Origin of the sequence: Leptotrichia massiliensis (genome assembly GCF_900104625.1) — a bacterium.
GTDB lineage: Bacteria > Fusobacteriota > Fusobacteriia > Fusobacteriales > Leptotrichiaceae > Leptotrichia > Leptotrichia massiliensis.
Genome location: NZ_FNVZ01000004.1, coordinates 1 through 57,671, shown reverse-complemented (window position 1 = coordinate 57,671; position 57,671 = coordinate 1). Strand labels below are relative to the sequence as shown.

Annotated in this window: 46 protein-coding genes, 1 tRNA gene, 1 rRNA gene, 1 other RNA gene and 1 other annotated feature (1 of these 50 running past the window's edge); of the genes, 35 read left to right on the top strand and 14 right to left on the bottom strand. The window is 30.2% G+C overall.

All coding sequences use genetic code 11. From position 1 onward, the window contains the following. From BQ5344_RS01595 to pflA, 3 genes are all read left to right on the top strand, one after another. On the top strand, positions 1–568 hold the end of the coding sequence (locus BQ5344_RS01595) for a hypothetical protein (protein WP_071123903.1). Its footprint begins 872 nt before the window's first position; only the last 568 of its 1,440 coding nucleotides appear in the window; its start codon lies beyond the left edge, outside the window; the stop codon is at positions 566–568. Between the two features lie 266 nt (positions 569–834). Next, positions 835–3,066, top strand: coding sequence for a formate C-acetyltransferase (pflB, locus tag BQ5344_RS01590; RefSeq protein WP_021769938.1), 2,232 nt, complete (start codon positions 835–837; stop codon positions 3,064–3,066). Between the two features lie 530 nt (positions 3,067–3,596). Then, positions 3,597–4,325, top strand: coding sequence for a pyruvate formate-lyase-activating protein (pflA, locus tag BQ5344_RS01585; protein WP_071124249.1), 729 nt, complete (start codon positions 3,597–3,599; stop codon positions 4,323–4,325). Positions 4,326–4,376: 51 nt separating this feature from the next. On the opposite strand, the gene BQ5344_RS01580 is transcribed toward pflA, so the two are convergent. The 6 genes from BQ5344_RS01580 to BQ5344_RS12350 all read right to left on the bottom strand — a co-directional run bounded on the left by BQ5344_RS01580 (position 4,377) and on the right by BQ5344_RS12350 (position 9,419). Then, positions 4,377–4,694: a thioredoxin family protein gene (locus tag BQ5344_RS01580; RefSeq protein ID WP_071123902.1), complete on the bottom strand. Its 318-nt coding sequence runs from the start codon at positions 4,692–4,694 to the stop codon at positions 4,377–4,379. A gap of 16 nt (positions 4,695–4,710) precedes the next feature. Beyond that, entirely contained in the window at positions 4,711–5,364 is a 654-nt protein-coding gene (locus tag BQ5344_RS01575; protein WP_071123901.1) for a 2'-5' RNA ligase family protein, read from the bottom strand. A 127-nt stretch (positions 5,365–5,491) separates the two neighbouring features. Then, on the bottom strand, positions 5,492–6,490 hold the full coding sequence (locus BQ5344_RS01570) for a LacI family DNA-binding transcriptional regulator (RefSeq protein WP_071123900.1): 999 nt from the start codon (positions 6,488–6,490) through the stop codon (positions 5,492–5,494). 18 nt (positions 6,491–6,508) lie between these two features. Further along, complete coding sequence (locus tag BQ5344_RS01565; protein ID WP_071123899.1) at positions 6,509–7,978, bottom strand: glycoside hydrolase family 32 protein; 1,470 nt, start codon at positions 7,976–7,978, stop codon at positions 6,509–6,511. Continuing rightward, complete coding sequence (locus BQ5344_RS01560; RefSeq protein ID WP_235846090.1) at positions 7,965–9,098, bottom strand: PTS transporter subunit EIIC; 1,134 nt, start codon at positions 9,096–9,098, stop codon at positions 7,965–7,967. Before BQ5344_RS01560 ends, BQ5344_RS01565 begins: the two co-directional genes overlap by 14 nt. A gap of 75 nt (positions 9,099–9,173) precedes the next feature. Further along, positions 9,174–9,419, bottom strand: coding sequence for a glucose PTS transporter subunit EIIB (locus BQ5344_RS12350; protein WP_235846089.1), 246 nt, complete (start codon positions 9,417–9,419; stop codon positions 9,174–9,176). 169 nt (positions 9,420–9,588) lie between these two features. Here BQ5344_RS12350 and BQ5344_RS01555 point away from each other — a divergent pair, with 169 nt between their 5' ends. From BQ5344_RS01555 to BQ5344_RS01440, 25 genes are all read left to right on the top strand, one after another. Next, positions 9,589–11,076 carry a nucleotidyltransferase family protein gene (locus BQ5344_RS01555; RefSeq protein ID WP_235846088.1) on the top strand — a complete coding sequence of 496 codons (1,488 nt, stop codon included), beginning with the start codon at positions 9,589–9,591 and terminating at the stop codon, positions 11,074–11,076. Positions 11,077–11,241: 165 nt separating this feature from the next. Further along, positions 11,242–12,195: an alpha/beta hydrolase gene (locus BQ5344_RS01550; RefSeq protein ID WP_071123897.1), complete on the top strand. Its 954-nt coding sequence runs from the start codon at positions 11,242–11,244 to the stop codon at positions 12,193–12,195. Positions 12,196–12,576: 381 nt separating this feature from the next. Further along, positions 12,577–13,905, top strand: coding sequence for an MFS transporter (locus BQ5344_RS01545; protein WP_071123896.1), 1,329 nt, complete (start codon positions 12,577–12,579; stop codon positions 13,903–13,905). 45 nt (positions 13,906–13,950) lie between these two features. Beyond that, the gene (locus BQ5344_RS01540; protein ID WP_071123895.1) at positions 13,951–14,769 is read left to right on the top strand and encodes a transketolase; all 819 of its coding nucleotides are present in this window, start codon (positions 13,951–13,953) and stop codon (positions 14,767–14,769) included. 178 nt (positions 14,770–14,947) lie between these two features. Further along, a complete protein-coding gene (locus BQ5344_RS01535; protein WP_071123894.1) occupies positions 14,948–15,874 on the top strand; it encodes a transketolase family protein in 927 nt (308 codons plus the stop codon). Positions 15,875–15,915: 41 nt separating this feature from the next. Further along, positions 15,916–16,263, top strand: an RNA gene (rnpB, locus tag BQ5344_RS01530) — RNase P RNA component class A. A 596-nt stretch (positions 16,264–16,859) separates the two neighbouring features. Then, positions 16,860–19,124, top strand: coding sequence for a glycogen/starch/alpha-glucan family phosphorylase (glgP, locus tag BQ5344_RS01525; protein ID WP_071123893.1), 2,265 nt, complete (start codon positions 16,860–16,862; stop codon positions 19,122–19,124). A 175-nt stretch (positions 19,125–19,299) separates the two neighbouring features. Then, positions 19,300–19,473 (top strand): hypothetical protein, encoded by a 174-nt coding sequence (locus BQ5344_RS12265; protein WP_021768938.1) that lies wholly within the window; start codon positions 19,300–19,302, stop codon positions 19,471–19,473. Between the two features lie 369 nt (positions 19,474–19,842). Beyond that, positions 19,843–19,992 carry a 50S ribosomal protein L33 gene (rpmG, locus tag BQ5344_RS01520; RefSeq protein ID WP_006807173.1) on the top strand — a complete coding sequence of 50 codons (150 nt, stop codon included), beginning with the start codon at positions 19,843–19,845 and terminating at the stop codon, positions 19,990–19,992. Between the two features lie 16 nt (positions 19,993–20,008). Next, positions 20,009–20,084: transfer RNA gene (locus BQ5344_RS01515), tRNA-Trp, on the top strand. A gap of 161 nt (positions 20,085–20,245) precedes the next feature. After that, a complete protein-coding gene (gene secE, locus BQ5344_RS01510) occupies positions 20,246–20,461 on the top strand; it encodes a preprotein translocase subunit SecE (RefSeq protein ID WP_021768937.1) in 216 nt (71 codons plus the stop codon). Between the two features lies 1 nt (position 20,462). Next, positions 20,463–21,089: a transcription termination/antitermination protein NusG gene (nusG, locus tag BQ5344_RS01505; protein WP_021768936.1), complete on the top strand. Its 627-nt coding sequence runs from the start codon at positions 20,463–20,465 to the stop codon at positions 21,087–21,089. 118 nt (positions 21,090–21,207) lie between these two features. Further along, positions 21,208–21,633, top strand: coding sequence for a 50S ribosomal protein L11 (rplK, locus tag BQ5344_RS01500; protein ID WP_071123892.1), 426 nt, complete (start codon positions 21,208–21,210; stop codon positions 21,631–21,633). 110 nt (positions 21,634–21,743) lie between these two features. After that, complete coding sequence (rplA, locus tag BQ5344_RS01495; RefSeq protein ID WP_021768935.1) at positions 21,744–22,451, top strand: 50S ribosomal protein L1; 708 nt, start codon at positions 21,744–21,746, stop codon at positions 22,449–22,451. Between the two features lie 164 nt (positions 22,452–22,615). Next, positions 22,616–22,781: a sequence feature (ribosomal protein L10 leader region), on the top strand. Between the two features lie 11 nt (positions 22,782–22,792). Then, on the top strand, positions 22,793–23,308 hold the full coding sequence (rplJ, locus tag BQ5344_RS01490; protein ID WP_071123891.1) for a 50S ribosomal protein L10: 516 nt from the start codon (positions 22,793–22,795) through the stop codon (positions 23,306–23,308). Between the two features lie 69 nt (positions 23,309–23,377). Then, complete coding sequence (rplL, locus tag BQ5344_RS01485) at positions 23,378–23,749, top strand: 50S ribosomal protein L7/L12 (RefSeq protein WP_021768933.1); 372 nt, start codon at positions 23,378–23,380, stop codon at positions 23,747–23,749. Between the two features lie 623 nt (positions 23,750–24,372). Next, positions 24,373–27,819, top strand: a complete 3,447-nt coding sequence (gene rpoB / locus BQ5344_RS01480) for a DNA-directed RNA polymerase subunit beta (protein WP_021768931.1) — start codon at positions 24,373–24,375, stop codon at positions 27,817–27,819. A 109-nt stretch (positions 27,820–27,928) separates the two neighbouring features. Beyond that, the gene (gene rpoC / locus BQ5344_RS01475; protein ID WP_071123890.1) at positions 27,929–31,990 is read left to right on the top strand and encodes a DNA-directed RNA polymerase subunit beta'; all 4,062 of its coding nucleotides are present in this window, start codon (positions 27,929–27,931) and stop codon (positions 31,988–31,990) included. A 169-nt stretch (positions 31,991–32,159) separates the two neighbouring features. Next, entirely contained in the window at positions 32,160–32,705 is a 546-nt protein-coding gene (gmk, locus tag BQ5344_RS01470) for a guanylate kinase (protein WP_021768929.1), read from the top strand. Between the two features lie 91 nt (positions 32,706–32,796). Further along, positions 32,797–33,003: a DNA-directed RNA polymerase subunit omega gene (gene rpoZ, locus BQ5344_RS01465; protein WP_071123889.1), complete on the top strand. Its 207-nt coding sequence runs from the start codon at positions 32,797–32,799 to the stop codon at positions 33,001–33,003. Positions 33,004–33,103: 100 nt separating this feature from the next. Continuing rightward, on the top strand, positions 33,104–34,927 hold the full coding sequence (gene dnaG / locus BQ5344_RS01460) for a DNA primase (RefSeq protein ID WP_071123888.1): 1,824 nt from the start codon (positions 33,104–33,106) through the stop codon (positions 34,925–34,927). Next, positions 34,920–36,098: an RNA polymerase sigma factor RpoD gene (rpoD, locus tag BQ5344_RS01455; protein ID WP_071123887.1), complete on the top strand. Its 1,179-nt coding sequence runs from the start codon at positions 34,920–34,922 to the stop codon at positions 36,096–36,098. Before dnaG ends, rpoD begins: the two co-directional genes overlap by 8 nt. A gap of 52 nt (positions 36,099–36,150) precedes the next feature. Further along, positions 36,151–37,101 carry an RNA polymerase subunit sigma gene (locus BQ5344_RS01450; RefSeq protein WP_026745370.1) on the top strand — a complete coding sequence of 317 codons (951 nt, stop codon included), beginning with the start codon at positions 36,151–36,153 and terminating at the stop codon, positions 37,099–37,101. 26 nt (positions 37,102–37,127) lie between these two features. Further along, positions 37,128–37,940, top strand: coding sequence for a Nif3-like dinuclear metal center hexameric protein (locus tag BQ5344_RS01445; protein WP_071123886.1), 813 nt, complete (start codon positions 37,128–37,130; stop codon positions 37,938–37,940). A 169-nt stretch (positions 37,941–38,109) separates the two neighbouring features. After that, positions 38,110–39,384 (top strand): NRAMP family divalent metal transporter, encoded by a 1,275-nt coding sequence (locus BQ5344_RS01440; RefSeq protein ID WP_071123885.1) that lies wholly within the window; start codon positions 38,110–38,112, stop codon positions 39,382–39,384. A 414-nt stretch (positions 39,385–39,798) separates the two neighbouring features. Here the strand turns inward: BQ5344_RS01440 and BQ5344_RS01435 are convergent, their stop codons facing one another. The 8 genes from BQ5344_RS01435 to BQ5344_RS01400 all read right to left on the bottom strand — a co-directional run bounded on the left by BQ5344_RS01435 (position 39,799) and on the right by BQ5344_RS01400 (position 47,021). Then, the gene (locus BQ5344_RS01435) at positions 39,799–40,950 is read right to left on the bottom strand and encodes a hypothetical protein (RefSeq protein ID WP_071123884.1); all 1,152 of its coding nucleotides are present in this window, start codon (positions 40,948–40,950) and stop codon (positions 39,799–39,801) included. Positions 40,951–40,983: 33 nt separating this feature from the next. Next, a complete protein-coding gene (locus BQ5344_RS01430; RefSeq protein ID WP_071123883.1) occupies positions 40,984–41,691 on the bottom strand; it encodes an FtsZ/tubulin family protein in 708 nt (235 codons plus the stop codon). A 24-nt stretch (positions 41,692–41,715) separates the two neighbouring features. Next, positions 41,716–42,663 carry a helix-turn-helix transcriptional regulator gene (locus tag BQ5344_RS01425; RefSeq protein ID WP_071123882.1) on the bottom strand — a complete coding sequence of 316 codons (948 nt, stop codon included), beginning with the start codon at positions 42,661–42,663 and terminating at the stop codon, positions 41,716–41,718. Between the two features lie 93 nt (positions 42,664–42,756). Continuing rightward, positions 42,757–43,857, bottom strand: a complete 1,101-nt coding sequence (locus BQ5344_RS01420) for a hypothetical protein (protein WP_071123881.1) — start codon at positions 43,855–43,857, stop codon at positions 42,757–42,759. A gap of 137 nt (positions 43,858–43,994) precedes the next feature. Continuing rightward, positions 43,995–44,564 carry a precorrin-6Y C5,15-methyltransferase (decarboxylating) subunit CbiT gene (gene cbiT / locus BQ5344_RS01415; RefSeq protein WP_071123880.1) on the bottom strand — a complete coding sequence of 190 codons (570 nt, stop codon included), beginning with the start codon at positions 44,562–44,564 and terminating at the stop codon, positions 43,995–43,997. A 192-nt stretch (positions 44,565–44,756) separates the two neighbouring features. Beyond that, positions 44,757–46,121 carry a PFL family protein gene (locus BQ5344_RS01410; RefSeq protein WP_071123879.1) on the bottom strand — a complete coding sequence of 455 codons (1,365 nt, stop codon included), beginning with the start codon at positions 46,119–46,121 and terminating at the stop codon, positions 44,757–44,759. A 48-nt stretch (positions 46,122–46,169) separates the two neighbouring features. Continuing rightward, positions 46,170–46,445, bottom strand: coding sequence for an ACT domain-containing protein (locus tag BQ5344_RS01405; RefSeq protein WP_071123878.1), 276 nt, complete (start codon positions 46,443–46,445; stop codon positions 46,170–46,172). Positions 46,446–46,631: 186 nt separating this feature from the next. Beyond that, positions 46,632–47,021 carry a tetratricopeptide repeat protein gene (locus BQ5344_RS01400; RefSeq protein WP_071123877.1) on the bottom strand — a complete coding sequence of 130 codons (390 nt, stop codon included), beginning with the start codon at positions 47,019–47,021 and terminating at the stop codon, positions 46,632–46,634. A gap of 225 nt (positions 47,022–47,246) precedes the next feature. Between BQ5344_RS01400 and sppA the strand changes: the two genes are divergently transcribed. The 7 genes from sppA to BQ5344_RS01365 all read left to right on the top strand — a co-directional run bounded on the left by sppA (position 47,247) and on the right by BQ5344_RS01365 (position 57,640). Continuing rightward, on the top strand, positions 47,247–49,031 hold the full coding sequence (sppA, locus tag BQ5344_RS01395; protein ID WP_071123876.1) for a signal peptide peptidase SppA: 1,785 nt from the start codon (positions 47,247–47,249) through the stop codon (positions 49,029–49,031). Between the two features lie 215 nt (positions 49,032–49,246). After that, on the top strand, positions 49,247–50,395 hold the full coding sequence (locus BQ5344_RS01390) for a cysteine desulfurase family protein (RefSeq protein ID WP_071123875.1): 1,149 nt from the start codon (positions 49,247–49,249) through the stop codon (positions 50,393–50,395). A gap of 32 nt (positions 50,396–50,427) precedes the next feature. After that, entirely contained in the window at positions 50,428–51,618 is a 1,191-nt protein-coding gene (gene thiI, locus BQ5344_RS01385; protein WP_071123874.1) for a tRNA uracil 4-sulfurtransferase ThiI, read from the top strand. Positions 51,619–51,710: 92 nt separating this feature from the next. Then, on the top strand, positions 51,711–53,273 hold the full coding sequence (locus BQ5344_RS01380) for a YihY/virulence factor BrkB family protein (protein ID WP_071123873.1): 1,563 nt from the start codon (positions 51,711–51,713) through the stop codon (positions 53,271–53,273). Positions 53,274–53,292: 19 nt separating this feature from the next. After that, a complete protein-coding gene (locus BQ5344_RS01375; protein ID WP_071123872.1) occupies positions 53,293–54,735 on the top strand; it encodes a DNA recombination protein RmuC in 1,443 nt (480 codons plus the stop codon). Positions 54,736–54,791: 56 nt separating this feature from the next. Next, a complete protein-coding gene (gene nadR / locus BQ5344_RS01370; RefSeq protein WP_071123871.1) occupies positions 54,792–55,862 on the top strand; it encodes a multifunctional transcriptional regulator/nicotinamide-nucleotide adenylyltransferase/ribosylnicotinamide kinase NadR in 1,071 nt (356 codons plus the stop codon). Between the two features lie 266 nt (positions 55,863–56,128). Next, positions 56,129–57,640: ribosomal RNA gene (locus BQ5344_RS01365) — 16S ribosomal RNA — on the top strand. Positions 57,641–57,671 lie beyond the last annotated feature (31 nt).

Here is a 57,671-nt window from a genome sequence, read left to right as displayed (position 1 = left end):
TGAAATTAATGGTGAATTGTCATTTGATGAAACTGTAAAAATAAAAAATATAAATTTTGAAAATAAAAATATTGAAAAAATAAATAATCAAGATAAAATAAAAATTTATAACATTGCAGAATCATCAGTACATTTTGAAAATGAAAATTTATTGAATAAACAAATAATAAAACAGTATATTCAGTCTGACAAAATTCCTAAAATCTCAACATTAGTATTAATAGACTTGGAAGAAAAAGAAATTTTAAGAACATATAATAAAATAAAAAAACTTTTTAATTTTATAAATATAGTAAAAGTAGAACATTTAGTATCATTTAAAAAAATAATTTCTAAAATCAGCAATGATTATGAACAAATTCTCTTAATTTCGAGTTCAAAATTTGTGAATACAATAAAAAATTTTTCAGATATACCAATTTATCATTTTGAAATAGAAAAAGAAAAAGGAGCACTGAAAAATCGGATTCATTTTCTAAAACAAATGATATATTTGAGAACAATGATGTTACAACATCTAGAATTTAAAAAAGAAAGAAAAATATTTCCTAAAAAGATTAAAAATTAAAAATAAAATTAAAATAATTGGGTGCATTTGAAAAAAAAGAATAAAAAATAGTAATAAACCTTCTAAAAATAACAAGTTATTTTTTTCACTATAGAACAGAAGTTTTATAGATTTTTGTTAGAAAAAAAATATTAAAAAATTTTATAAAATATATTTGCTTTTAAAAATTTTTTGAGGTATAATAAGACATAGAGTGAGAACAATATTATAATGATTACAAAACAAAGCAAATAAATAAAAAAATTGAAAGGATGTGTTGTTAAATAATGAACGCATGGAGAGGATTTAAAGAAGGAAACTGGAAAGACAACATTGATGTTACAGAATTTATCAGATTGAATTACACTGAGTACTTGGGAGACGACAGCTTTTTGGAAGGACCAACAGAAGCTACTACTGAATTGTGGAAAAGTCTTTCAGAAAAATTCAAGGTAGAAAGGGAAAAAGGTATTTATGATGCAGAAACTAAAATACCTTCACAAATTGACGCTTATGGAGCAGGATACATCAATAAGGATTTGGAACAAATCGTAGGATTGCAAACTGACGCTCCTTTAAAAAGAGCAATTTTCCCAAATGGTGGATTGAGAATGGTAAAAAACAGTTTGGAAGCATTTGGATATGAACTAGATCCCCAAACTGAAGAAATTTTTACTAAATATAGAAAAACTCATAATGATGGAGTTTTCTCAGCATATACTGATCAAATCAGAAAAGCAAGAAAAACAGGAATTATAACTGGACTTCCAGATGCTTACGGACGTGGAAGAATTATTGGAGATTATAGAAGAGTTGTACTTTATGGAGTGGACAGACTAATTGCTGATAGACAAAATCAATTGAAAAATATGGATCCAGCTGAAATGACAGAAGATGTAATAAGACTTAGAGAAGAAATTTTTGAACAAATTAAAGCATTACATGCACTAAAAAGAATGGCTGAAGCTTATGGATTTGACATTTCACAACCTGCAACTAATGGTAAGGAAGCAGTACAATGGTTATATTTTGCATACTTAGCTGCTACAAAAGATCAAAATGGAGCTGCAATGAGTATCGGAAGAACTTCTACATTCTTAGATATTTTCTTGGAAAGAGATTTGCAAGAAGGAACTTTGACTGAAAAAGAAGCTCAAGAAATTATGGATCACTTTGTTATGAAATTAAGAATAATCAGATTCTTAAGAACACCTGAATATGATGCATTATTCTCAGGAGATCCAGTTTGGGTAACTGAATCAATCGGTGGTATTGGAGAAGACGGAAGATCATTAGTTACTAAAAACTCATTCAGAATTTTACATACATTGTACAACATGGGAACTTCGCCTGAACCAAACTTAACAGTTTTATGGAGTGAACAATTACCTGAAACTTGGAAAAAATTCTGTGCTAAAGTATCAATTGATACATCATCAGTACAATATGAAAATGACGATATTATGAGACCACAATTTGGTAATGACTATGGAATCGCTTGTTGCGTATCTCCAATGACTATTGGACACCAAATGCAATTCTTTGGAGCGAGAGTAAACTTGCCAAAAGCATTATTGTATGCAATTAATGGTGGAAAAGATGAAAAATTAAAAATACAAGTAACTCCAGAAGGGCAATTTGAGCCAATTAAGAGCGAATATCTTGAATTTGATGAAGTATGGGAAAAACTTGATAAAGTATTAGACTGGTTAGCTTCAACTTATGTTAAATCATTGAATATTATTCACTATATGCATGATAAATATTCTTATGAAGCATTAGAAATGGCATTGCATGATGTTCATATCAGAAGAACAGAAGCATTTGGAATTGCAGGGTTATCAATCATTGCAGATTCATTGGCAGCTATCAAATATGGTAAAGTAAAAGTTGTAAGAGATGAAGAAGGGGACGCAGTTGACTATATCAATGAAAAAGACTATGTTCCATTCGGAAATAATGACGATGCGACAGATCAGTTTGCAGTAGACATTACAAGAAGATTTATGAACAAATTAAGAACTCATAAAATGTACAGAGATGCAACTCCAACACAATCTGTGTTAACAATTACTTCAAACGTAGTATATGGTAAGAAAACAGGAAATACTCCTGATGGAAGAAGAGCTGGAGCACCATTTGGGCCAGGAGCAAACCCTATGCACGGAAGAGATACAAGAGGAGCTGTTGCTTCACTTGCCTCAGTAGCTAAAATTCCGTTTGAAGATGCAAACGATGGAATTTCTTACACATTTGCAATTACACCAGAAACATTAGGTAAAAATTCAAATGAAAAACAAACTAACCTAGTTGGATTAATGGATGGATACTTCAATCAAACAGGACATCACTTGAATGTAAACGTATTTGGAAGAGAATTGCTGGAAGATGCAATGGAACATCCTGAAAATTATCCTCAATTAACAATCAGAGTTTCTGGATATGCAGTAAACTTTGTTAAATTGACTAAAGAACAACAATTAGATGTAATTAACAGAACAATCTCAAGTAAAATGTAATTGAAAATTGATAAAAATCTGAAAATTAACTGGTAATTTTCAACTAATATGAGCAATGTCGCATAGTTTCATAAAATATGAGTTATGCGGCATTCTTTTCTATTGTATGATAATTTATATTAAACTCCATTTAAAAATGGGAATAAATTTTTATAATAGGGTTGTTTGATAGTCAATTCATAAGCATTTAACTAAATTATTTTTTATTATTTTTTAGATATTTTGATTAATAAATATTTTTTCATATTACTATGTTTTTTCATTTTTATTTTCGTAGGATTGCTCATTGCCGCAAATCCTACAACCTATGGCTAGTCTACGACATTTCTCTGTACTGACAAAAAACTCGCTATGCTCAAACAGTTTTGTCAGCACAGAAAAATGCTCCGACAGATTAGTTTATACTAGACTATGTTTAAAAAAATGAAAATAATATAGTATTAAATTCCACTAGGAAATAGTATAAAATAAAATTTAAGTTATCGAATAATTTATTGAATAAAAAAAGAAAGAGAGAAATTAATATGGAAGTGAAAGGGTATATACATTCGTTTGAATCATTTGGGACTAAAGATGGACCAGGAATTAGATTTGTGTTATTTTTACAGGGGTGTCCGCTTAGATGTCTGTATTGCCATAATGTTGATACTTGGGAAATTAAAGATAAAAAGATGGTGATGACTGCACAGGAAGTCATGAAGGAGATTCTGAAAGTAAAAGGATTCATAAAGACTGGAGGAGTTACAGTTTCTGGGGGTGAGCCTTTGATGCAGCCTGAATTTTTGATGGAGCTGTTTAAGCTTTGTCGTGAAAATGGTATTCAAACGGCACTTGATACATCTGGATATATTTTTTCTGATAAGGCGAAACAGGTGCTTGAGCTTGTTGATATGGTTCTGCTTGATATTAAGCATATAAATCCTGAAAAATATAAAATATTAACCTCAGTAGAACTTGACAATACATTAAAATTTGCAAAGTATTTGAATGAAATTAATAAGCCGACTTGGTTAAGATATGTACTAGTTCCAGGGTATTCTGACGATGAAAATGATTTGCATGAGTGGGCAAAGTTTACTTCTCAGTTAACGAATGTGGAAAGAGTGGATGTTTTACCATTTCACCAAATGGGGCAGTATAAATGGGAAAAGGTTGGAAAAGAATATAAATTAAAAGATACACCGACACCAACGAGAGAATTAGTTGAAAAAGCTGAAGAAATTTTTAAGTCTTATGGATTAAAATTGCTGGGTAAATAAAATTAAGGGAATTGGTTCTAGCTTTACTTAGAATCAGTTCCCTTTTGGTGTTTATTTATTTTCACTTATTTGTTCAATTCTATAATTTAATTCGTCAAAATCAATAATTTTAGCTTGTCTGTGTATCTCTCTGCCTTCATAAAATAGAATAACTACTGGGACTGAAAATAGACTTAATTGCCCAACAGCTTTAGGAATTTCAGATGCTTCGATATGATAAGCGGTAAAATTTTTCTCATTAACAATTTTCTCAACTTTTGGCATATCAGAGTGACAGACGCTGCAATTATTCATTGAAACGTATAATAAAAAATATTTTTCTTCTTTTATTTTATTAAGTATTTGTTCATAATTTTCAAGTTTTTTCATATAATTTTTTCCTTTTTTATTTTTTAAATTTTACCGAATAAATTATATTTTTTGCTTGCCCTAAATCGTCAACTTGAGCGATTCCGATACCAATAACTTTAGATTTGAAAGGTTTAAAATCATACTTTGAAGTAAATGCATCTATTTTTGCTGAATCTTCTGGAGTAAGTAAAGTTATGTGCGGATCAAAATTTGTAAATACATTTGGAGAGCCGTACAAATTAAAGGATTTTACTTTTTCAGGAATAGATTTTGCCCAGTCAGGAACTTGTGCGTCCTTTGCGCGAGATTTGTTTAAGCTGACTGTGATTTCATCTGCAAGCTGTTGTATAGTTTCATTATTTTGAGCATCAAGCATAAACCAGTTTCCGCCAGTTTTTCTTAATCTGTAAAATTCTATATCAAAGGATTTTGTCTGATTTGCAATCTTATTGACAGTATCTTTTATTGTTTTTAGTGCTTCAGGCTTATATTCTGTAAGGTAAAGAGTTAGATGAACTGCATATCCTTTGGAATAAAGGCTTTCAATTCCTGCCTCTTTAAGCCCTTTTGAAATATTTTCCACATTTCTAGTTGCGTTGTTATCCATAATTACAAAAACATTGTAATTTACATTGGAAAAAATGTTTAGACAAAACATTAAAAAAATTGAAAAAAATAATTTTTTCATAATAAAACCTCCTAAATTTTTTATTTTAGATTACTTTTACTACATTATACCTTAAAATATTTTAAAAACAAGATTTAGAAAGTATTTTAATTTAAGTTTAGATATTTTTCACATATTTATTCTTTATTTATAAATCCTTTATAGGTTTAGTTGTTTTTCCAGATAAAAATGTTACAGGAATTTTTATGTTTATTTTATTTTCTATATTTTCCTTATTTTCTATTGTGTCAACTAATATTTTAACAGATTGTATAGCAATTTCTTCAATATTTTGCCTAATTGTAGATAAATAATTTTTTTCTCTTTTTGAAGATTTTGCTCCATCAAAGCCTATTATTTGGATATCTTCAGGCACAGAAATATTCAAATCTTCCAGTTTTTCTAAAATATAGAAAGCATGTGCATCTGTTGAAAAAAAAATACCGTCAATTTTTTTAGTTATAATAAATTTTTTTATAAAATTATCTACTTCCATTTCAAATTCTTCCCTTGTTCCAGTATTGTAGCATATTTGATTGAAAATATTATGTTCACTGCAATAGTCCTTGAAACCGTTTAATCTTGAAATAGTGTCATTTGAATATTTTGAGCCATGACCAATGTAGGCTAAATTTTTACTACCATGTTTTATTAACATTTCTGTAGCTAATCTTCCACCTGAATAATTATCACTACTTACAAAATTGGTTTTATTTGAAAAAAATCTATCTATACTTACAAATGGAAGACTTTCGGATATATATTCATCTATATTGCTATATGTCACGGCTATTATTCCGTCTACTTTGTTCTGTCTTGACATTGTTATGAACTGGATTTCCTTCTCAATGTTATTTTCAGAATTATATAAAATCAGTTTTATTTCATGTTTACGTAATTCTTTTTCAATGTGAAAAGTCAATTCACTAAAAAAGGGATTCCAAATGCTGGGAATTATAAGGACAATAGTATTGGTCCTGTTAATTTTTAGTCCTTTAGCATATATGTTTGGTTCATAATTTAATTCCTTTACTGCTTTTTCAATTGCAAGTTTAGTTTTTTCCTTTAAAGCGATACCGTTAAAATATTTAGATACACTTCCAACGGAAACGTCTGCTAATTTTGCAACATCTTTCATAGTTGGCATATTTTCCCCCTTAAATTATTAAATTTCCCATAATTTACCGTCTATATCAGCTTCTCCATCTGTAAAAAAGAAAATTTCATTATTTTCAATGTTATTATATAATCTTGAACTAAAAACTTCAAGTCCATCGTTTACAAAAATTTCAGCTGAGGATTCGTCTAAAAATAAATGTAATTTCAGATTTTTTTCTTTAAATTTAGATTTTCTGATGTCTCCTCCTTCAAAATTTTCTGTTAATTCACCGGAACGAGTTCTATCAAATACAAGTTCATTATTTTTCAAATCGTAGAAGAAGACAGTTTCTTCGTTATTTCCAACTTTAAATTTTATTCCAACTTTCTCAGCTTTTATATTTTCAAAATTTACATCCAGTTCATAAGTTCTTTTCTCATTTTTTAAATTGACAGGATTGTTATTCAGTTTAAAAGAGAATTCCTCTTCTGATTTTCTAAGCTTAACAAGTTCAGGTAAAGGTTTCTGATATAAAATATTATTTTTCAGTTCAAGTACTCTAGGAATTGTCAGACAATGAGCCCAGTCATATTTATCAGTTACACTGTCAGTTCCCGGAAGGCCAAACCAGCCAATTAATATTCTTCTGCCTTTATTATCTTCCATCGTTTGAGGTGCATAAAATTCAAATCCTCTGTCAAATTCTTTAAATTCCTGATGTTTAAATTCGCCTTTTTCAAAATCAATTTTTTCTCCAATTAAATATCCTGACTGAAAAATATTATTATATTTTTCTCCTACAGCTTCCATTCCTTGTGGAGAAAACATTAAAACAGCTTTATCCTCAAATTCAAAATAATCAGGACATTCCCACATAAATCCACTATTTTCACTGAAATCAGTCTTTAAATTTCCACGAAACTCCCATCCCTTCAAATCATTTGAACTGTAATAAACTATAGCTCCCTTATTGTCATCTGTTTCAGCTCCTACTAAGCAATAATATTTTCCATTTTTTATAAAAACTTTTGGATCCCTGAAGTTGTCTGTATATCCATCTGGAACTTTATTTATAAACGGTTTATCATTTTTTGTGATTTTTCCTTCCCTATCCATTGCTGCAATACATTGATAAGAGTTTCTGATCCAGTTCTCGTCTCTTGTATTCCCTGTATAGAATAAAAACAGTTTATCTTTTGACGGAAGAGCAGTTCCCGAAAAAACACCATGGCTATCATAAACAGTATCCGGCTTCATTGCAATCCCTTCATCTGTAAAAGTTACTAAATCTTTTGAAGAGAGATGATACCAGTATTTAACACCATGTACCGGACCCAATGGAAACCATTGATAAAATAAATGATATTTTCCATTAAAATAACTGAATCCATTTGGGTCATTTAATAATCCTGTATCAGGTTGAACATGAAATTTTTGTCTGTATGGAGAATTTTTTACTTTTTCTTTTAATTTACTGTACTCTTCTCCCGGTAAATTTTCTAAACGTTCGTATCTTTTTTCTCTAGGCCACTCCATTGTTTGTCCCCTCCTTTTTACTGAAAATTTTTATAAATAGATATGTTACAATAAACGTTACAGTGAATGAAATTGTAATTGATACCAAAAATTGTAACATTGACTGAGGACGCATTACAATTACACCAGGAATACCTGCAGGACCTTGAGAAACTGAAAGAACTTTCATCCATACTGCATATCCTGAGCCTACAGCTGAACCGATTAATGCTGCTAAAAATGGAAATTTAAGATTTAAATTTACCCCAAATACAGCAGGCTCTGTAATTCCGAGAAGTGCAGATATTCCAGCAGCTGAAGCAACACTTTGGATTTTTTTATCTTTTTTCATAAAGAAGAAACAAGCTAAAGCGGCGGCACCTTGAGCAACATTGGAAGCTGATACAACTGCAAATGTAGGTGAACCTTCAAGTTTTGAAATATTAGCCAGTATCTGCATTTCAGCAGCAGCCATACTGTGATGCATTCCTGTTATTACAAGCAATGGATAGACTACTCCGTAAATTGCACCACCAAGAGGACCTAAGTCAAAAAACAGCCATAATACTCCATTAGTCATTCCATCCCCGATTACTCTCATAATTGGTCCGATTACAGTAAAAGTTATAAATGCAGTTAAAAGAACTGAAACTAAAGGAGTTATTATCATATCAAGTATTGCAGGAACATGTTTTCTTGTAAAAGTTTCAATTTTCGCTAAAATGAATGAAGAGGCTATTACCGGTAAAACTGTTCCCTGATATCCAACCTGTGCAATGTTTAATCCAAAGATATTCCAGTATGGAATTGCATGTTTTGCAAGAGCTTCCCCATAACCATAACCATTTAATAAATCAGGATGGATCATTATAGCACCTATTACAGCACCTAATACAGGTGTACCACCGAAGTTTTTAGCTGCATGAAATCCTATTAACACTGGCAGGAAAACAAAAGCCGCATTTGAAAATAAATTAATCATATTTGCCAAATCTGTAAATTGAGGAAATACTTCAATCAATGTTTTTCCAGGAACAAAAAGTCCTTTTGATGTCAGTACATTATTTATTCCCATTAATAATCCTGAAGCAACTAGAGCCGGCAAAATTGGAACAAATACATCGGCAAGGGATTTTAGCATACGTTGAAGCACATTACCTTTTTTAGCGGCGATATCTTTTAACTCTTCTTTTCCAATAGCGGATAATTCAGCAGTTTAACTAAAAAATTTAAATACTTCATTTACTATTCCTGTTCCAAGTATTATCTGGAATTGCCCTGCATTGTTGAATGAACCTTTTACCATTTCAATATTATCAAGTTTAGCTTTATTTATTTTTGAATCGTCTTTCAGTACAAGTCTAAGTCTAGTGGCACAGTGAGCACCACTTACAACATTTTCTTTTCCACCAATTGCATCTAATATTTCTTTTGCAGTTTTTTCATAATTTTTATCTGCCATAACAAATCCTCCTAAAAATTTATTTCAACTTTCATTTCAGAAAAATGAAACGTTTCATTTTTTAGAGTATAGCATATTTTTAAAAAAAGTCAATGCATTTTTACAAAAATCAGATTATTATATGGTATAATATATATAACGTAAGAAAAGTTTTTAGGAGAGAAAATTGTTGAAAATAGGAATTGTGGCTGAATATAATCCGTTTCATAACGGACATTTGTATCAAATCAGGAAAATTAAGGAGATATTTGGTGAAGATGTCTTGGTTGTGGTAGTGATAAGTGGCGATTTTGTTCAGCGGGGAGAAATTTCGTTTTTGGATAAGTGGGAGAAAACATATGTTAATTTAGAATATGGAGTAGATTTGGTTGTGGAGTTGCCACTTTATTATTCGATTCAGAATGCTGAGATTTTTTCAAGGATGGCGACGAAAATTTTGGATTATTTGGGAATAGATATTCAGGTTTTTGGAGCGGAAGAGGAAAATATTGAAGTTTTGCAAAAGGTGCTTGAACTGCAGAAAAGACAGGATTATAAGGACAAGCTTATGGAATATATGAAAAAAGGCAACAGTTACAGCACTTCTCAAAGACTGGCATTAAAGGAATATAATCTAGATGAAATTGTGAAGTCAAATAATATTTTGGCTCTGGAATATATGCGTGAGATAGAAAATAGCAATCTTAAAATAAAACCATATATTATAAAAAGAGAAATTTCAGAATATAATGAAGAGAAAGTTTCCGAGGATAGGGAAGAGTTTGCTAGTGCTTCGTTTTTGAGAAATGAATTGGAGAAGATTTTGGATAAATTTTCTGAAGAAAAATTTGATTTTGAAAAAATAAAAAATTCTATTGCTGAAAAAAAATGTAGTTTTTTAAAAAATAGAGGAGTAGAAAATTCAAAAGAAATTGCTAAAAAAAATTATAATTTTGAGAAAAAGCAAAGCATTGGAGAAAAAATAAGTTTAGAAAGTTTGAAAAATGTAAAAGCAGAAGAAAAAATCTTTTGGAAACTAGAAGAAATTCAGAAATTTATACCAGAAAAATCATTTGAGATTATTTTTAAAAATTTAGAATGGAAGGTAAATAACCGAATTAATGGGGATAAAATAAAGGAAGAAATCTTTAAAATTGTGAAATATAAGATTTTGACAGAAGAAAAAGAAAAAATAATGGAAATATATGATATAACTGAAGAAATTTATGCTAGAATATACGGAATGATGTTGAATTCGCAAAAATATATAGAATTTTTGAAAAATACAAAATCTAGAAATTTATCGAATAAACGTGTAGAACGGATTATTTTGAATATTTTACTAAATATAAAAGCTAAGATGATGGATTTTGAAATAAATTATGTAAGAATTTTAGGCTTTAATAAAAAAGGTCAGGAATATTTGAAAGAAATTCGTGAAAATAATAAAATTAAAAACTTTAATGTGGAAAATGAGTTTCAGAAAAAAAATATCTTTGTAAATTGGAAGGATATTGAAAAATCTGGAAATTTTGCTAAAAAGGATGAAAATTCAGAAAACTTGGAAAATCAAGAAAACTTTTTGGAAAAAATACAAGCTGAAAAGAATGGATTTCTGATAAAAGAATTAATTTTAGAAAAAAAAGAGAAGTTAAATCCAATTGTTTGTTTAGATTGAATTATTCTAACAAATAAAATATAAAAAATTATAAAAATGAATAACCATAATTTTTGTATAACGAAGATTTAATACAGTTTGTTAGAAAGAAGACTAAAATTAAAAAATATTGTATTAATGAATTTTATAAATAAAAAATAAAAAGAATAGGAGAGGATTATAGAAATGGGATTGTTAATAACAATTAATGTGCTGTTTATGATATTTTTCTTTGTGATAGCGTATATGTCAATACGGTATTTCATTAATCAGATTGAGAAGTATCCGAGAATTACATTTGAAGAGGTGTATAATAGTAAAAAATTGAGACAGAAGTATAATATTGAGAATAATAAGGCAAATCCTTATGATTATGGGTATAATTTTAAGGAAGTTGAGTATAAGTCAGGAAAAATTCAGCTTTATGGATGGATTATTGAGAACAAGGAAGCTACAAAAACTATGATTATCTCGCATGGACGTGGTGTGAATAGATTATCGTCGTTGCAATATCTGGGAATGTTTAAGGATATTGGTCTTGATAATGAGTATAGTTTTTTTATTCCAGATTTGAGAAATTCTGGAAAGTCTGATGTAGCTAAAACTAAGATGGGATACTGCTTTGGACAGGATATTTTTCATACAATGGAAATGCTTAATGAAAAATTTGGGAAAAATAATTTTACGCTATATGGATTTTCACAAGGGGGAATAGGTTCCGCCATTGCGTCTAAAATGTATATAAAAACGCTTCGGAAAAAAGGAATAGTTATTGATAAGCTTATATTAGACAGTTCGATTTCCAATATAAGAAAGAGAATTAAGGAAGATGCAAAAAAACGTCGTGTTCCAAAATTTATTGTAAGTGTTATTGTAAGAATTTTTAATTTAAGAGTTGGAAGCCATCTTGATAAGCTTAGATTATCGTATTTGCTAAAAAGAATACCTACTTTGATAATTCAGTCTAAAAATGACAAGGCTACAACTTATGGAATGCTTATGGAAGAGTATAACGAACTTGCACAGAATGAAAATATCAAGCTAAAAGTTTTTGAAAAAGGTTCACACACAAGAATTTATGCTGATCCTGAATGTAAAGATGAATATGCTGAGGCAGTAAAAGAGTTTTTAACAAATTAAAGTTATAAAAAAAATGTTTCTAAATAATTAAAATGTATTTTATAAATCGACGGAGCTTTTATTTGTTCAACTACGATTGTCTGACGATTGGAAGGAGGAGTTTCGGAGTTGGATAAATAAAATTCGAAGTCTAGTCATAGGTATTGCGTAGCAATCTTGCAACAATTTTAATTATCAGGATAAACTTTTACTGCAAGATAAGGATTTGCGGCAATGAGCAATCCTGCGAAAAATAAACAAAATAATTTAATATTGGAAATTAGAAATTATGTTAAATATAAGAAGTTCTAATTTAGCATATAATTCAAAATTTATTAAATAATTGATATTTAAATGGAGAATAATATAAACAATATAAAAAACAGAAAGGTAGAAAATTTAATGAGTTCAAGATTAACGAAAAAAAGTTACATAATTTACGGGCTTGGGGTTTCATATTTTATGATTGACCAGATTTATAATCAATGGCTGTCGTATTACTATTTACCGCCTGAAACGGAGAAAAATTTAGTTCCGCTGTTAAAGCCGCAATATTTAGTTCTAGCATTTATTTTTGCGAGGATTATTGATGCAGTATCAGATCCCGTTGTGGGATTTTTATCTGATAACTCAAAATCACGGTTTGGAAGAAGATCAATATTTATGCTAGTTGGAGGATTACCGCTTGGGATTCTTACGGTTATGTATTTTTATCCAATTAAAAGTTCGCAGATGGCAACGCTTATTTATTTATCAGTTGTTGGGGGACTGTATTTTACCGCATATACTTTAGTTGCAGCACCGTATAATGCTCTAATTCCAGATTTGGCTTCAAATAAGGAAGAAAGGCTTAACCTTTCTACAATGCAGTCGACTTTTAGACTTATATTTACTGGGATTGCGATGGTTCTTCCAGGTATTTTGATTTCAAAATTGGGAGTAGTAAATGGAGTGCTGAATACAGAAGTTGGGATACGTAAAACAGTAATTTTGATTACAATATTGTCAGTTTTGGGGATTTATGCGTGTATATTTTTCCTAAAGGAGAAGCAGCTTACACAAAACCGTCCTAAGACTGAATCACTAGGGTTTATGAAATCAATTTCGCATTTGAAGGATAAGGAAATTATTTTGTACTTTTTAGGATATTTCTTTTTCTTTTGCGGATTTAACATACTTCGTGGAGATTTGACATATTATTTGAGCGCTGTAATGCAAAAGGATATTAAATATTTGACTGTAATATCAGTTGTGCTGTTTGGAATGGCGGGGTTGTTTTTTCCGATTACAAACAAGTTTGGGAAAAAATATTCGTATAAGAAAATATTGATTCTGGATATGCTGCTTTTGATAATCGGTACTTTTGGTCTATTGTTTATTAATAAAAATAATTCAATTTTTGCATATTTACTTTTTGTAATTTGTGGAACAGGATTAAGTGGTGCGGCGTTTATTTTCCCGCAGGCAATGCTTAGTGAAATTTCTGCAAAACTGTCAGAAACAAAAAAAGTAAGTTTGGAAGGCTTTATGTTTGGAATACAGGGAATGTTTTTAAAATTGGCATTTCTAGTGCAGCAAGTTGTTCAGTCAACTTTACTTGTTGTGGGAAATCAGAATGTTCAGAATGGCGTGAAAGGTGCAACTGAAATCGGAGTAAAAGTGACACTTGTCGTGGCGTTAGTGCTGTTTGGTGTTTCGCTGTTTTTCTATAATTTGAAAAAAGAGGATTAATTTTAGTTAATTATTAATATTTATAAATAAAAAATGGAGGTTTTTATGAAAATTGAAGATTTGCAAAAAAAGGCAAAAACATTGAGAAAAGATATTATTGAAATGATTTACAGGGCAAAATCAGGACATCCAGGAGGATCACTTTCAATTGCTGATATTTTGGCTGTGCTTTACTGGAAGGAAATGAATATTGACCCAAAAAATCCAAAAATGGAAAACAGAGACAGATTAGTTCTTAGTAAGGGGCATGCTGCTCCTGCACTGTATGCGGCCTTGATTGAAAAAGGATTTTTAGGCGATGAAGGAAAGAGCCTTATTCCGACACTTAGAAAATGGCACTCTCCGCTTCAAGGACATCCTGATATGAAAAAACTGGCTGGAGTTGAAATGTCAACAGGCTCACTTGGACAAGGATTATCTGCGGCAAACGGAATGGCTTTGAGCGCAAAAATTTACAATAACGATTTCAGAGTCTATACAATCTTAGGAGATGGAGAATTGCAGGAAGGTCAAGTTTGGGAAGCGGTTATGACTGCTGCACATTATAAGCTTGACAATTTAGTTGCGATAGTTGACTATAACAATTTGCAGATTGACGGAAAAGTTTCGGATGTAATGGATGTCGCTCCAGTTGGGGAAAAGTTTAAGGCTTTCAAATGGAATGTAATTGAGATTGACGGACACAATTATGAAGAAATCATAAATGCTCTTGACACAGCAAGAACAGTAAAAGGAAAACCAACAGTTATTGTTGCGAATACTGTAAAAGGAAAAGGGGTTTCATTCATGGAGAACAATGCTGGATTCCATGGAGCTGCTCCAAATGATGAAGAATACAGTAAGGCAATGGAAGAGTTGAGTTAATAATAGCAAGGGAAATCAATCGCTATTTCCCTTCATTTCGCAATGATAGTTATTTTAACATATTTAAATAATGGAGTATTAAAGAGAATCGCGAAAGTGCTATGCACTAACCCTGGCTTGTGGAATAGTATTAGAAAGTTTTTAAAAATAATGAAATAAAAAATAGGAGAATATGAGAATGGAAAAAAAATCAACTAGAGTGGCTTATGGAGAAGCGTTAGTTAAATTGGGAAAAGTAAATAAAGATGTGGTAGTGCTGGAAGCAGACTTGTCAAAATCAACAATGACTGCGTATTTTAAAAAAGAGTTTCCAGAAAAACATATAAATGTGGGGATTGCAGAAGCTGATATGATTGGAACAGCGGCAGGTATTGCAACGACTGGAAAAATACCGTTTGCCTCAACTTTTGCACATTTTGCGGCTGGACGTGCTTTTGATCAGATTAGAAACTCGGTGGCGTATCCACAATTGAATGTTAAAATTTGTCCAACTCACGCAGGGGTTTCGTTAGGAGAAGATGGAGGTTCGCACCAGTCAGTTGAGGATATGGCTTTAATGCGTGCAATTCCAGGAATGGTAGTGCTATCGCCAGCAGATGCAGTAGAAACTGAAAAAATGGTCTTTGCGGCGGCTGAATACAAAGGGCCTGTATATGTAAGGCTTGGAAGACTAAATATACCAGTATTATTTGATGAAAACTATAAATTTGAAATAGGGAAAGCTGCAACTTTAACAGAAGGAAAGGATGTAGCAATATTAGCGACTGGCCTTATGGTATCAGAAGCTCTTGAGGCGGCGAAATTACTAGAAGAAAAAGGAGTAAAAGCAAGAGTGGTAAATGTTTCTACGATAAAACCTTTAGACACAGAAACAGTTCTAAAAGCAGCAAAAGAATGTAAATTTATTGTAACAAGTGAAGAACATTCAGTAATTGGAGGGCTTGGAAGTGCAGTTTCAGAATACTTGTCAGAAGTTCATCCAACAAAAGTTGTAAAACATGGAATACAGGATGTTTTTGGACAAAGTGCGGATGGAGAGACTATGCTTACAAATTACGGGCTTAGAGCGAAGGATATTGCAGAAATTGTCTTGAAAAATTTATAAATCAAATTGACAAAAATAGAGAAAAAATGATACTATAAATTCAGGTTTTGGAGTTAATCGCTTGAAAATTTATTTTTAAGAGGAAAGTCTGGACTTTGCAGGGCAAGGGAGGCAGCTAACGGCTGCTGGGAGAAATCTTAAGGAAAGTGCCACAGAAAATAAACCGCCTGTTCTTTCAGGTAAGGGTGAAAAGGTAGTGTAAGAGACTACCAGTAATTTAAGGAATTAAATTAGCTAGGTAAACCCCTCTCAAAGCAAGGGCAAGCAGAAAGCTGTTAAGAGGCGGCCCGTCTTGGCTTGATTGGTAGCTCGCTAAAATCCGTAAGTAATTATTGATTTAGATAAATGATTAACGAATACAGAATCCGGCTTATACCAAAGCCTATCAAACTCAGAAAATTTTCTGAGTTTTTTTGTTTTGAAAAAGTTCTATTTTTAAGTGAATCTCATACTAAACTCCATTTAAATAATGAATTTATTAAAGAATCTAGTATTTCAAAATAATTAAGATATAATTTTTTGTTTTAATTATCAGTATAAACCTTTACTGCAAGATAAGGATTTGTGGCAATGAGCAATCCTGCGAAAAAAAGAAAAAAACGAATAAAAATAGTAAAAAATGATATTAAATAAAATAATCCAATATTAAATCCCATTATAAAATAGAAACTATGTTAAGAACCAAAAGTTTTAATTTCTTACTAAATAGTATGTAGTTCAAAATTTATTAAACATTTGATATTTAAACAGAGAACCGTATTAATTTCATTCTTTGTGGGTTTTAAAAGCATTTACGTAAATGTCTTGACAAATTAAAAAAATAGTTATATAATATGCCCGCATAGTAAAACAACTTTAAAATTGGATACAAAAAATTAAAACTATTCTATTTGAGTTATTAAGTTTAATGCTTTTAGTATTCCAATTTTGAAGTAGTTTAATAACAAAAATTATAAAACAAATTTGAAAGGAAACAATTAAAATAGTGAACTACAATTTTACAGATTTTTTACAAAAAAGAAATGAAAAACAAATAAGTGAAATGACAAATCAAGAAATTTACTATAAATTACTTGAATATGTTAAAGAAAGAGCAGATGAAAAAACTGCAAACAAATCTAAAAAGAAAATATATTATATTTCTGCAGAATTCTTAATTGGAAAATTATTATCAAATAATTTGATTAATTTAGGAATTTATAAGGAAGTAAGGGAAGAATTGAAAGCTGCAGGAAAAAACTTGAGCCATATTGAAGAAGTAGAAACTGAACCTTCATTAGGAAACGGTGGACTTGGAAGACTTGCTTCATGCTTTGTTGATTCGATGTCAACTTTAGGAATTAATGGAGAAGGAGTCGGACTTAACTATCACTGCGGACTGTTTAAGCAAGTTTTCAAGAACAATGAGCAAAAAGCTGAGGCAAACTACTGGATAGAAGACCAAAGTTGGCTAAGAGATACAAACATTGGATATGAAATTAAATTCAAAAACTTCAGTTTACATTCAAAATTAAAAAGAATTGATATTTTAGGATATGAAAAAGATACAAAAAATTATTTGAATTTGTTTGATATTGAGAGCATTGACTACAATTTGATAGAAAATGGAATATCATTCGATGAAGAAAATATTGAAAAAAATCTAACATTATTCCTATATCCTGACGACAGTACAAAAAAAGGGGAATTGTTACGTATTTATCAACAATATTTCATGGTATCAAATGCAGCAAGATTGATTATTGCTGAAGCAACTGAAAAAGGAAGCAATATTCACGATTTAGCAGACTATGCCTTCGTTCAAATTAACGATACACACCCAAGTATGGTAATTCCTGAATTAATTCGTATTATGACAGAAGAGCATAATATTTCTTTTGAAGAAGCAACAGAAATTGTAACAAAAATGACAGGATATACAAATCATACAATTTTAGCAGAAGCATTGGAAAAATGGCCTTTAGACTATCTAGAAGAAGTTGTGCCGAACATTGTTGAAATTATAAAAAAACTGGATGAAGTTATTAAAGGTAAATATTCAGATGAAAAAGTACAAATTATAGATGAGCAAAACAGAGTTCACATGGCAAATATGGATATTCATTTTTCTTCAAGTGTAAACGGAGTTGCTTACTTGCATACTGAAATCTTGAAAAATAGTGAACTTAAGGAATTTTATGAAATTTATCCTGATAAATTTAATAACAAGACAAACGGGATTACATTCAGAAGATGGCTTGAAAGCTGTAACGAAGACTTGGCAGACTACTTGAAAGAATTAATTGGCACAGGATACTTGACAGATGCTGAAAATCTAAAAGAACTTTTAAAATATGTTGATGATAAGAATGTTTATGAAAAATTATCACAAATTAAACATGAAAATAAAATTAAATTGAAAAAATATTTACAGCATACGCAAGGAATTGTTATTGATGAAAACAGTATCATTGATACTCAAATTAAGAGATTCCATGAATACAAACGTCAACAAATGAATGCTTTGTATGTAATTAAAAAATACTTAGACATTAAAAATGGAAAATTACCAGAAAGAAAGATAACAGTATTATTCGGTGGAAAAGCTGCACCAGCTTATATCATTGCTCAAGACATAATCCACTTAATACTTTGCCTATCAGAAATAATAAACAACGACCCAGAAGTAAACAAATACTTAAATGTTTACCTAGTTGAAAACTACAATGTAGGATTAGCTGAAAAAATTATTCCAGCAACAGATATTTCTGAGCAAATCTCGCTTGCTTCAAAAGAAGCCAGTGGAACTGGAAATATGAAATTTATGCTAAATGGAGCATTAACTCTTGGAACGATGGATGGAGCAAATGTGGAAATTCATGAACTTGTAGGTGACGATAATATCTATATTTTCGGAAAACATAGTGATGATATAATAGAATTATACGAAACTTCTGGTTATGTTTCAAAAGATTACTACATTCAAGATGGAATAAAAGAAGTAGTTGATTTCATAACTTCTGATGAATTAATAAAAGTAGGAAACAAAGAAAGATTAGAAAGACTTCAAAATGAATTAATAAACAAAGACTGGTTCATGACGTTAATCGACTTTGAAGATTATTACAACACAAAAGAAAGAATGTTTAAAGATTATGAAAACAAAGACTTGTGGTACAAACAAGTAATAAATAACATAGCAAAAGCAGGATTCTTCTCATCAGATAGAACAATCGCACAATATGAAAATGAAATTTGGAAAACTAAATAAATTTTATAAGACGGGGATTTAATATCCTCGTTTTAAATTTACAAAAATCTAGATTACAAAGTAAACTCTAATCAAAAAAAAAAAAAAATAAAAAATAAAAAATAACAAAATTGAAATTGTAATATTATAAACATTTGTTACAATAAAACAAAAAATTGTAAGGAAGTTGATATTTATGAAAAAAATATTTTTAATTGTAATACTTATAATAATTACAGTAAGTTGTGAATTATTTAGTCCAAAAGAATGGGGAGAATATAATGAAAGAAGGGAAGAAAGAGGAGTGGGGTGTTATAGACAATATGGAAATGTACATTGTGAAGATAAAGATGGAAATCGAATTTATTAGTCTAAAATTTTAGAGAAATGATTTGCTGTGTTTGAAGTAAAATTTTTAGAATTTTCTTTCTTTTTTTATTTCATAGGATTGCTCATTGCTTCAAATCCTTATCTTGGAGTAAAAAATTATCCTAATAATTAAAATTTGAGAGCATGAGTACAGAGGTATGGCGTTTGATACCTCTGTGTTAAAATAAATTAAATATAGTAAATAAAATAAAAAACAATTATTACTCAAAAATAATTTTAGAATAAAAAAATAGAAAAGTTTAAAAAAAAGTAAAGAAAATAGTATTGACAAAAAAAGAGGAATATGATATTATTAATAAGCTAGTTTATTCTGGTAATACCAATATTTTATTGGGAGGGATAGAAAACAATGAGAGTACAAGTTATTTTAGAATGCACTGAAACTAAGTTGAGACATTATGTTACAACTAAAAACAAAAAAACTCATCCCGAAAGATTAGAGATGAGAAAATACAATCCAGTGCTTAAAAGACATTCTCTTTATAGAGAAGTTAAATAATCTCATAAAAATAAATAGGTCAGTAGTTCAATTGGTAGAGCGTCGGTCTCCAAAACCGAAAGTTGCGGGTTCGATTCCTGCCTGGCCTGCCATTTTATTTTATGGGAATTTTTTTTTAAAAATTTAGTTTTGTTAAATTTAAAAGTTAGCAAACAATTTTTTTATGATTACACAATTTAAAAATAAAATAGAAGTTTGAGATTTTGTAATAGAATAACTAAACAAAAATCTTGAAGGATTCTAGGAGAAAATCATGGGTAAATTTAATTTAAAAGAGGCTTTTGGAAATTTGCGTGAAGAATATAAAAAAATATATTGGCCTAATAAAATCGAAGTTTATCATGTTACTATAATTGTAATTTTGATGACAGCGTTTATAGCTATATATACACTTCTTTTTGATACAGCATTTAATTTTATATTGGCAAAAATAAGTGAAATATTGAGAAATCTTATAGGAGGCGCGTAAAGTGACTGAAGCAAATGAAAAACTTGAAGATGAGATTGTATACGAAAAAAAATGGTATATAATTCACACTTATTCTGGTTATGAGAAAAAAGTAGCGGCGGATCTTGAAAAAAGAATTGAGTCGCTGGATTTAACAGACAGAGTTTTTAGAATTTTAGTTCCAGAAGAAGAAGTTTTGGAAGAAAAACGTGGAAAACAAGTAAAAGTTTCAAGAAAACTTTTTCCAAGTTATGTGATGATAGAAATGCTTTCTGTTAAGGAAGAAAATGAGCTGGGATTGGGATATCGTGTTGATAGTGATGCTTGGTACGTAATTAGAAATACAAACGGAGTGACTGGATTTGTAGGAATTGGAAGTGATCCAATCCCATTATCTGATGAAGAAGCTTCAGACTTGCTGGCTAAAATTGGAATTGATGTTGATGGAAACGGACATGCTCCGAGAATTGATATTGATTTTAAAGTTGGTGAAGTTGTTGAAGTAAAAGGTGGCTCTTTTGATGGGCAACAAGGTGAAATTGCAGAAATTGACTATGAACACGGTAAAGTAAAAGTGATGCTTGAAGTTTTGGGTCGTTTAACTCCAGTAGAAGTTGAACATACCGAAATAACAAAAATAGACTACTAAAAGTCAAATACAAAGAAAATAAATCAAGAAGTATTATTAAAGAATAATAATTAGCGAAATTTTAATTTGAAAGAAAAGTGGGAGATTTAACAAATTCAATTACCACAAAGGAGGAAAAATGGCTAAAGAAGTAATCGGAAAGATTAAATTACAATTAGAAGCAGGGAAAGCGAATCCTGCACCACCAGTAGGACCTGCATTAGGACAACACGGGGTAAATATTGCAGAATTTTGTAAATCATTTAATGCACAAACACAAGATAAAATGGGATTTGTAATTCCTGTAGAAATCACTGTTTATGCAGATAGAAGTTTTACATTTGTTTTAAAAACACCACCTGCATCAGACTTGTTAAAAAAAGCAGCTAAAGTTCAAAAAGGTGCTGGAAATTCTATAAAAGAAGTTGCTGGGACTATAACTAAAGGTCAATTACAAGAAATTGCAGAAACTAAATTACCAGATTTGAATGCTGGATCAGTTGAAGCAGCTATGAATATTATTGCAGGAACTGCAAGAAGTATGGGAATTAAAATTTCTGAATAATAAAAATTATTCAAGTTTTAAAGATTGAATAAATGAAAAATAAAATTTAAATGATTTAGAATAAGTGGGAGATTTAGTAAATTCAATTACCACAGAGGAGGAAATAATAAATGGCAAAAAGAGGAAAAAGATATAATGACATTTCTCAAAAAGTAGATAAAATGAAAGTTTATACACCAGAAGAAGCATTAGAATTAGTCTTTGATACTAAAAGTGCTAAATTTGTGGAAACAGTAGAATTAGCAGTAAGATTGGGGGTAGATCCAAGACATGCTGATCAACAAGTAAGAGGTACAGTTTCATTACCAAATGGTACAGGTAAAACTGTAAGAATCTTAGTTATCACAAGTGGAGAAAATATTGATAAGGCATTAGCTGCAGGAGCAGATTTTGCTGGAGATGACGAATACATTAATAAAATCCAAAATGGATGGTTAGATTTTGATTTAGTAATCGCTACACCTGATATGATGCCTAAATTAGGAAGATTAGGAAGAATCTTAGGAACAAAAGGATTAATGCCTAACCCTAAATCAGGAACAGTTACAACAAATGTTGAACAAACAGTTCAAGAATTTAAAAAAGGAAAAGTTGCGTTTAAAGTTGATAAATTAGGATCAATTCATTTGCCGATCGGAAAAGTTGACTTTACAAAAGAAGCTATTGTAGAAAACTTTAAAGTTGCATTAGATCAAATTATTAAATTAAAACCAGCTGCTTCAAAAGGACAATATTTAAGAACAGTTGCAATCTCATTAACAATGGGACCTGGAATTAAAGTAGATCCATTATTAGCTGGAGCATTTGTAGCTAAATAGTAAACAATCTTAATAATAATTTTTATTACCGAGTAGATTTTTCTATTCGGTAATTTATACCATAATTTAAAGGTGTTTTTTCAATAAATTAATAAAAAAATGAAAAACACTTGCAATTTTGTTAAAATTGTAGTATAATACTATATATTGGTTTATAACTATATAAATCAAATGTAATATAACCAAAGACAGTAGGTAGAATAAAATTTCTTTAAACCCTACCGAGGTAAGTATTATTATAAATAGATATTAAAATTAAATAATAGATATTTTTATAGTATGATACCTCTGGGCTTATTGTTTTTGTTTCAGAGGTTTTTATTATAAGGAGGTGAAACAAATTGCCAGCACAAGCAAAATTAGAAGCGGTAAAAGGTTTAGTTGAAAAATTAAAAGAAGCTAAAGCAGTAGTATTTGTTGATTATAAAGGGATCAGCGTTAATGAAGATACTGAACTTCGTAAAACAGCTAGAGAATCTGGAGTAGAGTACTTTGTTGCTAAAAACAGATTGTTTAAAATAGCGTTGAAAGAAGCAGGTTTTGATACAAATGTTGATGATTTATTAGAAGGTACTACATCATTTGCGTTAGGATATGAAGATGGAGTTGCACCATCTAAGTTAATTTTTGATTTTGGAAAAAAATTAAAAGATAAATTAAGAATTAAAGGTGGATTGCTAGAATCTGAAAGAGTTGACGTGTCAACTGTGGAAGCATTGGCTAAATTACCATCAAGAGACGAATTACTTGGTCAAATTGCTTACGGATTGTTGTCGCCAGTTAGAATGTTGGCTGTTGCATTAACAAATGTTGCAGAACAAAAAGAAACTGGAGAACCAGCAGTAGCAGCAGAGTAATTTTTAAAATTATAAATAAACTTAAAATAATAAAATAAAATCAAGAAAAAATTAGGAGGAAATAAAATAATGGCATTTAATAAAGAACAATTTATAGAAGATTTAAAAGCTATGTCTGTATTAGAATTAAAAGAAGTAGTTGAAGCTATTGAAGAAACATTTGGAGTATCAGCTCAACCAGTAGCAGTTGCAGGAGGTGCAGCAGCAGGAGGTGCAGCAGCAGAAGAAAAAACTGAATTTGATGTAATCTTAGTATCAGCAGGAGCAGCTAAATTAGCAGTAATTAAAGAAGTAAGAGGAATTACTGGATTAGGACTTAAAGAAGCTAAAGAATTAGTTGAAGCTGGTGGAAAAGCAATCAAAGAAGGAATTTCTAAAGATGAAGCTGAAGCATTAAAAGCTCAATTAGAAGGTGCAGGAGCAACTGTAGAATTAAAATAGTAAAAAACAGATTAATAGTGGAGGCACTCTTAAAATATAGAGAGTGTCTTTTTCCACTATAAAACTTGGAAAAAAGAAATTTTTCTTTTTTGTATTAATTTTTATAAAAAGTCAATATAGATTATTCATAATTACAGTAAAACACTTTAAATTTAGACATAAAATTAAAATATTTTTACATGCCTGCATGCGTTAAAAAATTTAATTTTAGCCTATTTTAAGAAGTTTAGGCACATAATAATTCATTTTAAGACTAAATATGAAAGTTTAAATTTTCAAAAAAACGGTATTTTTAGTCTATTTTTTAGTTTTTTATATAGTAAAATATTTTTGGAATTCTTAAAATTATTCAATGCTATATAATGTGAATTATAAAATAAACAGTAGAATTTAAGACTTTGTAAAAATAAAAAGATTTACAGTAAATAGTTTGAAGATATGATGTAAAGATGAATAATCAAATATTTTTTAGATTGCTTATTGAGATAATTAAATTTTTTGTAATTGGATTATTGTTTGAGTAATATGTAATAACAAATCGAAATTATGAGAACATTTTTTTGATAAAAGTTTAATTTTTGAATTAAAACAGAATATGTTCTTTATAGGGAGGAATTTTTTAAATGAACAAACTTATTGAAAGATATAGTTTCGGAAAAATAGTAGACAGAGGGGAAATGCCGCACTTTTTAGAATTTCAATTAAATTCTTATGAAGATTTTTTACAGACAAAAGTGCCACCTCAAAAACGTGAAAATAAAGGTTTTGAAGCAATCTTTAATGAAATTTTTCCAATCGAATCTAGCAACGGATTATTAAAATTAGAATACTTATGGTATGAAATTCACGATAATGACGAACCTTTAAACGATGAATTAGAGTGTAAAAAAAGAGGTAAAACATATTCTGGTCAATTAAAAGTTAGACTAAAATTAACTAACAAAAGAACAGGAGAAATTCAAGAAACATTAGTTCATTTCGGAGATATACCACTTATGACTGATAAAGCTACATTTATTATAAATGGTGCTGAAAGAGTCGTTATTTCTCAATTACACAGATCACCAGGAATCACTTTTAACAAAGAATTAAATATTCAGACAGGAAAAGATGTGTTTATTGGGAAAATTATCCCTTATAAAGGAACATGGCTTGAATTTGAAACTGATAAAAATGATATTTTAAATGTAAAAATTGATAGAAGAAAGAAAGTTTTATTACCTGTATTTTTAAAAGCAGTAGATTTTTTCCAAAATAATACCGAAATTATGGATCACTTTTTTGAAGAAAAAGAAGTTGAATTGTCAGAACTTTATGAAAAATATAGAGATACTGAGTTAGAAGAAGTTCTACGTTCAAGATTAGAAGGAAGTTTTGTAAAAGAGGATATTTTAGATGAAGAAACTGGAGAATTCGTAGCAGAAACTGAAGAAATTATTGACATGCCAGTTATTCAAAAAATAATTGATGCAAAAGTACCTGTACTAAGTATTTGGGAAGTAAAACCTGAAGATAGAATTATTGCTAATGCTTTGGTTCACGATAGTACCAAAAACAGTGATGAAGCTGTTATAGAAGTGTTTAGAAAATTACGTCCAGGAGACTTGGTAACTGTGGACAGTGCCAGATCGCTTGTTAAACAGATGTTCTTTAATCCTCAAAGATACGATTTGGCAGATGTTGGAAGATATAAAGTTAACAAAAGATTGAAACTGGATGTTCCAGCGGATGTAATCGTATTGACAAAAGAGGATGTTTTGCAAACTATTGAGTATGTAAAAAATCTTGTAAGCGGAGAAGGATTTACAGATGATATTGATAACTTGTCAAACAGACGTGTAAGAGGTGTTGGAGAGTTGCTTTCTATCCAAATAAAAGGTGGAATGCTTAAAATGTCTAAAATGGTCAGAGAAAAAATGACAATTCAAGATATTACAACATTGACTCCGCAAAGTTTATTAAATACAAAACCATTAAATGCTTTAATTCTTGAGTTTTTTGGAAGTGGACAGCTATCACAATTTATGGATCAGTCTAATCCATTGTCAGAATTGACTCATAAGAGAAGAATTTCAGCATTAGGACCAGGAGGGCTTTCTAGAGACAGAGCAGGATTTGAGGTTCGTGACGTTCATAACTCGCATTACGGAAGAATTTGTCCAATAGAAACTCCAGAGGGACCAAATATCGGACTTATTGCTTCACTTTCGACTTATGGAAAAGTTAATAAATACGGATTTATTGAAACTCCGTTTGTAAAAATAAACGATGGAAAAGCTGATTTTAATGATATTAGATATTTAGCGGCTGATGAAGAGGAAGGTCTGTTTATCGCACAGGCTGATACTCCTATTGATAAAGACGGAAACTTCCTGACTGATGAAGTTGTGTGCCGTTACGGAGATGAAATCGTACATATTGACAAATCAAAAGTTGATATTCTGGATGTGTCGCCTAAGCAGTTAGTATCTGTTTCAGCGGGATTAATTCCATTCTTGGAACATGATGATGCCAACCGTGCATTGATGGGTTCAAATATGCAGCGTCAAGCTGTACCGTTATTAAAAACCCAGGCTCCTTATGTAGGAACTGGGCTTGAAAGAAAAGTTGCTGTGGATTCAGGGGCAGTTATTACTTCAAAAGCAGCAGGAACTGTAACTTTTGTGGATGCAAGAAAAATTATTGTAACTGATAAAGAAGGAAAAGAACATTACCATAGATTACTAAACTTTGAAAAGTCTAACCAGTCAATGTGTTTACATCAAAAACCGATTATTGACTTGGGAGATAAAGTTAAAAAAGGCGATATTATTGCAGATGGACCATCTACTGCAGGTGGAGATTTGGCATTAGGTAAAAATATCCTGCTGGCATTTATGCCTTGGGAAGGATATAACTTTGAGGATGGAATCCTTATTTCTGAAAGACTTAGAAAAGATGATGTGTTCACATCAATTCATATTGAGGAATTTGACATTGAGGCAAGAACTACAAAATTAGGTGATGAGGAAATTACAAGAGAAATTCCTAATGTTTCTGAGGAAGCCTTGAGAAATCTTGATGAAAATGGAATTATAAGAATAGGGGCTCACGTAACTCCTGATGATATTCTTGTTGGAAAAGTAACTCCTAAAGGGGAAACTGAACCACCAGCAGAAGAAAAATTACTACGTGCAATCTTTGGAGAAAAGGCAAAAGATGTAAGAGATACTTCATTAAGACTTCCACATGGGGTAAAAGGTACTGTTGTAGATGTGCTTGAATTATCTAAGGAAAATGGAGATGACTTGAAAGCTGGAGTAAACAAACTAATCAGAATTTATATTGCAGAAAAAAGAAAAATAATGGTTGGGGATAAAATGTCTGGACGTCATGGAAACAAAGGGGTAATTTCAAGAGTATTGCCAGTTGAAGATATGCCGCATTTAGAAAATGGAACACCAATTGATGTGTGTCTTAACCCGCTTGGAGTACCATCACGTATGAATATTGGACAGGTTCTGGAAGTGCATTTGGGACTTGCAATCGGAGATATTGACAAATATATTGCGACGCCAGTATTTGATGGGGCAAGTGAAGAAGATGTTAAAAATTACTTGGAAGAAGCTGGATACAGCAGAACTGGTAAAGTAAAACTTATTGACGGAAGAACTGGACAGCCATTTGACAATCCAGTAACAGTTGGACGTATGTATATGCTAAAACTTCACCACTTGGTAGAAGACAAAATGCACGCCAGAGCAATTGGACCGTATTCACTTGTTACTCAACAGCCACTTGGAGGAAAGGCCCAATTTGGTGGACAAAGACTTGGGGAAATGGAAGTTTGGGCATTGGAAGCTTATGGTGCGTCAAATATCCTTCAAGAAATGCTTACAGTTAAATCAGACGACATTAGCGGAAGAACAAAAACTTACGAAGCTATCGTAAAAGGACAGGCAATGCCAGAAGCAGATGCTCCAGAATCATTTAGAGTGTTAATTAAGGAATTCCAGTCACTTGGACTAGATGTGGCTCTTTATGATAAAGATGGGGAACAAATTGAATTAGATAAGAATGTAGATGCTTAGAAAAAAATGATTAAAACAGATTTTTAAATTTAAAATTGGAATATAAAAAGTTTTCCCACTTTACTTTCCAAAAAAAGTGGAATTAAAGAATAGAGGAGGCTCTTAACGAATGAGTATAAGAGATTTTGACAGTATTCAAATAAAATTGGCATCGCCAGAAAAGATTTTGGAATGGTCGTATGGTGAAATTACAAAAGCCGAAACAATAAATTATAGAACTTTAAAACCTGAAATGGACGGATTATTCTGTGAGAGAATATTTGGGCCGTCTAAAGATTATGAGTGTGCCTGCGGGAAGTACAAGAGAATGCGTTACAAAGGCATGGTATGTGAAAAATGTGGTGTTGAAGTGACAACTTCAAAAGTTAGACGTGAAAGAATGGGACATATTAAACTTGCTACACCAATTGCACATATCTGGTATTCTAAAGGTACGCCTAATAAAATGAGCCTTTTATTGGGAATCAGTACGAAGGAACTTGAGTCAGTTCTGTATTTTTCAAGATACATTGTAACTGATCCAGGAGAAACTGGACTTCAAAAAGGCGAAATTTTAACTGAACGTGAATTTAAAATGCAAGAAAGTCAATTTAAAAATGAATTTACAGCAAAAATGGGAGCTGAAGGAGTTCTAGCTTTGCTTGAAGAAATTGATTTACTTGAATTAGAGAAAAAACTTCAAGATGAGATGGATACAGAACATTCTACTCAAAAAAGAAGAAAAGTTATAAAAAGATTAAAAGTAGTAAGAGATTTGATAGAAGCTGGAAATAGACCAGAATGGATGATTATGACTGTACTGCCTGTAATTCCTGCGGATTTACGTCCAATGGTTCAGTTAGATGGTGGAAGATTTGCCACTTCTGACTTGAATGATTTATACAGAAGAGTAATCAACAGAAATATAAGACTTAAAAAATTAATGTCAATAAAAGCACCTGAAATTGTAATAAAAAATGAAAAAAGAATGCTTCAGGAAGCAGTTGATGCATTAATTGACAATGGTAGACGTGGGAAACCAGTTGTTACACAAAATAACAGGGAATTAAAATCGCTTTCTGATATGTTAAAAGGTAAACAAGGGCGTTTCAGACAAAATCTTTTGGGAAAACGTGTTGATTATTCAGGAAGATCGGTTATCGTCGTTGGACCAAACTTGAAAATGAATCAATGTGGACTTCCTAAAAAAATGGCACTTGAGTTGTATAAACCATTTTTAATGAGAGAACTTGTAAAAAGGGAACTTGCCTCAAATATAAAAGTGGCTAAGAAAATGGTTGAAGAAGAAGACGAAAATGTATGGGAATTAATTGAAGAAATTATTAAAAATCACCCAGTTCTTTTAAATAGGGCACCAACATTACATAGACTTTCAATTCAAGCCTTTGAGCCAACATTGATTGAAGGAAAAGCTATAAGACTTCATCCACTTGTATGTTCTGCTTTTAATGCAGATTTTGATGGAGACCAAATGGCAGTGCATTTAGTATTGTCACAAGAAGCACAAATGGAAGCAAAATTATTGATGCTCGCAACAAATAACATTATTGCACCATCAAGTGGTAGACCAATAGCGGTTCCATCACAAGATATGGTAATGGGATGTTATTATATGACAAAGGAAAGAAAAGGTGTTAAGGGAGAAGGGAAATCGTTCTCTAACAAAAATCAGTTAATCACAGCCTATCAAAATGGGCAAGTTGCAGTTCACGCACTTGTAAATGTGAGAATTGATGGAGAAATAGTTCAAACTACACCAGGACGTCTTATGTTTAATACAATGCTTCCAAAAGAAGTGAGAGATTACACAAAGACTTTTGGTAAAGGTGAATTAGGAAAATTAATCGCTGAATTATATAAAAAATTTGGATTTGAAAAAACATCAGAATTATTGGATAAAATTAAAGCATTTGGATTCCATTATGGAACACTTGCGGGGATTACTGTTGGAATTGAGGATTTGGAAATTCCAGAAAGTAAAAAAACTATTTTGGAAAAAGCTGAAAATGAAGTGGCCGAAATTGAAGAACAGTATAAATCTGGTGAAATTATCGATGCAGAAAGATACAGAAGAACAGTTGCTATATGGGATGAAGCTGTTTCAAAGGTAACTAAGGCAATGATGGATAATCTAGATGAATTTAATCCAGTTTATATGATGGCAAACTCTGGAGCCAGAGGATCAATTGCACAAATGCGTCAACTTGGTGGAATGCGTGGACTTATGGCAGATACGCAAGGTCGTATTATCGAAATGCCAATCAAAGCTAACTTTAGAGAAGGACTTAATATTCTTGAATTCTTTATGTCATCACACGGAGCAAGAAAAGGACTTGCGGATACAGCATTGAGAACTGCGGATTCGGGATATTTAACAAGAAGGCTTGTTGATATTTCACACGAAGTGATTGTAAATCATGATGATTGTGGATGCGAACACGGAATTGTGGTATCAGATTTGATGGATGCTGGAGAAGTAATCGAGAAATTAAGTGAAAGAATTTATGGAAGAAACTTGGCAACAGACTTGATTCATGAAGGAAAAGTTATTGCTGAGAGAAATACTTTGATAACTGATGATTTAATTAAGAAGATTGAAGAATTAGATATTCGTGAAGTTGAAATAAGAACGCCTTTAACTTGTAAACTGGAAAAAGGAGTTTGTAAAAAATGTTATGGATTAGACCTTTCTAACCATAAGGAAATCCTAAAAGGTGAAGCAGTTGGAGTTATTGCGGCTCAATCAATTGGAGAGCCAGGTACACAACTTACAATGCGTACTTTCCATACTGGAGGGGTAGCAACGGCAGCGTCTGTTCAATCTGATTACAAAGCTGATGTTTCTGGAAAAGTTAAACTTAAGGATATTTCCATACTTGTAAATGATGAAGGAAAAGAAATTGTTGTTTCACAAAATGGACGTGTGATAATAGGAAAACACAGATATGAAGTGCCATCAGGCTCAACTTTGCATGTGAAAGATGGAGATTCAGTTAAGAAAGGGCAAGTGCTGGTAGAATTTGATCCTTATCAAATACCGATTATTACTTCTGTGGCAGGAAAAGTAGAATTTAGAGATATTTACGTGAGAGAAAATATTGATGTAAAATATGGGGTTACTGAAAAAGTAGCAATAAAACCTGTAGAAAGTAATGATGTCAACCCTAGAATTATAATTTATACAAAAGGTGACAAGAAAGTGGAATATGCAGTTCCTTATGGAGCATATTTGATGGTAAATGAAGGAGACACAGTAAAAAAAGGACAAATTATTACAAAAATCTTGAAAACTGGAGAAGGAAATAAGGATATCACAGGAGGTCTTCCTCGTGTCCAAGAGTTGTTTGAGGCAAGAAATCCTAAAGGAAAAGCCATTTTATCAGAAGTCGCAGGGCGTGTAGTTTTCTCGGATAAAAAGAAAAAGGGTATGAGATTAATCTTGATAGAAGACCCTGAAAATGGGGAACTGATCCAAGAATATACAGTTCCAGTGGGAGAACATTTAGTTGTAACTAATGAAATGTTAATCGAAAAAGGTACAAAAATAACAGATGGACCTGTTTCACCACATGATATTTTGAAAATAAAAGGGCTTGTAGAAGCACAGCAATTTATTCTTGAGTCAGTACAGCAAGTATATAGGGAGCAAGGGGTTGCGGTTAATGACAAGCATATTGAAATAATCGTAAAACAAATGTTCCAAAAGATCAAGATTAAGGAAGCTGGAGATTCATTATTCCTAGAAGACGAATTAATTGATAAGAAAGTTGTAGAACGTGAAAATGAAATATTAATTTCAAAAGGGAAACGTCCAGCAACTTATGAGCCAGTAATTCAAGGTATTACAAAAGCCGCAGTAAATACAGAAAGTTTCATTTCGGCATCATCATTCCAAGAAACAACAAAAGTACTTGCAAATGCTGCTGTTGAAGGTAAAACAGACAGACTTGAAGGACTTAAGGAAAATGTAATTATTGGTAAGAAAATACCAGGTGGAACTGGATTTAAGGACTATAAATATTTGGATGCAGTCTTAAAAAATGACATTGTGGAAGAAGAAACAACAGGAACTGAAAGTGAAGCGAACGGAGAAGAAGTTGAAACTACAGAAACTTTGGATGCTTTGAAAGACAATTCCAATGAAACTATAGAAACAGTAGAAGTTGAATAATTAAGTTAGATAAATAGCTTAATTGTTGTAAAAAATACTTACAGTAAATGTTAGAGTATGATATTCTAATAAATTTTTAGGATTAGATTATCGGTATAAATATTGTGAATAGGGAGATTTATGAATATGAATTTCCCTTATTCGCGTAAAAAATAAAAGGCGGTTTTTAATGAAAGGAAAACTAATCATCGTTTCAGGGCCATCTGGCTCAGGAAAATCAACAGTCACAAAATTAGTAAAAGATAGACTAAATATCCCATTATCAATATCAGCTACAACTCGACAGCCAAGAGTCGGAGAAATCGACGGAAAAGACTACTTTTTTTTAACCAAGGAAATATTTGAACAAAAAATAAATAATGATGAATTTTATGAATATGCAAATGTTCATGGTAATTATTACGGTACACTGAAGGAAGTAGTAGAGAGTAATCTGAATAAAGGTTTAAATGTAATTCTGGAAATTGATGTACAAGGAGCATTAATTGCGAAAGAAAAGAAAAAGGATGCTATTCTTGTGTTTTTTCGTACAAGAGATATGGAAACGTTGGAAAATAGACTTCGCAATAGGAAGACTGACAGCGAAGAAGTTATTCAACTCCGCCTAAAAAATGCAGCAAAAGAGCTAGAATATGAACCAAAATATGATTACACTATAATAAATGATGATATTGAAATGTCTTGTCAAGAATTGATAAACATTATTAATTCATAAGTATACTCGAAATCTTTTAAAATTAAACATATAATTAACAATCGTAGATGTTGTTTTAAAGTGGTTTTATTATATAAGAGGAGAATTTAAAATGAAAAAAGAAAAAATAACAATAGATGAACTATTGACTAAAATACCTAATAAATACGAACTTGCAATTGTTTCAGGAAAAATTGCAAAAAAGGAATTTGCTAAAGGGAAACAAAAATCGGAAATAATGGATGAAGTTTTTAAGGACATAATGGATGACGAAGTAGAAGTTATTCGTGAAATTGATGAAGAACATACAGAAAATTAAAAAATTTATTTACAAAGTATTGACTATTTAGAAAAACAAATTATACTAATAGTGTAAATATTTTTTATAAAGCTGTTTTTTGATGGAGGAATAAAAAATAATGATTTATGATGAAAAAGAGATACAAAAATTAATTGATAATTTGGATATTGTTCAAGTGATTGGAGAATATGTAAATTTAAAAAAGACAGGTTCAAATTATAAAGGGCTATCTCCTTTTAAAGATGAAAAGACCCCATCATTTACAGTTAGTCCAGTAAAAAATATTTTTAAAGATTTTAGTACACAGATTGGCGGAAATGTAATTTCATTTTATATGAAAATTAATGATATCAGTTTTGTGCAGGCAGTGGATGAATTGTCAAGAAAGTATAATATTCCACTAAAAAAAAATAGAGCATATCAGACAATTAATCAAGAAATTATTAGAAGAAAATCGGCTAATAAAGAATATTTTGACATAATGAACGAAGCCTTGGTATTTTTTAAGGAAAACATTGAAAAAGCCAACGAAGCATTAGAATATATGAAAGAACGTAATTTTTCTATTGAAGATATAAAAAAGTTTGGAATTGGATTTGCTTCAAATACTCGTGATGACTTGTTTCAATATTTGTTAAAAAAGGAATTTTCTGAAATAAAAATAATGGATCTAGGACTTGTCAAAAGAAATGAAAATGGCGAAATTTATGATACCTTTAGAAACAGGATAATTTTTCCTATTTATAATACTGATTCTCAAATTGTAGGATTTGGTGGGCGTATAATTGACAAAAATACTAATTTGCCTAAATATCTAAATTCACCAGATTCGCCTATTTTTAAAAAAGGAAATGAGCTTTTCGGAATAAAGTACCAAGGAGAAAATATTAAAAAAAAAGGTTTTGCAATGTTGATGGAAGGTTATCTAGATGTATTGACAGCTCAGAAAAATGGCTTTGAGAATGCCGTAGCAAGTCTTGGTACATCATTTACTGAAGAGCAGGCACAGCTTTTAAAAAAGTACACAGATAAAATTTTGATTTCATATGATAATGATGAAGCTGGGAAAAACGCAGTCATAAAGGCAAGCTATATTTTGAAAAAATATGATTTTGATGTAAAATGTCTTGTTATGGATGGTAATGAAAAGGATCCTGATGAATTCTTGAGAAAAAATGGGAAAAAAGCGTTTATAGAAGTTGTAAAAAAATCGGAGGAAGTATTTGATTTTTTAACTAAAGAGGCTTCAAAGGATTTGGATTTGGAAGATATAAGTGGTGAAAGAAAATTTATTGAAAGATTAAAGCCATTTTTTTCCAATGTTACAAACAATCTTACTAAAAATCTCTATTTACAAAAATTATCAACCAATTTTAATATTAATGAATTTATTGTAAAAGAGGAGTTAAAGGATTTATCAAAAGAAACTCCAAAACGAAAAAAAAGAATAAATTACGAAAACCAGAAAGTTCAATATAAAAAGGAGAAAAAAGACTTAGATATTGAGCTGGAAGAACAGACACTCACTTATATTTTGGAGTTTTACAATTCTGAAAGAGAAAAGTGTGAAGAATTACTAAATAAAAAGTTTAGTTATTCAATATTTAGCGAACTGATAGAAAAATTAAAAAGAATAAATTTTGATATAATACAGCTTGATAAAACAGATATTTCTGAAGAAAAAAGAGAAATTATTACAAAGTTGAAATTACGGGGAGATAATGATATTAACGATGAGGAGAGTTATTTTAAAGAAATTTATTCTGGTTGGCTTAAACGTGAAATAGATGAGGAAAGAAAAAAAATTGATGAAAAGAATGATAAAATAAAGAAACTTAAATTAAAAAAAATATTAGCAAAGTTAGAAAATATTAGTAAAATTGATGAAATTGAAAAAGTATATGATGAATTTATATTGATAAGGAGACAGGGGTATGTCTGATAAAAAACAAAATTTAAAAAATAGTCTCGCAAATTTTATAAAACAGGCACGAGAACAAAAAATTGTAAGTTACGAAGAAATAAATTCTGTTTTATCTATTGGATTTTCAACAGAGAAAATCGAGCAGTTAATAAAAAAATTAACTGATGATGGTATTCAAATTGTCGATACTAAAAAAGAAAAAGAAGACTTATTAAAAGTCCCTGATTCTTTAGAGGATATTGAAAAACTAGAAATATCAGATTTTGAAGATTCGCATGATGAATTTGTAGAGAGTGAAATCGACGATTCGGAAGTGGATAAATTATTACAGACAGATCTATTGAAAATGGCAGAAAGTATGGATGTGGATGAGCCGATTAAAATGTACTTGCGTGAAATTGGACAAATTCCATTACTTAGCTATGAAGAGGAAATTGACTACGCTCAAAGAGTTTTAAATGGAGAAGAGGAGGCAAAACAAAAATTAATTGAATCAAATTTAAGACTTGTTGTAAGTATTGCTAAAAAGCATACAAATCGTGGTTTAAAAATGCTGGATTTAATTCAAGAGGGAAATATGGGTCTTATGAAAGCCGTAGAAAAATTTGAATATGAAAAAGGATTCAAATTTTCAACTTATGCAACTTGGTGGATTAGACAGGCTATAACACGTGCAATTGCAGATCAGGGAAGAACAATAAGAATACCTGTTCATATGATTGAAACAATTAACAAAATCAAAAAGGAAAGCCGTATTATTTTACAGGAAACTGGAAAAGAGCCAACAGCTGAGGAACTGGCTGAAAAACTAGAATTACCAGTAGAAAAGGTAAAAAGTATTTTGGAAATGAATCAGGATCCAATTTCACTTGAAACACCAGTTGGAAGTGAAGAAGACAGCGAACTTGGAGATTTTGTAGAAGATGACAAATTTGCAAATCCTTATGATGCAACAACAAGAGTTTTGTTAAAAGAGCAGCTTGACGAAGTTTTAAAAACATTAAATGAGCGAGAAGAGATGGTACTCAGATATAGATATGGATTGGATGACGGTTCTCAAAAAACACTGGAGGAAGTTGGAAAAATATTTAATGTTACAAGAGAGCGAATCAGACAGATTGAGGTAAAAGCATTAAGAAAATTAAGACACCCAAGTAGAAGAAAAAAATTGGAAGATTACAGGAGCTAAAGGTATTATTTAGCTCTTTTTAGATATTAAGACTAACGGGAGAAAGAAAAGGATGTTAAAAGATATTTTTGAAGATATTAGAAAAAAAGGAAGTTTTAGCTTTGAAAAAATTATAGAAAATTATACAATGAACGATGATGATTTTTTTGAGTTTTTAAAATTTATTCATTTGGAAAACATTCCAGAAGTTAGGACTTCAACTGATGGAAGTGATTTTATTGTTTTAGAAGATGAAAATATATTTATTGAAGAAAAAGATACAATAAAATTGTATTTGGAAAACATAAAGGAAAAATACGAAGATCTTGAGAAAAAAAGTGAAACTGGGGAAGAAAAGGAAGAATTAATTGATAAATATTTAAAAATTGCAGTAAAAGAAAGCTTGCTTTACTCAAAATATGGATTTTCATTTTTGGATACAGTTCAGGAAGCTACACTTGGGATTATGTCAGGCTTGAATTATTATAATAAAATTATGGAAATTACAAAAGAGCCTGAATTTTTTGTGAAAAATTTTGCTGTAAAGTATATTTTAGAATTTCAGAAAAATCTTTTAAAGGATATTAAATCGTCTGAATTATCGTATATATTATATTTAAAAGTAAAAGTTGATAGAAGTATGGGATTTTCAATGGATGAAATTAGTAAGCAAATGAATGTTTCAACAGAATATATTGAACAGCTTGAAAAATTGTTTGACGAAGTAGAGCCTGAAGAGTTAATCGGAAATACACAAATATTGGAGAAAGCCGATAAAATTACACAAATGTATATCTTAGAAAATATTCCAAAAAAATTGAATTATCTAGATGAACAGATTTTGGTAATGACTTATGGACTAGATGATAAAGTGTATACAGAAAAGGAAATTGCAAAATCACTAAATATAGCAAGTCACAATGTGAAGATTTTAAAGGAAAAGGCTCTTAACAAATTGTCAATTGATTTAATGAGAAATGATTTTGTGGAAAATAGTGAAGCAACGGATTATACAATAAATTAATTAAATTACGAAAGGGAAAAATAATTATGAAACTTTGGGAAATAATGGGAGAACTACATACAATTTTTAGTCCAAGAATTGCAGAAGACTGGGACAACGTGGGGCTTTTGATAGGAGATAACACAAGAGAAGTAAACAAAGTATTGTTTTGTCTAGATGTTACTGAAAAAGTTGTACAAAAGGCGATAGATAAAAATATAGATTTGATAATTTCACATCATCCAGTAATTTTTTCTGGCTTGAAACGAATTACAAATGAAACTTCACATGGAAGAAAACTTTTAAAATTGATGGAAAATAGAATAGCAGTTTACTCAATTCATACAAATGCTGACTTTGCTATTAATGGTTTGAATGACTTTATAATGGACAAATTAAATTTAAATGGAGAAAAAATAATTTATAACGAGCAAAAATTTGATGATTATAACCCAATAAAACGTAAAATGGAGCATGTACATGGCGGGCTTGCCAGAATAAAAGTATTGAACAAAACAATGAAACTGGGAGATCTGCTTGAAAGAATAAAGGATTCGCTTGGAATAAGCTATGTAAGATATGTTGGAGATAAAAATGCTTATGTACGTAAAATTGGACTTGTTACAGGTGGTGGAAGCTCATTTTTACATGATATTGCAGATAAAATTGATGTTTTCTTGACTGGAGATTTGAGATATCATGAAGCTTTGGATGCTCTGGAAGATGGAAAGATTCTCGTAGATGTAGGACATTTTGAAAGTGAATATTTGTTTGTGGATATGATGGAAAAAGAAATGTCAAAATTTTTTGATGGAGAAATGATAAGGCATTTTGAAGAGGAAGTATTTAAATTAGGATAGAAAAACATTAACAATAATCTAATGAAAATTAAAAATATTGATAAAAATACTAAAAAAATTTTGAATATTCATTACAAAATGTTATAATATCCCTATAATTTCAAAAATTTGACTATCAAATGATTTGTTATAATTTTTGGAAAGACTAAGAGAAAAGGAAGGTATTTTTATGGCAGCTACTCACTCAAGATGGTATCACAAGTTTAAAGCCTTTGGACCTGGTATCCTTATGGCTTCAGCAGCTATTGGAGGTTCCCATATCGTAGCATCTACGCAGGCAGGTGCATTATATGGATGGCAATTGGCAATTATAGTTATTTTAGTCAATATTTTCAAATATCCATTTTTCCGTTTCGGGACACAATATACGCTGGAACGTAAACATTCGTTAATAGAAGGATATGAAGAAAAGGGGAAAATTTATCTTTGGGTATTCTTTATTATGAATATATTTTCTGCAGTTATTAACGTGGCGGCAATTGGTATTTTGACAGCGGCAATTTTAGCAAATATCTTAAAATTGACATTTTTAAGCAGTCTTACTCCTGCGGCGATGGCTTCAATGATTAACATGCTTACTACAATTGTTCTTGTAGGTTCACTTGCAATGCTGGTATTTGGAGGTTATAAACTGTTGGACAGTTCTTCAAAATTTATTGTTATTTCATTGACAGTTGCAACAATTATCGCAGTTGTTATTGCGTTATTCAAGCAACATCCAATGGCACCTGATTTTGTTATCCAATCGCCTTGGAAACTGACAGCATTGCCATTTATTGTATCATTAATGGGATGGATGCCTGCTCCAATTGAAATTTCGGCAATTAATTCGATGTGGACTGTTGAAAAACAGCAAAATATGAAAGTTCCCCACAAACTTGCAATGTTGGATTTTAATGTAGGTTACTGGGTTACAACAATTCTAGCCTTTGTATTTTTGGCACTTGGAGCATTAATTCAATATGGAACGGGAACAGCGATTAAAGGAGCAAGTGCAGCTTATATCGCCCAGTTTATTCAAATGTATTCAAGCGTTATTGGAAGCTGGTCAGGGCTTCTTATTGCATTTATCGCATTTATGTGTATTTTTGGTACAACAATTACAGTTGTAGATGGTTATTCACGTGCTAATGCTGAATGTCTTAGATTAATTATGAAACAGAAAGAAGTTAAAACCTCACATTTTAATATATGGATGATAGTAACAGTAGCTGTGGCAATGGTTATCGTATTCTTTTTTGCTGGAAATGTCGCCGCAATGATGAATTTTGCCATGATATTCTCATTTGTTTCAGCTCCAGTATATTCATATCTTAATTTTTCACTTGTTAAAGACAATAACAAGCTGCCTGTTTGGCTGTGGTTCTTATCAGTGGCAGGAATTATATATTTAGCAGGGTTTACAATATTTTTCCTTGTTTATTTGTCTGGAATTTTGAAATAATATCGTTAGTTTATAGAGGAAACTATCCTATAACATGATTTGTCAATTGTATTAGAGGGAGTTTCCTCTTTTTATTTAGTATTAGATTATTTAATTTAATACTAACCCCCGTTTAAAAATAAGAATGAATTTTTATAATAAGGTTGTTTGATAACTAATTTATAATCATTCAATTAAATTGTTTTTTATTATTTTTTAGATATTTTGATTAATAAATATTTTTTCATATTGTTATGTTTTTTCTTTTTATTTTTGTAGGATTGCTCATTGCCGCAAATCCTACAACCTATGGCTAGTCTATTTAAAAAGTAAAAATTATATTTTAATTATTTGAGAATATTAAGTTTTATCCTTTAATTAGAAAAATTTGTAATAAATTCGTTATTTAAATGAGGTTTAGTATAAACTATTTGTCTAAATTTTTAACAAAAGATTTAAAGCATATTGAAGGATTTTTATTTTATCTTTACAATCATCAATATTTTCAAATTCGAAATATCCTACTGTCATATACCGACCTGCTACAAATCTCTTTTTGTAAAACTCAAATCCTTTTTCTTTCAATTTTCCTTTTAATTCTTCATAAATTTTATTTCTAATTTCAGAAGAAATTTTTACTTTTTCATCATATTTTTCATCATCTTTATCTCCCAATGAATATTTTACAGCAATTATATTTTTCTTATTATATATCTCTTTTTCTTTTTTATAAAATTGTTCAATTTGAAGATACAAGTCATTATTAAGTTCTATCTGATTTTGCCATAATTGAAATTTTTTAGTTACTTGAGATATTTCATCCATTTTTAAAGGAAACCACCACATTCCCATAAATCCACCTGATGAGTTATTCACATAACCCCAACTACAATCTTTTTGTCTTCCAATAGCATGTTCTAATAAATTTTTTTCGTTTTTTAATTCTTTAAAAAATCCGATATAACAGTTTGAATTCCAGTCTTCTAATTTTTTATCTATATATGAATTTACATCTTTTTCTATATTGTTTAAATAATTATAATAATCTTCAACTAGAATATTATTAAAACTATTTTTATATTTTTCTAATAATGCTAGCATATCTTTTCTTTCAAATATTATATCTATACCATCCTCTTTTAATCTTTCCATATTATCTTCATCGTATATTTTATAATAAACTACTTTTATTTTAGCCCTACTTTCATTTTTTTCAGATATTATATCTCTATATGTTTTCTGCTGATTACTATGTAAACCTGTTCCCACTTTATCTTCTATTATTACATACATGTCTACTACAGGAATTTTCTTATCTTTCTTATCTTCCTTAGTTATAAATTCTGTTTTGTTTTGAATTTCCAATAATACATCTATTTTCTGATATTGTCTTTTTATATTTACTTTTCTATCTCCAAGTTTTTCACCTGACATTTTTTCAATAAAGTCAATTGCAAGCTCTTTTAATTTTTTCTCATCTTCTGATAAATCATTATCATCAAAATTTACCCAGTTGCATAACCAACATATAAAAGCATCTTGTGACAATTCTGATGTTGCAAAATTAAAAATATTATTTCTTTCCATTCTAAATCCCTTCTTTCTATAATATTAATTAATTTATTTAACTGAATCTTCCACAATGTAAGCAATAATATTTATGAAATTTTCATTTTCTGGATATATTTGCAGTCCCCAAAGAAATGATTGCTCATTAAGAATATCAGACATTATTTTAGCGACATTTTTTATCTGAGTCAATTCGATATTTTTTCCTGCTGTTATGTTCAAAAATATTTTATAAGTTTTATTTTTATCAAAAGTTTCCAGCTTTAGTTTTAGATTTTGCAGGAAATCATCAAAAGTTTCTAAATTTCCTTTTTCAAAAATTACAAAAGATTTTGAGGTTTTTTGAAATACAGTTTTTAAGTCAGCTAAATCAAGAGTAACCATTCCTTTTACTGTTAAAGTTTTTGTTATTCCGTTGATTCCATTTTTTAAATCTTCGGCAGATTTGCATTTTATGATAAAGTTTGTTTTTGAATCAAATAGGTCGGTATAGCCATTTCCAATATCGTAAATTCCAGTAAAAATATCGTTTTTTTCAGTGCTTCTAATTATATCTAAGGCAAAATTTTTATCATTTTCAAAATATGTGTTTAAAATTATCAAAATTACATCTGTATCTTGAAAATTTATTTTTAAATCTTTGTAGTCATTTTTAATTGTAATAATGCTTATATTTTCATGTGTAATTATTTCTTTCTCAATAGTGCTTAGAGCTGTTTCTCCTAAACTTATAATTTTTATTTTTGGTATTTTTTCCATGAATTTTCTCCTTTTTATAGAAATTTATTTTAAAATTTTGTATTCAATAACATAATTTCCCTGACTTCGTAGCCACATTTCTGCTCCAAAACTTCCATAAACTTCGATTCTCACAGTATAAACTGTAATTTTCCTATTATTTTCTTTAACTATTTTTTCATCCAGTATTTCTGCAGTTGGAAATTTATCAAGCACATACTCGATATAGCCTCTATATTTAAATTCTATTCTTGTAAGAGGCCCTGAGTGCATAAAATGTATATATTTTCTAAATTCACCATCTTTAAATTTTTCAGAATAATTCAAAATCTTAAATTTCTTGCCAGTATTTTCGATTTCAGTAATTCTATCAATCCTTAAAATTGCAGGGTACTCTTCTTTGTTCTCGATGTATGCAATTAAATAAAAATAATATTCTGAAAACATTATGGACAAAGGCTTTATATTGTAATTTTTACCTTGTTTATCTTTTGTAGTGTAATTTATATTTATTAATTCCTGATTTTTTATATTCTGTGCTAAATTCCAGATAACTGTAAGCAGATTTTGTCCGTGCTGTAAAGGGATATAATTGGATTTTTCGCTATTGATAAGACCTTTTATTGTTTCTCTGTCATTTCCTGATGAGTGATTAATTAACTTATTTATTAATGTTTCAGTTTCATTTTTGTTAAATGCCCTGCTTTCAAGTATAATTTTACTTATTGCTAAAAGCTCTTCATTGGTAAAAGACGTTTCGCTGTTTTCTTCAAGATAATACCCTTTTTTAGATTTTGAATACTTTATTTCTGCTCCATTTTCTTCCAAAAAATAGGCTCTCAAAGTTTCTATATCTCTTTGTATAGTCTTTATATCAACATTAAATTCGTTAGCTAAATCAGTTCCATTTAGTATTTCCTTCTGATACAACCTTTTTATTATTTTTAGTATTCTAATTGATTTTTCTTCAGAATTTTGATTTTTTTCCGCCATAATCAAGCCTTTCGTACATTTTTTTATTCTATGCTTTAATTATAACTTTATTTCTTATTTTGTCAAATAATCAAAATTTTCTTTTCTAATCTTTTACCAAAACCGAATACCACCTTTTCGCCTTTCATCTTTAATATATTTATCGTATTCATCTTTTATATCTAAACTACCTCTCGCCTCATTAAATTTTTCTATTTTTTCTGTTATCTCATCCAAAATTTTCTTTATTTTACTCACCGAAGCATCTTTATCTACTTTTAAATAAAATAATGGAACTTCTTTCTCTTTTAAGTCAACTTCTTCCAAATAAATTTTTTGAAAATCTGGAAATATATTTTTTAATTCACGTTGAACTGATTCAAACATATCTTCTTGCAATTCATCAAGATGAAACCAATTTAACACAAACAGTATATCAAATTCTCTATTTCTATTTTTTTTATATATACATTCTACAAAAAATTCATCTTTTATCCACTTTATACAGTAATCATTTCTATATACATCATAGTTTTTTCTTTTTTTATCAAAATACCACTCCAAAATACTGTATAGTGCTGAAACATTAAAAGAGTCATAATCTTCTTCACTTACTTCTCGCATGAGCTGGTTATAATAACTATCAAAAATACTGTCATCAATGTCTTTTTTAAAAGTTTTGAAAAATTCTAAAAGTCTTTCTCCGTCATACATCATAATTTTTTCTCCTATTTCTTCTTTTTCATATCTAGAAATTTTATCAGGAGTAATATATACGATTTTTATTTTATCTGTCTCATTATTTCCTAAATTTTCATATATTTTAAGTAATTGAACTAGTTCTTGATTATATTCAAAAAAATATGGTGAAAATTCGTCGTAGTCAAAACATTTGAAAAATATATATTTTCTATTGCTCTTTTTCTTTTTATTCACAATAAATAAAAGTGTGTATTCATTTAGAATTCTATTAATAAAATCCTCATAGTCATTCCCAATATAAAAATTAGAATAACATATTTCAATATCTTTCGTATTCAGTTTCTGTCCTAAAATTTCCTCAACGAATTTTTTTGCCATATTTTTTAAAGCTTTTTTATTACTATTATTTGTAGTATCGACTTTTAACCATTTTAACATCCAATACAAAAAAATATCATTATCAAATTTCATATTGTAAAAAGCATCATTTTCAGTTAATTTTAAATTACTCATAATAATTATCTCCTTATAATATTTTTTACATTATACTTTTTATAAAGGACATATTTTGTCTGTCTAAAAAAAATTGTGTAATTCTCTAAATTTTAGAGTTTTACACAAATTTAAATTATTATTTTTATTTTTATTTATTATTTCTTGGCAGTAATCACATAAATCGGATTTTCTGCCATCATCATATTAAAATCTTTAACTTTTCTATTTTTACTCACAATTAACTGACAAATATCCACATCTTTAAAGTCGTATTTTTTCAATTCCTCAACAGCCGTAAAAATATTTTCCAGCACGATAAAGTTTAGTACTAAAATTCCATCGTCAACAAGGTTATCATAAGAATATTTTATAATTTCCACCAGATTTCCAGCAGAACCTCCAATAAAAATTTTATTAAACTTTGTATTTAAGTCTTTTAGTCCATCTGGAGCCATTCCTTTAATTACAGTAATATTTTCCAATCCTAACTTTTCCTTGTTTTTATGAATCAGCTCAACTGCCTCATCATTTCTCTCAATTACAAAAACTTTTCCGTTTCGTGCAAATCTCGCCATTTCCATACTTACAGAACCAGTTCCGCCACCAATGTCAAGACAAATATCATCATCTTTCATCTCCATTTTCCCAAGACTTACAAAACGGATTTCCTCTTTTGTCATAGGAACTTTTCCTCTTAAAAATTCTTCATCTTTTATATGATACATTTTACCACTCCTTATTTTAAATTATAGTTTAAAAAGAAAGCCAAGAGTAAATCCTAACTTTCCATTTTTTATTTGTTGTATAGTAAAACTGCTTTAAAGCCGAACTCAAAAGCTATGGCTATTTTACTCAAACCCTAAATTTATATAATTTTCAATAGTTCGGTTTTAAATGGGTTCGAGTATATTTTTAAATTAATTTTTCAACGCCTGAATTGGAGGAGCTACTTTTCCACCACGATTTATTAAGACAGAACAATCTAAATTATTTATGCTTATAATATCCGCTTCTCCTAGAAGTCCTCCAAACACTACTCTATCGCCAGCTTTTTTTCCAGGAACTGGGATTATTCTAACTGCGGTAGTTTTACTGTTTACCATTCCAATTGCCATTTCATCTGCTATTATTCCAGAAATTACAGCTTCAGAAGTATCACCTGGAATAGCTATCATATCAAGTCCAACAGAACATACACAAGTCATTGCCTCCAGTTTTTCAAGTGTCAAATATCCTTTGCTTGTTGCTTCTATCATTCCCTGATCTTCACTTACTGGGATAAATGCCCCTGTTAAGCCTCCGACACGAGTTGCAGCCATTGCTCCGCCTTTTTTTACAGCGTCATTCAATATTGCAAGTGCAAGTGTTGTTCCATAAGCTCCGACTGCTTCCAGCCCAAATTCTTCCAGTACATTTCCAACACTATCGCCTACTGCTGGAGTTGGTGCAAGTGACAAGTCAATTATTCCAAATTCAACCCCAAGTCTTTCAGCAACTTCTTTTCCAATTAATTCTCCCATTCTTGTGATTTTAAAACTTACTTTTTTTATTGCTTCTGTTATTTCATCAATTTTTGCCGTTTTTGAAATGTTAGCAAGTGTGTGTCTTACAACCCCTGGACCACTAATTCCAACGTTTAGCACAACATCTGGATTTTCTACCCCATGAAATGCACCTGCCATAAACGGATTATCAGGAACAGCATTTGTAAATACGACAAATTTGGCGGCTGCCAATCCGTCTGCATCTTTGGAAAGTTCAGCCAGTTCCTTTACAGTTTTTCCCATCATTTTTACAGCATCCAAGTTGATTCCTGACTTTGTAGACCCTACATTTACAGAAGAGCAAACTCTGTCTGTTTCAGAAAGCGCCTTCGGAATACTGTTTATCAGCTTAACATCCCCTTTTGTAAAACCTTTGTCCACAAGTGTCGAAAATCCTCCAATAAAGTCAATTCCTATTGTTTTCGCCGCTCTATCAAGTGCTTTTGCAAAAATTGTGTAATCTTCGGCATTAGTTGCATTTCCAATTATTGAAATTGGAGTAACTGAAACTCTTTTGTTAATAATTGGCATATTATATTTGCTTGCTACTTCATCAGCGATTTTTACCAAATCTTTTCCATTTTCTGTAATTTTGTTATAAATATTTTCTGCTGTTTTTTCGGCATCTGCATCAATGCAGTCAAGCAGGCTTATTCCCATTGTAACAGTTCTTACATCAAGATTCTGCATTTCAACCATACCTATCGTTTCCAGTATTTCATCAGGTAATAAATTCATTTTTCCCTCCTAAAATTCTTAAATAATTGCTTAAAAAATTTTAAAAAACTATATTCTATGCATTGCCTTAAAAATATTTTCATGCTGCAAGTAAATTCTTACCCCAATTTTTTCCTCAACATCTTTAAATTTCTCCTGCAAACCTTTTATATCTGTATTTTTTTCTGCTTCTACAAGCATAATCATGGCAAAAATATCGTTTTCAAACACCTTTTGTGTGATGTCAATAATATTTAAGCTAAGTTCGCTTAATTTTGTTGATACATTCGCAACAATTCCCGTTTTATCCGTTCCAATAACCGTAATAACAATTCTATCGTTCATTCTGATACCTCCTGACAAATTAAATTAAAACTCTTCTTAATATGTTAAATTATCGCATAAATTTAGGTATTTAGCAAGCGGGAAGTTTTATTTTATATTTTATAAAAAACTTAGGATGTGAAATAATTTGGATTAAAAAAAATATACAAGTAAACAACACTCTCTTTATTGCAACTTTTTTGATTATTAATATCCAGCTTGTAACATTTTTTTATAAACTTCCTGAGCTTCTTCATAGTCTAAATCAGATGCTTGTTTTACATATTTTTTTGCATTGATACGGTCATTTTGGTTGTAATACAAGATTCCTAAATTATACATAGCTTTAACATGTCCTTTTTGTATAGCTTTTAAAAACATTTCTTTGGCTTTGTCAAATTTATTTTGTTCATAGTATAAAGTTCCTAAATTATACATAGTTTCAATTTCACCATCATTTTCTTTAATGGCTTTCAAGTACATCTGTTCAGCTTTTGGATAATTATTATTCTTAAAATACGAATTCCCATCCTCTAAGTATCCAGCTTGTGCTGTATGTGCTAAAGCAATAATTCCTAATATAGCAAGTTTTTTCATTTTAATTTGTCTCCTCTGTTGTTTTTTACTATGTAAACTATAATTTAGTTACATTAATTATATACATTACTTTTTATTTTTGTCAATAATTTAATCAAAAGTATGAGTTTAGATATTAATTAAAAGTATAGAAAAAATATTTTATTTATTGATATTTGTAGATTAAAGTGATATAATTTGAAAAAATTAGATTTGCATAAAATCATACAAGGAGGAAAATAAAAAATGAAATTTTTGAATTTTTTCAAAAGATTTTTGATATTTACATTAAAAGAAATATATTCGTTTTTTCTAAAACTGTCGTTATTGATATTTGTAATTTTTATTATTGGAATTTCTACAATTGCAATTTTTAGTTCCAAAGATAAGAATGAAAAAATTAAAAAAAGCTATGAATATATACTTTTTAATGTTTCTGACGTTACAGAAGATAAAATTATCGGTTCAAATTTTCTATCAGATGAAAAATTATCGTATATGGATATTTTAAATAGTTTGGATGATATTAAAAATAATAATCAAGTAAAAGGAGTGATTATTTCTTTAGACACTATAAATTTATCATCTGCAAAAATAGAGGAATTGTCTAAAAAATTTGAAGAATTAAAAGCAAATAATAAAAAAATATATGCTTTTGGTGCTTATATTACCAATGCCAATTATAAATTAGCTTCTATTGCCAATGAAGTAGTTATGGTTCCATCAACATCAGCAAGTCTTGATTTGACAGGATATCATTATTCAGATTTATATTATAAAGGGCTTTTTGATAAACTTGGGGTAAATATGGAAGTAGTCCGTATAGGAAATTACAAATCTTATGGAGAAAACTATACTGGAAATGAGATGACTCCCGAATTGCGTTCAGAATTAACTAGAATTTTGGAAAATCGATATGATAAATTTGTGACAGAAATTTCCAAAAATCGTAAAATTGACAAAAATGTTTTAAATAATGATATTGTAAATGGAAATAATATTAATTTGACTCCATTTGCTGCACGTGATAAAAATTTTGTTGATAAACTTGAGCATTTTTCTGATTTTACAAAACGTCTAAACATAAGGGAAGACAATGTTGCCGATATTTATGATTATTATGAAAAAAGAGTAGAAGATGGTAAAATAGGAAATCCAAGAAATGGAACAATAGCTGTAATTTATGCCGAAGGTTCGATTTTATATGATCCAACTGATGTTACTGAAGGTGTAATTACTCCAGATAATATTTTACAAAAAATTGAAAAAGCTATGAAAACTAAAAATTTAAAGGGAATTGTACTTCGGGTAAATTCAGGTGGAGGTTCAGCACTTGCTTCTGAAATAATTTATCAAGAACTTACAAAACTGAATATTCCAATTTATGTTTCAATGTCTGATACAACAGCCTCTGGAGGTTACTATATTTCAATGGCAGGAAATAAAGTATTTGCAAACAATGCCACAATAACAGGGTCAATAGGCGTAGTTTCAATGCTCCCAAAATTTAACAATGCACAAAATAAATATGGAGTTCATTCTAATTCAGTATCAAAAGGTAAATATTCAGAAATTTATGATAGCTTTGAACCATTATCTGAAGAATCTCGTGCGAAAATCAGTCAATCTATGCAGGAAACATACAAGGAGTTCAAATCACGTGTTTCTAAAAATCGTAAAATAGATGAAAATACTCTTGAAGGCTATGCACAAGGTAAAATATGGCTAGGGGATGAAGCAAAAAATATAAACTTAATTGATGGAATTGCGAGTCTTGATGAAGTTATAAAAATAATGGCAAAAGACTTAAATTTACATAACAATTATGCTGTAGAAAGTATTTATCTGGAAGAAGATTTTTCTCACAAGTTAAAATCACTCACAAGAATGGTTACAGAAAAATTTAGTTTAACTACACAATTGAAAAAAAATATCCCAGAAGCTAAAAAAGTGTTTAATGAATATGATTTTGCAGTTCAAAATCAAAATAAACCTCTATATTATTTAACATACAAATTAAATTTATATTAAAAATCAAACGGAGCAAAAATAAAAATTGTTTTTTAAAGATAGTTTTTATTAAAAAACTCCGTTTTTTGCTTATTTAGTTTTGATAAATTTTATAAAATATAGTATAATAAAAACAAGAGTTTATAATAATTTAATTTTCATTAGAGATAGTAAAATTATTTTTTTAATAGTTTCTATTTCAAAGGCTATAATATAATTTGAAACAAGGAGGAAAAATGATTTATTTGGATAATTCAGCCAGTACAAAGCCACGTAAAGAAGTTATAAATGTGTTAGTTGAAACAATGGAAGAAAATTATGCAAATCCCGATGCAATTCATGATTTTTCTCATAAAACTTTATTAAAGATAAAAAATGCTAAAAAGATAGTGTCTGATTACTTAAAAGTTGAAGCTGACAGAATTTACTTTACAGCAGGTGGCGGAGATGGAAATAACCTTGTATTACAAGGAATTATCAATGCAAATTCACGAATAAAAAAACATCTGATTACAACAAAGATTGAACATCCGTCAGTCTATGAAGTGTTTAAGCATTATGAAAACTTGGGCTTTAAAGTGGATTATCTAAATGTGGATAAAGATGGTTTTATAGATATTGAAGAACTTGAAAATATGATTAGGGAAGACACTGTAATAGTTTCAGTTGGAGCAGTCAATAGTGAAACTGGGGCGATTCAAGATTTGGAGCAAATTTCAAAAATTATTAAAATGAAAAACAGAGATACATATTTTCATACTGATTTTGTACAAGGACTTGGATGTACGAATATAAAGTTTGATAAAATTCCTGTGGATGCAATAACAATAAGTGGACATAAAATTCATGCACCAAAGGGAATTGGAGCCATCTATATAAATAAACGTGTCAAAATTGCAAATATAATTTATGGTTCAAATGCTGAAAATGGAATTGTAAAAAGAACAATGCCGACAGAATTAATTTTGGCTTTTACAAAAGCTGTAGAGATTTTGATAAAAGAAGAAAAAAACGAAATGGAGCATTCACAAAAGTTAAAAGAAATGCTTGCAAATAAAATCTCTGAGGAAATTACAAATATAAAATTTAATTCCCTGCTTAGCATTGAAAAATCAAGTCCTAAAGTATTGAATGTATCATTTAACGGCACAAAAGGTGAGGTTCTGACACATTTTCTAGGAATGTATCAAATTTATGTTTCTACAGGCTCAGCCTGTTCATCAAAAAAAGGGAATAGCAGAATACTTGAAGTTATGGGACTTACTCAATCAGAACTAGATGGAGCAATAAGGTTCAGTTTTTCAAAGGATAATACAGAAAAGGAAATTGATGAAGTTGTGAAGCGACTGAAGGAAAGTGTGGAAAGAATTAGGAAAATGAGATAATATTTTTTAAATAAAAAACAGAAAGGAAAAAGATGAGCAGTTATACTGATAAAAATTTATTGAATTCAATAGGGCTTTCTTATGGAGAGTTGTCACTAAAAGGTAAAAACAGGGGTCAATTTGAAAAGAAATTGAAAAATAAGATTAATAAGGTGTTAAAAGGATTTGATTATCAGTTATTTGATGATTTATCAAAATTATATGTCTTAATAAATCCTGAAAATTTGGATGAAGTTACAGACAAGCTAAAAAAAGTTTTTGGAATAGTAGGTCTTAATCAATCGGCAAAAGTTGAAAGAAATGATGAATTTATAAAGGAAAAAGTATTAGACTTTGCAAAGTATGCTTATGAAAATGGAGCTAGAACTTTTAAAATAACAGTTAATCGTAGTAACAAAGGATTTGAGAAGAAATCTATGGACTATGCACGTGAACTCGGAGGACATGTACTGGTAAACAGTTCTTTTGAAAAAGTTAAAATGAAAGATCCTGATGTTATGATAAATGTTGACATTAGAAAAAATGCTTATATTTATACGGATAGAATAAAAACTTATGGCGGACTTCCGCTTGGTTCAACGGGAAAGGGACTTGTACTTTTATCTGGTGGAATAGACAGCCCAGTTGCTTCGTTTATGATGGCAAAAAGAGGAATGCGTCTAAATTTTATAACATTCCACAGTTTCCCATTTACAAGCCAGCAGGCTCTTGAAAAAGTAAAGGAACTGACAGATATTTTATCACTTTATGTTGGAAAAACAAGACTTTATTCGTTAAATATACTAAAAATTCAGGAAGCAATAAATACTCAGACAAAAAAAGATTTAGCAACAATTTTGACAAGACGTGCTATGATGCGTCTAGCTGAAAGATTGTCAAATACAATGCAGTATCAGGCATTAATTACAGGAGAAAGCCTTGGACAAGTGGCGTCTCAAACAATGGGAGGGCTTACATGTACAAATGCTTCTGTAGAAAAATTGCCAGTATTTAGGCCTCTTATCGGAATGGACAAGACAGAAATAATTGAAATTGCAAAGGAAATAGAAACTTATGAAAAATCTATTGAACCGTATGAAGATTCATGTGTAATTTTTGCTCCAAAACATCCAGTTACAAATCCAAAGATGGAAGATGTACTTGAAGAAGAGGCAAAAATTGAAAACTATGATGAAATTATGAATGAAATTTTTGAAGAACGTGAATATTTTAATTTTGGATAAATTTATTTTATAAAAAGAGTATGCATAAATATATTTGTTTGTACTATTTAGATACATTTAATAAAAAATAAAAAAGAAAATGGAGAAAGTTTATGAAAGAAAAGAAAAATTTTCAAAAACAAAAAAAAGAAGTAAAAGAAAACGGATTTAAAAGAAAAATATCTGAAATAAAAAGAATGATTTACTTAATTTACCGAAATTATCGTGATGGTGAAACGCAAATACTTGCGATTTCTTTAACTTACTACTCACTTCTTGCCATTTTTCCAGTAGTTGCTCTTGTATTAGGAATCACAAAGGGATTTGGGCTGGATAAAATATTCATACAGAAGTTTTTTGAATTATGGCCAGGAAATAATAGTTTTTTAAGGGTAATTGTGGATGTTGCTCAAAGGCTTCTTTTATCTACAGAAAGTAGTATATTAACTGGAGTAGGAATTGTTATTTTAATTTATTCAGCAGTAAAAGTTTTAATAATGCTTGAAAATTCCTTTAATAAAATATGGAAAATTAATAAGAAAAGATCAATTACAAGAAGAGTTATTGACTATATTGCAATTATATTTTTAGGACCAATATTTTTTGTTTTGCTATCAGCCTTAAATTCTGTTGCAGTTGAGGAAATATCCAAACATTTTTCAGGGAATGCAGTAATTATGAACTTATTTATTGGATTGTTCGGGCCTGCGACATACATTATTTTGTTCAGTTATCTATTTTATGTGATTCCAAACACAAATGTAAAAATAAAACCAGCAGTTTATGCAGGAATTGTAACGACATTACTTACTTTTGGATGGAAATTGCTGTTCTTATTATTACAGTCGTCAATTACAAGATACAATATAATTTATGGAAGTTTGGCTCTAATTCCTATTTTCCTAATATGGGTACAATATGTTTGGGTAACAATTTTGCTTGGAGCGCAAATAGCTTTTTCAATTCAAACATCGGATGAGTTCTTATACAGCGAAAAAATTGAAATGCCAATCAAAGTAAAAAGGGAAGCTGGAATTTTAATTTTATCCTTAATTATCAAAAATTTTGTTGAAAAAAAAGAGTCATTTACGTATCAAAAATTAACTGATAGGCTAGGTATGGAAGTTTTTTTTGTGAAAGAAATTTTATCTGATTTGGAAAAAATGGGATTTATTAATGAAGTTTTTTATGATAAAAATTCAGACAGTCAATACCAAGTTGCATATAGTCCAGAATCCATAACAATCAGAGAATTTATGAAAAAATTTGATACAAAGAATATTGAACATTATGAAAATATTTTTGATAATTTGAACGAAGAAGACAAAAAACTTCTTGAAAAAATAAGGGAAAAACTGGCAATGAAAAAAATAGAAAATCCTGATCCTGAATTTGAAAATACTCCTGAAAAAGAGGAAACATATTTTTCAGAATCAGAACAGCCAGAAAATTTTCAAAATCCAATAAAACCAAGAAATCCCGAAGAATTAACAATAGATTTTCAAATTTCAAAACAAAAAAATGAAAATTTACAAATAAAAGATTCTCCAAAAATAATAAGAAAAGAAAGAATTAACCGTGAATCAGAAGTTCAAACTTCTCAATCAGAAGATAATAATTCTCAAGATACTCAAAAAAGAGTCAGATACGAAGATGGAACTTGGAAATTCTTTTAATTAGAAATGAGGAATAGAAATGATAACAGTAGTAATAATTATCGTGATAATAAACATTGTTACAGTTGTTGGAACAATTATTTTTCTTAATAAGAAAAACATTGAAAATGAAGAAAAAATGCTGTTAAATCAGATTAACGAAAATAATCAGCAAAATTTTGAGGAAAATAAGAAAAAATTTGATGAAATTGAAAAAACAATAAGCCTAAATGCAAAAAATAACTTGCTTGAAGGCATAAATAACTTACAAAATAAATTATCTGAAAATAATGAAAAATTACTTTTAAGGTTTAATCAGCTGGGACAAAATTTAAGTGGTACAATGAACGATAATAATCAGTTGTTATCTAAAAATCATACTGAAAATAGTCAACTTTTAACTTCCAGCATGAATAATAACATTCAAAAGCTGTCAGTTCGTTTAAATGAAAATAATACAGCGTTGACAGGCGTAATGACTGAAAATAATCAGAGTTTGACAAAAAATATAAACGAATTTAAAGATGGACTTACAAAAAATATAAATGAAAATTTTGAAAAATTAAGTCAAAAAATTGAAAATAGACTTGATGTAATGAATATGAAAGTGGAAGAACGTTTATCAAAAGGGTTTGAGGAGACAACAAAAACTTTTGGAAACGTGTTGGAACGTCTGAGTAAAATTGATGAAGCACAGAAAAAAATTGAAGCATTGTCAAGCAATGTGGTTTCACTTCAAGACATTCTAACTGATAAAAAAAGTCGTGGAATTTTTGGTGAAATTCAGCTTTACCAAATATTATCTTCAGTTTTTGGAGAAAAAAATGATAAACTTTATCAAAAACAATATAAACTTTCAAACGGAACCATTGTTGATTCTATTATTTTCACGCCAGAACCACTTGGAAATATCGCAGTTGACTCAAAATTTCCGTTGGAAAATTATAGAAAAATGTATAATAATGATTTATCTCAAATTGAAAGAGAAAATGCTCGGAAAGATTTTGTGACTGATTTGAAAAAACATATAGACGCAATTTCTTCAAAATATATAATAAAAAATGAAACGAGTGAACAGGCAATATTGTTTCTTCCAGCTGAAGCAATTTTTGCTGAAATAAATGCTTATCACACAGATATAATAGAATATGCCTACAAAAAAAATGTACGGATAGCATCCCCAACAACTTTAATTTCAGTATTGACAGTAATTCAAGTTATGATGACAAACTTAGAACGTGATAAATATGCAAATATAATTCAGCAGGAACTCGAAAAATTGAATGTTGAGTTTACAAGATACCGTACTCGTTGGGATAATTTACAAAAAGATATCGAAAAAGTTTCTAAAGATGTAAAAGAAATCAATACAACTTCAAACAAAATAAGCAAAAGATTTACAGAAATTTCGAATGCAAAATTTGAAGAAAAAACAGTTAATAATAATGTTGAAAATTTAAAAATTTTAGAAATGGAAGAATAGATTTTATTAAAATTTAGTAAGTGAGATTTACTTCAAAAAGGAGAATAAAATAAAAAATGCAAAAAAATGGAATAATATTTGGAAAGTTTTATCCACTTCATATTGGACATGTTGATTTTATTCAAAGAGCTAGTGGTTACGTAGAAAATTTATATGTTGTGGTATGCACTGATGATGACAGGGATAAAAAATTATTTGAAGACTCAAAAATGAAAAAAATGCCAACTGTAAAAGATAGAATTAGATTTGTAGAAAAAACTTTTAAACACCAAAAAAATATAAAAATAATACATCTTGCGGAAGATGGTATACCATTTTATCCCAATGGCTGGAAATTATGGAGTGAAAGAGTACAGGAAACACTTTTAAAAAATAAAATTAAAGTTGACATAATTTTTACAAATGAAACTCAAGATGTGGAAAACTACAAAAATAATTTTTTGACATTACCCAATTTTGAAAAAACTTTCAATAAAAATTTAGAAATTAAATTAATAGACATAAATAGAAACAATTTTCATATTAGTGCAACAGAAATAAGAAAAAATCCATATAAAAACTGGTTTTTTATTCCAAAATATGTAAGAGAATTTTTTGTCCTAAAAGTAGCAATAATTGGTTCGGAATATTCAGGAAAAACTAACTTAACTCATAAATTAGCAAATTATTATAACACAACTTATGTAAAAGAATATCGAAAAGAGTATATAAAAGAAGAAATGCAGAATCACATAGAAAACATTCAGTACTCTGATTACAGCAATATTGCTTATGAACACAATAGAAGAATACTAGAATCTATCAAAAATGCTGATAAACTAACTTTTATAGATACAGAATTTTCTTCTTTACAAACATTTTCAATAATTCAAAATGATACAAAAAACCCAGTAATAGAAGATTTTATTAAACACAGCAATTTTGATATTCTGCTATATATTGAAAAAAAATCAAACTCAAAAGATAAATCAAAATATAAAACTTCTGAATATGATAAGATATTACAATCCTTACTTGAACAAAATAACCAAGAGTTTATACAATTATATTACAAAAATAATAGTAGTCTTACAGAAAATTATATAAAAAGTATTGAAATAATAAATAAATATCTTGAAATAAACTAATATAAAATAATACCTTTCTAAGAAATAAAAAATAGACTACGAATAAAAATATTCAAAAACACAAATTTTTTGAAAAAAAGTAGTTGACAAATAAATTCAGTTATGATAATATATATCTTGTCGATACGAAATCGTGTCGCAGGACAATTGAGATAAGAATAGAAGAAGCAATAATGTGTAAAAGATAAATAATAGTCAAGAGCTCTTGTTGTAAAACAAGATTCTCGTCAAGATAAAGGTGAAATTTAAATATATGTAAAATATATTGAATGAAGAGTTTGATCCTGGCTCAGGATGAACGCTGACAGAATGCTTAACACATGCAAGTCTTTGGCAAATCTGTGCTTGCACAGCCTAGCCAAGGCGGACGGGTGAGTAACGCGTAAAGAACTTGCCCTGCAGATAGGGATAACAGACGGAAACGACTGATAACACCTGATACAATTGCCGGCACGCATGTGCCTGGCAATGAAAAGAGATGCTGCAGGAGAGCTTTGCGTCCTATTAGCTTGTTGGTGAGGTAACGGCTCACCAAGGCGATGATAGGTAGCCGGCCTGAGAGGGTGAACGGCCACAAGGGGACTGAGATACGGCCCTTACTCCTACGGGAGGCAGCAGTGGGGAATATTGGACAATGGGGGCAACCCTGATCCAGCAATTCTGTGTGCACGAAGAAGGTTTTCGGATTGTAAAGTGCTTTCAGCAGGGAAGAAGAAAGTGACGGTACCTGCAGAAGAAGCGACGGCTAAATACGTGCCAGCAGCCGCGGTAATACGTATGTCGCAAGCGTTATCCGGAATTATTGGGCATAAAGGGCATCTAGGCGGCCAGACAAGTCTGGGGTGAAAACTTGCGGCTCAACCGCAAGCCTGCCCTGGAAACTGTTTGGCTAGAGTGCTGGAGAGGTGGACGGAACTGCACGAGTAGAGGTGAAATTCGTAGATATGTGCAGGAATGCCGATGATGAAGATAGTTCACTGGACGGCAACTGACGCTGAAGTGCGAAAGCTAGGGGAGCGAACAGGATTAGATACCCTGGTAGTCCTAGCTGTAAACGATGATTACTGGGTGTGGGCATGAAGAGTGTCCGTGCCGAAGCAAATGCGATAAGTAATCCGCCTGGGGAGTACGGCCGCAAGGCTGAAACTCAAAGGAATTGACGGGGACCCGCACAAGCGGTGGAGCATGTGGTTTAATTCGACGCAACGCGAGGAACCTTACCAGATCTTGACATCCTACGAATGCCTGTGAGAACAGGCAGTGCCTTCGGGAACGTAGAGACAGGTGGTGCATGGCTGTCGACAGCTCGTGTCGTGAGATGTTGGGTTAAGTCCCGCAACGAGCGCAACCCCTATCGTTAGTTACCATCATTAAGTTGGGGACTCTAGCGAGACTGCCTGCGAAGAGCAGGAGGAAGGTGGGGATGACGTCAAGTCATCATGCCCCTTATGATCTGGGCTACACACGTGCTACAATGGCCGGTACAGAGAGCTGCAAAGCGGCAACGCCAAGCGAATCTTTAAAGCCGGTCCAAGTTCGGATTGAAGTCTGCAACTCGACTTCATGAAGCTGGAATCGCTAGTAATCGCAGATCAGCAATGCTGCGGTGAATACGTTCTCGGGTCTTGTACACACCGCCCGTCACACCACGAGAGTTGTTTGCACCTGAAGCTGCCGGTCTAACCGCAAGGAGGAAGGCATCTAAGGTGTGGATAGTGATTGGGGTGAAGTCGTAACAAGGTATCCGTACCGGAAGGTGCGGATGGATCACCTCCTTTCTAAGGAGTTAATTCATTACACTGCTTCTTC

Bases quoted from the DNA above. Each gene is read 5' to 3' on its own strand.
- pflB (WP_021769938.1), top strand. From the start codon at position 835: ATGAACGCATGGAGAGGATTTAAAGAAGGAAACTGGAAAGACAACATT.
- BQ5344_RS01580 (WP_071123902.1), bottom strand. From the start codon at position 4,694: ATGAAAAAACTTGAAAATTATGAACAAATACTTAATAAAATAAAAGAA.
- BQ5344_RS01575 (WP_071123901.1), bottom strand. From the start codon at position 5,364: ATGAAAAAATTATTTTTTTCAATTTTTTTAATGTTTTGTCTAAACATT.
- BQ5344_RS01570 (WP_071123900.1), bottom strand. From the start codon at position 6,490: ATGCCAACTATGAAAGATGTTGCAAAATTAGCAGACGTTTCCGTTGGA.
- BQ5344_RS01565 (WP_071123899.1), bottom strand. From the start codon at position 7,978: ATGGAGTGGCCTAGAGAAAAAAGATACGAACGTTTAGAAAATTTACCG.
- BQ5344_RS01560 (WP_235846090.1), bottom strand. From the start codon at position 9,098: ATGCTAAAATCCCTTGCCGATGTATTTGTTCCAATTTTGCCGGCTCTA.
- BQ5344_RS12350 (WP_235846089.1), bottom strand. From the start codon at position 9,419: ATGGCAGATAAAAATTATGAAAAAACTGCAAAAGAAATATTAGATGCA.
- BQ5344_RS01550 (WP_071123897.1), top strand. From the start codon at position 11,242: ATGGGATTGTTAATAACAATTAATGTGCTGTTTATGATATTTTTCTTT.
- BQ5344_RS01545 (WP_071123896.1), top strand. From the start codon at position 12,577: ATGAGTTCAAGATTAACGAAAAAAAGTTACATAATTTACGGGCTTGGG.
- BQ5344_RS01540 (WP_071123895.1), top strand. From the start codon at position 13,951: ATGAAAATTGAAGATTTGCAAAAAAAGGCAAAAACATTGAGAAAAGAT.
- BQ5344_RS01535 (WP_071123894.1), top strand. From the start codon at position 14,948: ATGGAAAAAAAATCAACTAGAGTGGCTTATGGAGAAGCGTTAGTTAAA.
- BQ5344_RS12265 (WP_021768938.1), top strand. From the start codon at position 19,300: ATGAAAAAAATATTTTTAATTGTAATACTTATAATAATTACAGTAAGT.
- rpmG (WP_006807173.1), top strand. From the start codon at position 19,843: ATGAGAGTACAAGTTATTTTAGAATGCACTGAAACTAAGTTGAGACAT.
- secE (WP_021768937.1), top strand. From the start codon at position 20,246: ATGGGTAAATTTAATTTAAAAGAGGCTTTTGGAAATTTGCGTGAAGAA.
- rplK (WP_071123892.1), top strand. From the start codon at position 21,208: ATGGCTAAAGAAGTAATCGGAAAGATTAAATTACAATTAGAAGCAGGG.
- rplA (WP_021768935.1), top strand. From the start codon at position 21,744: ATGGCAAAAAGAGGAAAAAGATATAATGACATTTCTCAAAAAGTAGAT.
- rplL (WP_021768933.1), top strand. From the start codon at position 23,378: ATGGCATTTAATAAAGAACAATTTATAGAAGATTTAAAAGCTATGTCT.
- rpoB (WP_021768931.1), top strand. From the start codon at position 24,373: ATGAACAAACTTATTGAAAGATATAGTTTCGGAAAAATAGTAGACAGA.
- rpoC (WP_071123890.1), top strand. From the start codon at position 27,929: ATGAGTATAAGAGATTTTGACAGTATTCAAATAAAATTGGCATCGCCA.
- gmk (WP_021768929.1), top strand. From the start codon at position 32,160: ATGAAAGGAAAACTAATCATCGTTTCAGGGCCATCTGGCTCAGGAAAA.
- rpoZ (WP_071123889.1), top strand. From the start codon at position 32,797: ATGAAAAAAGAAAAAATAACAATAGATGAACTATTGACTAAAATACCT.
- dnaG (WP_071123888.1), top strand. From the start codon at position 33,104: ATGATTTATGATGAAAAAGAGATACAAAAATTAATTGATAATTTGGAT.
- rpoD (WP_071123887.1), top strand. From the start codon at position 34,920: ATGTCTGATAAAAAACAAAATTTAAAAAATAGTCTCGCAAATTTTATA.
- BQ5344_RS01450 (WP_026745370.1), top strand. From the start codon at position 36,151: ATGTTAAAAGATATTTTTGAAGATATTAGAAAAAAAGGAAGTTTTAGC.
- BQ5344_RS01445 (WP_071123886.1), top strand. From the start codon at position 37,128: ATGAAACTTTGGGAAATAATGGGAGAACTACATACAATTTTTAGTCCA.
- BQ5344_RS01440 (WP_071123885.1), top strand. From the start codon at position 38,110: ATGGCAGCTACTCACTCAAGATGGTATCACAAGTTTAAAGCCTTTGGA.
- BQ5344_RS01435 (WP_071123884.1), bottom strand. From the start codon at position 40,950: ATGGAAAGAAATAATATTTTTAATTTTGCAACATCAGAATTGTCACAA.
- BQ5344_RS01430 (WP_071123883.1), bottom strand. From the start codon at position 41,691: ATGGAAAAAATACCAAAAATAAAAATTATAAGTTTAGGAGAAACAGCT.
- BQ5344_RS01425 (WP_071123882.1), bottom strand. From the start codon at position 42,663: ATGGCGGAAAAAAATCAAAATTCTGAAGAAAAATCAATTAGAATACTA.
- BQ5344_RS01420 (WP_071123881.1), bottom strand. From the start codon at position 43,857: ATGAGTAATTTAAAATTAACTGAAAATGATGCTTTTTACAATATGAAA.
- cbiT (WP_071123880.1), bottom strand. From the start codon at position 44,564: ATGTATCATATAAAAGATGAAGAATTTTTAAGAGGAAAAGTTCCTATG.
- BQ5344_RS01410 (WP_071123879.1), bottom strand. From the start codon at position 46,121: ATGAATTTATTACCTGATGAAATACTGGAAACGATAGGTATGGTTGAA.
- BQ5344_RS01405 (WP_071123878.1), bottom strand. From the start codon at position 46,445: ATGAACGATAGAATTGTTATTACGGTTATTGGAACGGATAAAACGGGA.
- BQ5344_RS01400 (WP_071123877.1), bottom strand. From the start codon at position 47,021: ATGAAAAAACTTGCTATATTAGGAATTATTGCTTTAGCACATACAGCA.
- sppA (WP_071123876.1), top strand. From the start codon at position 47,247: ATGAAATTTTTGAATTTTTTCAAAAGATTTTTGATATTTACATTAAAA.
- BQ5344_RS01390 (WP_071123875.1), top strand. From the start codon at position 49,247: ATGATTTATTTGGATAATTCAGCCAGTACAAAGCCACGTAAAGAAGTT.
- thiI (WP_071123874.1), top strand. From the start codon at position 50,428: ATGAGCAGTTATACTGATAAAAATTTATTGAATTCAATAGGGCTTTCT.
- BQ5344_RS01380 (WP_071123873.1), top strand. From the start codon at position 51,711: ATGAAAGAAAAGAAAAATTTTCAAAAACAAAAAAAAGAAGTAAAAGAA.
- BQ5344_RS01375 (WP_071123872.1), top strand. From the start codon at position 53,293: ATGATAACAGTAGTAATAATTATCGTGATAATAAACATTGTTACAGTT.
- nadR (WP_071123871.1), top strand. From the start codon at position 54,792: ATGCAAAAAAATGGAATAATATTTGGAAAGTTTTATCCACTTCATATT.